The sequence below is a fragment of the Pseudomonas sp. NFPP25 genome (assembly GCF_900116505.1).
Lineage (GTDB): Bacteria > Pseudomonadota > Gammaproteobacteria > Pseudomonadales > Pseudomonadaceae > Aquipseudomonas > Aquipseudomonas protegens.
The window spans coordinates 138,770-194,596 of record NZ_FPBG01000008.1; the positions used below are offsets into that span (position 1 = coordinate 138,770).

Consider the following 55,827-nt stretch of genomic DNA (forward strand, 5'->3'; position numbering starts at 1 on the left):
ATTCCCAGTCTTTTGCTTTTGTATGATAGATAGCCAATCTTGTTTCTTTTTTTTGTTCTGAGCTAGGCCCATACAGAAGGAAATCCACAGCACTGCCAATTATTGGAGCTTCATTGGTGTACCTTACTTTTTCGGCCGCACCGAATGGGGTTGAAAGCTCATCAATATGCTGAAATCCTAGCATGCAGCCTTTATAACTGTCCCCATAGTGTGCCCACATTAAAGTGCTGAGTTCATTTTCAGTTAAACAGAAGCAGCGGAGGGTGCCATTGTTATTCAGTTCTGTGCTTTTTCTGAAAAGTCTCTCTAAGCTTTCTGTGGTTTTCGGAATAATTGATTCGAGTTTTTTTAATATTGTTTCTTGGGGTACGCCTTGTTTTTTTAGTTGCCGCAGCAACCCAATAATTTTTTGTGTCCACTGTGAATAAATAGACAGATCGGCATCCATACTTGAATACACAATTTCAACAAGCCTGCTTGAATAAATAGATTTTGACTCATCGAAGCTTGGAGATAATATTGGCATTCGTTGGAGTTCACTAGCATCATTAAATTGGCAAGGACTTTGCCACCTCAAGCGCCCCGTTCTTAGTACTATTTGTGTAGTACTGGCAGTTGTATATTTATAAAGAACATCTGGAACTTTCACTTCCTCTCCTCAAAAACAACCATAAATAGACGACATAAGTGACACTGGGCAGGTGCCAATAAGGCTGAATCGTTTCTCTAGTGAAGCGAACCGACTATTTCAGCTTTGGATGGTTGGCTGCTGTAAGCGCCGGTGTTTACGACCGCCCGCTTCCGGTAGACGGCAGTTCGATGTGCTAACGATGATTTTTTAGCTTAACAATTGATTTCATTTATAGAATTGCACCACAACTCCATCTATTAAATCGTCAAAGGTCATTATTTCCAAATCTCGATGATCTGACATAATTTCCCGCCATACATCAGACTCAAAATCGCTTCTACGGCCAACGACAAGCCATCTGCGAGGTTTGTGAACTTTAAACCCATACTTCTCTTCAAACCATCTTCTGTTGTTCGGGTCATCAAAATAAGTAGCATATACCCTGGTCTGAGAGATATAAGAATTTAACCATGAAGAAAATGTTTCTCTGTTTTGACCGCCAACAATGAAGCCCTTGTCAATCTTCGGAAGCTTGAACTCGACAATATCTGCATAGCCGTTGGGCTGCAAAACAAAAAAATCTGGCCTTATGTTATTCTTTTTTTCGCTCTGCCACTCACAAGTTAATTCGGAAAACACATCCTTTGCTCCAAACTTCATGGTTAGGATGAATTTATTTTCTTCCTTCGATAAGTGGGAGGTTATATCAGGCTCCGTGCTTTTGGAGCTTCCCCACACCTCGATGAATCTATTAATCTTCGGCAGCTGAATATATTTGTAGTCATCAGGCATAGGATAAGAGTAATGAGCGTCATGTTCTACAAGTTTTTTAATCTCATGCAGATTAAAACCAATGCGGTCAAATTCTTCATCACTGCTATCAAAATGAATAGGAAAGAAGTCCAGCCATTTTATATGCCTAGTTCTTAATCCAGAGTCGTCAGAATCAAAAAACATTCCATTTACGACTCTAGTAAATTGCCCTTTCATAGGCGCTGGACTTGGAACATTAAAACCCATAATGCTATTTTGAGCTGCAAAATTCCATTTCAACTCTGTGAGCTTGTCCCAGCCCTTGTTTGTCGGCAGTACCAAGTCTTCACTGAACGGCGGCAAGGGCATTGAAAGTATACGGCTTGAGGTTGAATCATATTCGAAACCTATGATTTTTTCGAAAAGATTACATTCTTTTACCGAATAATCATGATATCTCAGATTCAGTATTCCGTCGGTATTTAGCTTCTCAGCAACCTCTGATCCGACGTACTCTACAGCGATGTGGGTTTGACCGATATACACAACAATTTCTTCAGGATTTAGCAGGAAGCCAGGAGCTGTTTTTATGAGACCCGGGTTCTTCTGTACATATTCCCATAGTGGGGCCAGATAATTACTCATCACCCCCTGCATAAAGGCCATTATCAATTCTTTTACTGGGGAGTCTACTTTTTCTTCTTCGTAAATTTATATAGAACCTAAGTGATGACCAATTGAAAATGATCGCCAGAACATATTTTTTATAAATACTGGTATTTACATAAAACCTTTTGTGCGTAGCTACTTGTCTGGACTGAATACTACTGCGTAAATGCCAAACAGATAATAGACAATAGAAATTTGATTGTGTGCAGATTACGAAGTCATGAGCAGCATGTCTACAGTCTGTTTGTGGCCGCCTACGAATGGCAGCTATTGGCCGAAAGCTGCCTTTCAAGTCTGTCCACAAGGTCAGGGGCAACTCACCTGATTCAACAGTCGCTAATTGTTAAGACATAACCGCTCAAACATCTCACCAAATGCACGGTTGTCGCCCTCAAACCCCACCCCGATAGTTCCACCTCGCAGCAACATCCGCGACGACCTTGGCCGGTCGAATTACAACGCAGCATCAGCGTCCACAATACCTTTGCAGTCGCCTTTCCGGTGCCCGCGACAGGATGTTATGACGGCTGTGCGCGGTGATTCTCCGGTCGTCATAGGCGCGCACAGCGGCCATTTCTTCGTCGTCGGCAACACAGGTGATTGCTCCCTGCACAGGAGCTGTACCGATGATTGACCAGCCACTCTCGCGCTTTACCGCCGTCGACACCCAAGCCTCCCTGAACGATCTGGCCAGCAGTGCGGCCCATCGTTTCACCGTGGTGCGGGATCTGATGGACACGCTGTCCACGCTTAACCTGAAAGATATTTCCGACTGCGATCTGACGCGGGTCACCCGAGGGGTGCATCTGCTCACCCGGGAAGGTTGCGCGGTGCTGGAGGTGATTCAGTGGCGAACAGCGCAAGAGTCCTGAAGGCCATTGAACTCAACAAGCGCGTAGAACGCGCTTGGCTTTGCTTTGGCTTTTGATCTTGGTCTTGATCTTCCTGCCCCCTTCAGAAGGCCGAACGCAGGCGTTGCGCAGGGGGCAGCTCGGCATGGATGCCGAGCTAGCCGCCATCAGGCCATGGATGGCCTGTGGCGGCGGGCCCCCGGAGCAATGCCGGAGTGAGGGAACGCCGAGCCTAGGCGAGGCGCCGGATGCGGGGGCAGGAGGCCTTTGGTTACTTTGGGTTGGCCGGCATTCCGGTTTTTCCAAAGTGAGTCGCTGTAAGAGCGAAACCCTAAGCGGCCGTGACCGCAGCAACGGATATGTACACAGAACCGTATGAAGTCAGGTGGTGCTAGCGCCGACCATTCGAAAGCCCATGAGAGAAATCGTTATCTGGACGACCAGAACCAGACACAGCAATACCGCTGCCATTCCCCAGTCACCGTGGTCGGCGATAACCCCCAACGTCGCGATCATTATCGTGGCGCCAATATTGCCGACTAACCAGAAAATTGAGGTCGCCGTCCCAGACCTGGAGAGTCCGGCAGTGTCGGCTATCAGTTGCAGCAAAAGAGGCAGCGGAGATAACAGCGCGGCACCGATCACGATCCCAGCTAGGCTCAATATCCAAGGGGAACCCGAGGTGAAAAGCAGTACCGTGCCTCCCCCTGCCAACAATGAAACCCCGGACAGAATGCCCCCCACGCTTGCACCGCTGCGCACCAGTAAAGGCATGAACGTCATACCCGCGATACCACCGGCCAACATCAGAACAACGATAAATCCTGAAACCTGGGCATCGACCCCCTGACGCAACAGGATCGGCTCCAGCCATGTCGTAATGGCGGAGAAATAGCCGTTGGTTAAAAAAATCATCAGCAAAACCGCCGTGAACGGAGCCGTGCGCAATAAATCGACACCCTCCGCCAGTAAACGGCCGCCGGACTTGGTCGGAGCGGACGTTGTTTGCACAAGAGGGCCATCTCGCGGGACATAAATGAAGGTCAATAGCGCAATCAGCCCCAGGATCGCGACGTCAATCAACAACGAACTGCTGACGTTCCCCTCCTCCGTCAACGGGACAATCATGAACGCGGAGCCTATACCCAGGAAAATCACCGTACTGAACAGCGTCGTGACCCGCACATGTTCATCTTCAGAAAACCAGGTGATCATCAACTTGACGAGCAGCGACATGGTCAACGGTTGAACGAACCCGAACAACAGTTGGCCGGCAAGCAGGTATTCATAATGGGGTTGTAACACCCGGATCAAGGCCGCCAACAACATGGCAATGGCGGTGATACGCAAGGCTGTTTGTACCGATATCCGGTCAATCAGGCCACCGCTGGGAAGTGCCAGCGGTAATGCAAGTGCCGTCACAGCCAAAGACAATGAACCGACTTCCCCATAAGTAATACCGTACTGGGTGGACACCTGATCCGTGATAGGCGCAAAGCGCATCCACTCATACTGGGTCAACGCCAGCATGCCGGAGTAAATACAAAGAATACGGTAACGTACTGGGATCACTTTAATCTCCCGCAAGAAGACACAAGTGAAGTCCGGGGCGAATGCGCCGGACCTTGAGTTCACACTGTGCAATCAGAACGCCCTCATAGGGCATTGGTTGTCAGCAACCTTAATACTTGATTCCGGTTGCCAGGCTCCAGTCACCGTATTGCGTGCGGGAAACTGTAATATCGCGAAAACCGGCGATCGTCAGCAGCTCCCTTATCTCGGTCTCTGACAATTGCTGACCCTGGGTCCAAAGCAACATGTTCGCGTTATAAGCCGCGACATTATGTGGGCCGGTCTTGTCTTTATTAAAAAACATCTCATGAAGAATGATACGGCCGCCGCTGGGCAGTGCATCAAAACTCTTTTTGGCCAGAAACAGACACTTGTCCAGCGGCCAATCATGAAAGATATCACTGTAAAGATGCACATCGGCGGCTGGATACTCAGACGCCCAGATGTCTCCTTTATGGGTTGTGATGCGCCCCGCCATCCGGTACTGCTCGACGTAGGTATCGGCAATATCGCAGACATAGGGAAGATCAAAGATCACGGCATTCAGTTCAGGCCATTTCTCCAACGCACAAATAGAGTGAACACCCGAACCACCGCCTACATCCAGAAGACAGCTATACCCGGACAGATCAATCCGACCCGACCAGGCCCGAGCCGGTCCTTTGCTTTTACTGTGCATCGCCTTGGTGAAAATTTCGCTGTGTAACTGGTCCTGCGCATTGTTCTCAAACAGATCAGTCTCACCGAACAACCCGGACTCTCCACTGAGCATCGACTCTTTGAAGAATGCGTAAGAGAACGCATCCTCTTTGTGGCGTGCGGATTGCAGGACCCCACTGAACGAGGTCTCCGACTTTCGGGTCAGAAACGCTTGCGCCAAAGACGTCAGGCCATAGCACTCCCCACTCTTCTCAAGCAGCCCCTGACTGGTGCACATAGCCACAAGCGCCTGTGCGGCCCGAGGTGCCAGTTCCAATGCCGAGCCGATTTCACCCAGTCTCAGCGCTTTGCCTTCAAGCAGATCAAACAGTTTTACTTCATCCGCAAAAAACAAGGTGTAGGTATTGATAAACCCGAAGTAGATATCAAATATCTGTTTATCACTGTGATGCTCCGTGTGCACTGTACTGTCCATGTAGATGCATATCCCATTTCAAAAATGCCGTTGAAGACCATCAACGATGCCATGACAATAGAAACCCTCAACAACACGATCAAACGCCTGCCTGGCCTCATGCGAAGCGTTGCCCACCAGGTAACCATGTGAACAGGCCTTCAACATCTCGATGTCATTGCAACTGTCCCCGAAGGAGATGACCCTGGCGGGGGAAATCTCATGTTTCTTGACGATGAAATCGACCCCCTGCTTCTTTCCGCACCCCGGGTGCATGATGGCTACATCGTAGACATTCTCAGGGTCGCCGGCGGCGGCACTGGCGTAGGTAATCGAGGCCTCAAGTCCAACCTGCAAACAGAGTCTATGGATCTGCTCGATGGCGATCGCTTCATTGCCATCGGCATTCAAGTAATAACCCCGAATGCGTTTTTGCTGGAAAGCCTCCGACTGCAACGTCAACTCAATACCCTCTTGCTCGAACAGGGTGCTCAGCCTCATGACCCGCTCTGGAAAGGTTCCAGCGCCTTGTAACGGCCAACCCTCATCCTCCAGAACACTGTCCGGGTGATTCCAGTACAACTCGGTTCCCAGACTGGTCAGTGCAAAGTCCCAGGGAAACTCGGGGTATCTCTTCATCTTGTCCAGGACCACCGCTTGACTGTTTCCCGTGGCCCAGCCAAACAACAGGTGGTGCTTGCGTTTCAGTTGATTCAAACAGCTTTCCAGTTTGTCTATCCCGGCATCCGCCTCTCGAGATGACAAGACCGGCATGAACGTCTCGTCAAAATCAGAAACTATCAACCAGGTGTCTTTGCTCGTCATACCTGCTCACTCTCTGATGAGTCCCATGGACTGTGAGGATATTTCAATCCGGGAAAACTCCCCGACCGCTCCCTCGGAAAAGGGCGACTGCACACTAAACCCGACGCGCACTTCATCCGGGCAGTTGCTCACATAGAACGCCCGATGAAAAACCACGGCACCCTCAGAGCCACTCAGATAACACGAGAACACATCCCCACTTCGCGAAATGAACAGCCGCACAGGCTCATCGTTTACCTCGATGCCATTGACTTCATCGCTATAGGGCGATGAATGCACCGATACGATCTTCTTGTTGCTGCCGTACTCTTCAACACCGAACTTCAGCTTGTGCAGCCCGACTTGAAGAAAGAGCCCTGCAGCATCAAACTTGGCCAGGCTGAATAACTTGATGTCAGCACCAAGGGCAAACTCTCCCGTCACGGATGTGAGCAAAGTGCCCAAGCTGTCCACCGTATGAATCCCTGGAATATTGAACGAATCGCTACCGGGTTCGCTTCGCATTTTCAGAACCGGCGCTACATAACGCAGCTGTGCGCAATGCTCGGCACCGAACACACGATCACTGATCCTCAGTACGGTGTTCGGGTCTTCGCGCAAAAGAGGCGTATTGCCAACGGTGTCATCCATACAGGTTCATTCCGCCATCGACCGACAGGGATTGAGCCGTGATGTCTTCGTTCTCAAGCACCGCCAGACAGAACCGGGCAATGTTTTCCGGGATCTGTGTACGACCCAACGGGATCAGGCCCTCCATGCGAGCCCACAAGTCATCCAGCGACTCGTTGGGCGCGATGAGGCGGTTCTCCAGGTACTTCCACATATTGGTTTTGACGATGCCGGGGCAAACGCAGTTGACCCGGATATTGTGAGTGGCCAACTCCAGCGCCAAGGCGCCAGAGAAGCCCTGCAACCCGGCTTTCGCGGCGCAGTAGGAAGATATTCCAGGAAAGGCGACTTTTGCGGCAATGGAGCTGATGTTCAGGATCGCGCCGCCCTTGCCTCTCTGGATCAGTGCGCGGGCAGCTTCACGCGACGTCAGGTAAGGTGCTGTAAGGTTGGTTTGCACGATCGCGTCAAACTCGCTCAGCGATGATTCAACCGTGTTGATCAGGTGGCTGCTGCCAATGGCGTTGACCAGGCCGTAAAAGTGCTCTGACTCATGGACAACGCCCGCTACGGCTTCTATGACCTGGGCTTCAGACGTTGCGTCGACCGCAATGGCCTTTACCGAAAGCCCTTGCTCCACAAGATCCGCCGCCAGCGTGCGAGCCGCCTGATAACCACTGACATCCTGAGTTTGATAGTGGTTGATTGCATTGGGTGTCCGGTCGGTATCAAAGATGTAGACATGAACACCTTCTTTGGCCAGTACTTCAACAATCGCGGAGCCGATGCCTCTGGCACCGCCCACGACGATCATGGTTTTACCGGACAACTTGCCTTGCGCTTTATTTCCCTGCGTCATAAACCACTGCTCCTGAATCCATAGAAAGCCCGCCGAACCCTATACAGGGCTCAGAAAACCAATAAATAGTTGAAACTGCATTTAAACGTGTGAAGTCTAATTAACTAATGCGTACGGCGGATCAGCCAACAATGCATCCAGTGCTCGAGATGCAACATTTGCCTGGAAAGTCTCGATTGTTGGCCACTCATAGGCATCACCGAAGACCTTGCGAACTCGAACCAGCAACCTGGACTCAATGTATTCAGCCAGGTTGAAGCGACCACTGTTATGTTCTACGACAATAATTTCGGCACATTGGCTCAGCATCTCTTTAACCAGCTCAAGATCCGGCCGAACGGACAGGAACCGAATATGCGTGCATCTTTTTGTCGTGGCGACCTGAAAGGCTTCGTACGCCATCGACTCCGATGACACTATCAATGAACCGGCGGCAAACTCGGGCTGAAAAATATAGATATCTTCAGACAGCTTCCGGTACTTCTCTCTCAGGGCACACACTCTTTCCATGGGCTGGTCGTACATTAAGTACAGGCCGTTTCCACCCAGCGCTTTCTGGCGATGAATACAGGCCAACAGATCGAGAGGGTCTGTCAGTTCGTATACGGTTTCTTCCGTCAGCAAGCTGAATACGGTTGAGGCGTATGTAGCTCCGCCCCACACACCGTTCTTCCGAGCGCCAATGACATGCAAATTACGACAGGCAATCAAAGCAGAGTGCAGTACATCTATCGCGTTGAGGTAATACTTGTCATCGGTCAGGACAAACTTCAGTTCATCATCCGGGCACCCCATCGCGCAGGTCAGCAACGCTGACTCGGCCAGGCCGGTGTTGCAATAACCGGACAATGACTTAAGGCCAAACCGAGCGGCCAGATCCGCAGTGAATACATGGGCAGGTGCCCCTGACCGAACTTCTTCGATAATGTCGGCCGTTCGACTGCAACTGGAAGCTTTCCTCAGATCATTCTTCTGCTGATCGTCCGTTGACGTCATCAAACTCTGATGGCTGGCACGTTTGAAGGAGTGAACGCCTTTTTCGGTATGACAGATGATCGCGGCCGAGCGATGGTCCTTCTCTGCCTGGCGGACGTGTTCACTGATCGCCTGGGTGTCGTGTCCATCCACTTCATAAACATCAGAAAAGTAGGCGGCCAAATACTCCGGCTTCAACTTCCCGGGAAGTGGGTCAATCCCTCTGCCATTGTTGTCCACTATCAACGTCAGGTTCTTGACCTCAAGTTCGCCAATCAGGCGAATCGCCTCGAAAGACACCCCTTCGTTCAACTCACCGTCACCCGCCACACAGATAACACGTGCATCACGATTGGTATTCGCTCGCCCCAACGCAATGCCCACTCCCTCGCCCAGGCTATGCCGCATGCTGTAGGCAAAACCGTAGTGTTTATTGACAACAGCCGGAATCTTGTCGTGAACCGCAGCCAAAAAAGCCAAAGGCATACCGTTGAGCACATGACGATAAGCATAAAACAATGGCGCAATATGCCCCCTGCCAATCACCAGATCCTGATTGGCCACCCCTGCCGCATTGCAGAACTCCAATGCAAACAGTGCTTCGGCAATGTTCAGTGACGACAGGCAAGATGCCAGGGTTCCGTAACCGGCAATTTCATGAATCCGCTCCAGGCAGACCCTTACGTCTGAATAGAAGGGCGTAAATTGTCTGGCGATGGCTACCGACAGTTCGTTGATCGTCTGGCACTTCGACGACTCGGCAATACCGACTTCAATTTCCTCATTGGCACGCACATACTCATCGGCCGTCAGGTACGCCTTCCGTTTATGCACGCTTTGACGAATGCCATATAACGGCGTCAACAGGCTGGCAACTGGCTCGAGGTCATAACTGACTAATTGATTCATTCAACACCTCGAACACGTCACTTAGCGTTTCTTCTGACATGATGTAGGCGGGCGCCAGGCAAGCCCAATCTTCCTCACCTCGGATAATCAACTTCCTTTCAAAGCACAGCCCACCCAATTTCTTGCCTGCCTGCTCCCCAAGGCTTGAGTCCAGGGTTATGCCAATCAGCAAGCCGTGGGATTCAATTCGGGCGATCCGCTCATTCCCGGCGATTTCCTGACACAACGCCTGAGTCTTTGTAATGAGTTTTTGTAGCTGCCCTGCGGCCTCTATCTGTTCCAGCACGCGCATCGACGCATTGATGGCCGCGATCGAAACCGGGTTGCTTGCATAGGTATGCGAATAGGAAAACGGGATCCACGGCTCTGGCTTGTCAAACACCGAGGCGATTTTATGGGATGTCGCCATAGCGGATGCCGGGTAATAACCACCGCTGATGCCTTTCCCGAGCGCGACGATATCGGCAGAAACCCCAAACTGATGGGTATTCAAGAACTCTCCGGTTCGAGAGGCGCCGGTCACGATTTCATCGGTAATCATCACAATATCGTAACGGTCACAGAGTTCACGAATACCGATCAGGTACTCGCGGGGAGTTTGCCGCATCCCTTTCAAATGGTTGACCGGCTCGAAAATAATGCAAGCGATCTGCTCCGCACCATAATGAAGAATAATATTCTCCACATCCGCCACGCTGTGCATTTCCAACGCCTGACCTTCGTGAACGACAGGGAATGGCGGGTTGATCCGAATAGTGTCGTAACCGCTGCAACGCAGGTCCTTGAAATCGTTCCTGCCGGTAATACTATGGGCCCCCAAGGTGGCGCCGTGATAGGAGTGCTTGCGGCAGATCACTTTCTTTTTGAACGTATTGCCTTTGCGCTGGTGATATTCCAAGGCCATGGCAATCGACGACTCGATGGCTTCCGAGCCGCTGTTGACATACAGCAAGCCGCCATCTTCCATCTTGGCGCGTTTGAGCAGCAGTTCTGAAGTTTCAAACAGCTCGGACGAATAGAAATGATCCTTGGGGTGGAAAGGCAGATCCGTCAACGTTTTGGAAATATGCTGCTTGATGGGGTCGCAGGAATACCCGAACGGTACGTTAAACATGCCCGAAATCGCATCCGTGTAGATGCCACCCTCTGCATGAACACTGACATCTTTAACAGAGCCAACAATTTGGTCTTTCACGCGTGACTGATAGACAAACATCCCTTTATGCCCTCTATTGATTAGATCGGATAAACCTGAGAACCAGCGCCCAGCACTTTGCTGTGTGGCGGAACCGACTTTGCCACGACAGCACCTGCACCGATAATTGACCCCTTACCCACTGTGACGCCCGGCAAGATTGTTGCGCCGCCGCCAATCCATACATCATCTTCAATGACTACAGGTGCACCCGATTCTATATAACGACGTCGCTGCTCAAGATCCTTGGCATGGTTAGAGGTATAAATACCGACATGAGGCCCGATAAACACACGGTTCCCGATGTTTATTTCAAACGCATCGAGAAACACCCCATTGGCGTTAATAAAAACACCGTCACCAATGTTTATGTTCGAACCAAACTCACAAAATAAATTGCCCCACTGTTCAAACCCCTCACCCACTGATCCGAACAGGAGTTTATAAAGCGCCTCCCGACCTTCAGGGTTATTGCTGATGGAGGAACACAAAGCACGGGCGGTACGCCTACGGGCAACTAAAGCAGGTTCCGCTGCATCGAATGTCATGAACTCACGCATACGCCACCCTGCACACACGGGCGTAACATAGAGCACTCATGCCGTGCTGATCGGCAAGTAAACGGGGGAAAACAAGACGATCATTAGTTTCGCGCCTGCCACTACCACCACCACCAACTAACACCCACACTTCCCCAATAGCCTGATTCCCTTCAGCCATCATCATCTCCATCTACTATTTATTTTTTAAATATACTTCGGCACTTCCTGAAGTTTTTCCACCTTCTACACTCGACACCAGCTCTTTGCAAATTTGTTATTACGTCAGTCGTATTGTTATGTCACTGTTTTCGGGGCCTGTTACTTTCGTTCTGGATTGAGTGTGACGGCGCCGATGGGCTGCCAATTACGCGTCGCACCTGACCAGCGATGCGGAGGTTGATAAAAGACTTGCTGCTACAGCGCATGACGCTTGGCCAGCACCTCTTGATCCTCGCCGCGATGACGCTGCGCAAGTGGATACGAAGCGGACTTCCGCCAAGTAGGTCGCACTTGCCAGGTCACCCTTAGCCTTCTGCGCCAGATCGATGGCAAGACTGTGCGCTCGCCGATCGTGCTGACTAACAAAGGCCTGCCCGCCTGCGTCGGCCACAACCCTATTTTCCCCAAGCTCACCGAAGCACAACCGCAGTCAGCGGAGCGTGCAGCGCTGATCGCGCAGATCGTCGACGCGAGTGTCATCGCGAAAATGAAGCCCGACGCAGAGGATTCCCCTTCGGCTCAAAAAACACTGCTCGACAAATCCATAGCGCGACGCAAACAGCGCCTCGCCTTCAGCCTGCCCGATGCCTATTGGACTGAGTATCAGCAGAACCTGGAGCAGTTCGCCAATGAGATGAGGGGCACCAAGGCCCGTTCATTGCAGTTGTACAAGGATTACTACAGCAACCGTCTGGGTCTGCTCGGCACCCCTGCGATCAAGGAACTGCTGCCCGATAGCGAAGCGGCCGACCGTAGCAAGGCAATGTCGACCAATAATGAAATGCTCGAGTACTACTACCGAACCCAGCAAGCACTGCTGAAGGAAACACTGAGCGCACATCAGGCACGCATGGCCGATCTGGATCAGCGCTTTGAGGTGTGCAAGCGTTTCACGGCCTGCTGGCAACGTTGAATCGGGGTCCGGCTTGAAAATACCGACCGACGCACGTACGCCGCCTTAGCCCTGAGCAGGGGCAGCTCGGCATGAATGCCGAGCTAGCCGCCATCAGGCCAGGGACGGCCTGTGGCGGCGTGCCCCCGGAGCAATGCCGGAGTGAGGGAACACCGAGCCTAGGCGAGGGGCTGGATGCGGGGGCAGGAGGCCTTTGGTTACTTTGGATTGGCCGATATTGCGGATTTTCAAAAGTGACCCGCTGTAAGAGCGGAACTCTAAGCGGCCGTGACCGCAGCAACGGATATGTACACCACCCGTCCCCAAGCCCACGCGGAAAGAAGGTGCCTGCGCGTCATCGTTGGCGAGCTTCGCTGGCAAGCCAGCTCCTACAGGGCTCGCTGCGAAATCGCCAGTTGCCTCCCTTTCACCCAACAACCCGCCCCAACCGCACCGCCACACTCACCGCCTGCTCCGCACTGACCACATTGGTAAACCCCATCACCAACCCCTGCCTAACTCCATCCCCCAGATACCACTGCGACAACGGCTCCACCGCAATCCCCTCCCCCCGAGCCCGCCGGGCAATCTGCACATCGTCCCCCTCCCCCAGCCCAGCCACCACATGCATGCCCCCCGCCTGCGGATCTATCTGCAAACGCCCACCCACCTGCTGGTGCAACGCCTCCACCAGCCACTGCCGCCGACGCGCATACAGGCCCCGCATTTTGTTCAGGTGCCGGGCAAAGTGCCCCTCGTTGAGAAAGGCCGCGACGGTCGCCTGCAGCAGGTGCGGGCAGTGGTTGTGCAAACGATCCGCCTGGCGGGCGAACGCTGGGGTCTGTTCGGCGGGCACCACCAGGTAGGCCAGGCGCAGGCCTGGAAACAGGACTTTGCTGAAGGTGCCGGTGTAGAGCACGCGGCCTTGCTGGTCGAGGCTCTTGAGGGCCGGCAAGGGCTTGCCCTGGTAGCGGTATTCGCTGTCGTAGTCGTCCTCGATGATCCAGCTGCCCTGTCGGTTGGCCCAGTCCAGCAGGGCCAGGCGCCGCGGCAGGGACAGCGACACCCCCAGCGGGCTCTGGTGGGTCGGGGTGACCACGGCAAAGCCGGCCTCCGGGGCGCGGGCGATGCCTTGGGCGACGTCCAGGCCCTGATCGTCCACGGGCACCGGCACCAGTTGCGCACCGGCTTCCAGCAGCGCGCTCCTGGCCATGAAGTAGCCGGGCTCCTCCAGCCAGCAGGTTTCGCCAGGGCGCATCAACGTATGACTGATCAGGTCGAGGCAGGCGCGGTAGCCGGCGCAGACGAAAATCTGCTCCGGGTGGCAGCTGATGCCCCGGGAAATCCCCAGGTAGGAGGCAATGGCCGCACGCAACGGGGCGTAGCCGCGCGCGTCCGGGTAGACCAGGCCTTCGACGCCCGCCTGGCGCAGTTGCCGGCCCGCCAGGCGGGTCCAGAGCTTGCGCGGAAAGGCGTCCAGCGCTGGCAGGCCCATTTGCAGGGCCAGGGGCGAGGTGCCGGCATGGGTGGCCTGGTAGGTCGTGGGGGCCACTGGGGCGCGCTGCGTGGGCGCCGAAACCGGTGCCAGTTGCGGTGTGACAATGGTCCCGGCGGCCCCGCGAGCAGTCAGGTAGCCCTCGCCTATCAGCAGCTGGTAGGCCGCTTCCACGGTGCCCCGCGCCAGGTTGAGTTCCGCCGCCAAGGCGCGAACCGCCGGCACTCGGTCTCCGGGACGCAGGCGGCCATCGGCGATAGACTCGCGAAACCGCTGGTAAAGCTGGCGATAGATCGGCGCCGTCTGGCTGCGGTCCAATTCGAAAGGAAGGATCATGGCCTAGTCATTTATGCATTTTTTGGCCCTGTAGCTTAAGCCATTGACCTTCTAAAGTGGGTCATCTCTTTGCAGCGGATGACGGACATGCCCTACACCCTCCAACACCTCGAAAGCGAAGCGGCCCTGGCGGCCAGTTTCGACTTGATGCGTGTCTTGCGCCCCCACCTCACCAGCCCGGCGGCCTATGTCGCCCAATGGGCCCGGCAAACCGAGCAAGGCTATCGCTTGCTCGCCGCGTGGGACGCTGAGCGCATCGTCGGCCTGGCGGGCTACCGCGAGCTGGAAAACCTGCTCTACGGGCGCTTCATCTACGTCGATGACCTGGTCGTGAGCCCGGACCTTCAGCGCAGCGGCTTGGGTGCGCGGCTGTTGAGCGCCGTGCGGGAGGAGGCCGTGCAGCGTCAATGCGATCACTTTGTCCTGGATACCGGCCTGCATATGCCCCTGGCCCAGCGCTTCTATTTCCGCCAGGGGCTGCTGGCCCGGGGCATGCATTTCACTCAACGACTTCAAGGTGGGGAGCCGGCATGAACAACCTGCTGCTGATCAACGCCAGCCCCCGTGGGCAGGTTTCCCATGGCAACCAGTTGGCACTGGAACTGGTGAGTTCCCTGCGCCAACGCTATCCGCACCTGGAACTGGTCGAGCGCGATCTGGGGGCCAATCCGTTGCCCCCCCTGGGCATGGACTACGCCCACGCCCTGACCACCCCCACGCCCTTCGACGCGCCACTGTTCGAGGTGTCCGAGGAGCTGATCGGCGAGTTGGAGCGCAGCGATGCCCTGCTCATTGCCACGCCCATGCACAACTTCACCCTGCCGGCCGCGCTCAAGCTGTGGATCGACTACGTGCTGCGCATTCACCGCACCTTCAGCTCCGGCCCGGAGGGCAAGGTCGGCCTGCTCAAGGACCGCCCGGTGCATGTGCTGGTCAGTTCCGGCGGCTTTCACCAGGGCGAACGGGCACGCCAACCGGATTTTCTGACGCCTTACCTGCGCCAGGTGCTGAACACCCTCGGCCTGTTCGACCTGCAGTTCACTTATCTGCAAGGGTTGGTGTTCGGTGACGAGGCCGTGCGTGCAACCCTCGACGAGGCCCGCAGCGCACTGTCCTTGCAGCCCCTGTTCAACCCGCTCGTTTGTGCCTGATCACTTTTTTCCCTATCGGAGTTTCACCATGAGCCAACTCAGACTGCCCTTTGCCACCCTGTCGCCAGCCGCCTATCAAGGCCTGCTCGCCACCAACACCGCGCTGGTCGCAAGCCCCCTGGGCTTGCCCCTGGTGGAACTGGTGTTTTTGCGCGTGTCGCAGATCAACGGCTGCTCGTTCTGCCTGGGCAAGCACTCACAGACCCTGCGCGAGTGTGGGGTGGCGCAAGACAAGCTGGATTGCCTGGCCGGCTGGCGCGTCAGCGAACTGTTCAGCGAACGCGAGCGCGCCGCGCTGGCCTGGACCGAAACCCTCACCTACGTCCACGACAAGGGCGCGCCGGACGAGCTGTACGAACCGCTGAAAGCGCACTTTAGCGACGTTGAAATTTCCGACCTGACCTTGGCCGTGTCCTTGATGAATGCCTTCAACCGACTGGCGGTGGGCATGAAGCTCTGAGAGCGAGGCTATCGTTGGCGGTGTTGGCTGTTGATCTTCCTGCCCCTGCGCACAGGAGGGTCGAAGGCAGGCATTGAGCCGTGGCCAACCCGGCAGGATGCCGGGTTGGCCGCCACCCGCCCCCAGGTGCACGCGGTAAGAAGGTGGCTCCGCGTCTTCGTTGGCGAGCTTCGCTGGCAAGCCAGCTCCTACAGGGGAAGCGATATCAGGTCGGTTCGGGGTCGCCGTTTTGCCTCCCCCTGCTCTACGCGAGAAAAGCTCCGCTGGCGCCGGCATCGGCCAATGCAAACAGCAGCGCTTCCAGCGCTTCTTCGGGCGCCGAGCCGAGGTCAATCTTGACCCTGTACCCCTCCTCCGTGGCCTCCGGGTCCGACACAAAGTGCAGCACCCCTTGCAGCCCTTCTTCGGTTGGCGAATTCTCGTCTTCGCCATCGAACCACTCAAAGAACCACACCCGAATAACCTCAGAGGCCTGTTCCAGGCTCAAGCCCCGCACCTCCAGGGGCAACCAGTCCCAGCCAAAGGGCGAGATCACCACCGCCATCTGCTCGATCGCAAAGCGCACAGGCTCAAAGCCCAGCTCGGTTTCGGAGTCGACCTGCACCGGCTCGCCGGCCGAAGCGCCCTCGGCCGCAATCACATCCACCCGGCAAGGCGTGGCCATGGCCCCTTCAACCGCCAGCGAACCATCGCTGTTGCGGTAAGCGGGCTCGACATGCGCGGCCCCTTCTGCGGCGATACGCGCCAGGGTTTCGACATAGGGTTTACGAATGGCGGCAAGCAGTTCGCTGACGGTCATGGGTCTGATGACTTCCTTGGCAAGGGGTCGTCGAGGGTTCTGTCTTCGACGGGAGGGTGATGGGTGGCTGAAAGGCCGGCGCAATAGTGCAATGGGCGGCCGTGCAACGTCCATGAAAAGCCACGCTCCTCTGGCCGCTCCCCGCAATAAGCCTACGTCTCGAAAAATTTTGGCTTGCCCAATACATATGGATATTCGTATATTCGATTTTCCATATATAAGGAGTGAGCATGATCACGCCTCCCGAAGTCTTCAAAAGCCTGGCCGACGAAACCCGTGTGCGCGCCACCCTGCTGATCGCCGATCAGGGGGAGCTGTGTGTCTGCGAGCTGATGTGTGCACTCGACGACAGCCAGCCAAAAATCAGCCGCCACCTGGCGCAACTGCGCAGCAGTGGCTTGCTGCTCGATCGCCGCCAGGGCCAATGGGTGTATTACCGCCTCAACCCCGAGTCGCCGGGTTGGGTCCGGGAGATTCTGCATGTGACGGCCAAGGCCAACGCCGCTTGGCTCAAGGACAACGCCGCGCGCCTGCAGAACATGGATGGCCGCCCCGTTCGCGAAGCCGCTTGCTGCTGACCCCTATCGAGTGAACCTGCATGTTTGTCGCTGTGGCTGTTTTTCTCTTCACCCTGATTCTCGTCATCTGGCAGCCCAAGGGCCTCGGCGTCGGTTGGAGCGCCACGCTCGGCGCAATCATCGCGCTGGCGGTGGGCGCGGTATCGCTGCAGGACATTCCCACGGTGTGGGCCATTGTCTGGAACGCCACCGCGACTTTCATCGCGGTGATCATCATCAGTCTGCTTCTGGACGAGGCCGGGTTCTTCGAATGGGCCGCCCTGCATGTGGCGCGCTGGGCCAGGGGCAGCGGCCATCGGCTGTTCGCCTTCTGCGTGCTGCTGGGGGCGGCGGTGTCGGCGCTGTTTGCCAATGACGGCGCAGCGCTGATCCTCACGCCCATCGTCATGTCGATGCTGCTGGCGCTGCGTTTCAGCCCCGGGGCGACCCTGGCCTTCGTCATGGCCGCGGGCTTCATTGCCGACACCGCGAGCCTGCCGCTGGTGGTGTCCAACCTGGTGAATATCGTGTCCGCCGACTACTTCCGGCTGGGGTTCGCCGAGTACGCGGCGGTGATGCTGCCGGTGAGCCTGGCCAGTGTCGCCATGACCTTGCTGGTGCTGTTCCTCTATTTCCGCAAGGACCTGCCGCACCGCTACGCCCTGGATGCGCTGCCGCAACCTTGCACGGCGATCCGTGACCGGGCCACCTTCAGGGTCGGGGGCTGGACCCTGCTGATGCTGCTGGTCGGGCTGTTCGCCCTGGAGCCCCTGGGTATTCCCATCAGCGCCGTGGCGGCGGCCTGTGCCGCGCTGCTGTTTGCCGTCGCCGCCAAGGGCCACCGGATCTCCACGCGCCGGGTGCTGCGCGAGGCGCCGTGGCAGATCGTGATGTTCTCGCTGGGCATGTACCTGGTGGTGTACGGCCTGAAGAATGCCGGCCTGACGGACCTGCTGGCCCAGGTGCTGAACCGCCTGGCCGAACAGGGGCTGTGGAGCGCCACCCTGGGCACGGGCCTGTTGTCGGCGCTGCTGTCCTCGGTGATGAACAACATGCCCAGCGTGCTGATCGGCGCGCTGTCGATACAGGCCAGCGAGGCACAGGGGCTGGTGCGCGAGGCGATGATCTACGCCAACGTCATCGGCTGCGACCTGGGCCCGAAAATCACCCCCATCGGCAGCCTCGCCACGTTGCTCTGGCTGCACGTGCTGGAGCGCAAGGGCCTGCGCATCACCTGGGGGTATTACTTCAAGGTCGGCGTGCTGCTGACCCTCCCGGTTCTGCTGGTCACCCTTTCGGCCCTGGCCCTGCGCCTGAGCCTCTGACAGCCGCCCAAAGCGGCAGGAGCCCCCCATGCGAGTCCTGTTCATGTGCACGGCCAACAGTTGCCGCAGCATTCTTTCCGAAGCCCTGTTCAACCATCTGGCGCCCGAGGGGTTTGCGGCGGTCAGCGCCGGCAGCTTCCCCAAGGGCCAGGTGCTGCCACGTAGCCTGTCGACCTTGCAGCAGGCCGGCATCGCCACCGACGGCCTGTACAGCAAGGGCAATGACGCCTTCGCCGACAACCCGCCGGATATTGTGATCACCGTCTGCGACAAGGCGGCCGGTGAAAGCTGCCCCGTGTATTTCGGCCCGGCGCTCAAGGCCCATTGGGGGCTGGCGGACCCGTCCGATGTGCGCGGTGAAGAGGCAGCGATCGACGCCGCGTTCCGCGCCACCCTGGCGCAGATCGAACAGCGCTGCGCAGCCTTCTTCGCACTGCCCTTCAACCACCTCAGCCGCGATCAGCTCAAGACCGAGCTCGATCGCATCGGCACGCTTTAAGGAGGCCCCATGTCCGAGCACCTGCCTAACCTGGATTTGCGCCTGTTCGATGGCGCACCCACTTCGACGCCAGACGAGCACAAGCCGCGCATCCTGTTGCTCTACGGTTCCACCCGCGAGCGCTCCTTCAGCCGGCTGCTGGTCGAAGAAGCCGCGCGCCTGCTGGAGCATTTCGGTGCCCAGACGCGGATCTACAACCCCTCCGGCTTGCCCTTGCCCGACGATGCCCCGGTGGAACATCCCAAGGTCCAGGAACTGCGGGAGCTGGTGTTGTGGTCAGAAGGCCAGGTCTGGTGTTCGCCAGAACGCCACGGGGCGATGTCGGCGGTGTTCAAGGCACAGATCGACTGGGTTCCGCTGGAGCTCGGCGCGGTGCGTCCGACCCAGGGCAAAACCCTGGCAGTGATGCAGGTCTGCGGCGGCTCCCAGTCGTTCAACGTGGTCAACCAGTTGCGCGTGCTCGGGCGCTGGATGCGCATGTTCACCATCCCCAACCAATCCTCGGTGCCCAAGGCCTACATGGAGTTCGACGACGCCGGGCGGATGAAGCCTTCGCCGTTCTACGACCGGGTGGTGGATGTGATGGAAGAGCTGGTGAAGTTCACCGTGCTGCTGCGCGACCGGCAGGCGTTTCTGGTGGACCGTTATTCCGAGCGCAAGGAAAGCGCCGAGCAATTGATGGCCCGGGTCAACCAGCGTTCAATCTGAGGGGCGCAACAGCCCATTTGCAGCCTGCGCCGACAAAAGCCTGTGAACCCGGATTTCAAGAATGGGTTTGGGCAGGCGCACGCTGGCTTGCAAAACACTCGCTGGCGCCGCATTGATTCGCTGATTGCGCATCATCGTTGGCGAGCTTCGCTGGCAAGCCAGCGCCTACGGAGGAACCAGACCACCGCAGGGCAAAAAACCGCGCTCAAACCTTGAACCGTGCCACCAGCCGGTTCAACTCGATCGCCAGATTGGCCATCTCCCCGCAGGCGCTGGCCGTCTGGCTGGCCCCCGCCGAGCTCTGGATCGACAGCTCGCGAATGCTGGTCAGGTTCTGGTCCGCCTCACGCGCCACCTGGGCCTGTTCTTCCGAGGCGGTGGCAATCAGCAGGTTGCGTTCGTTGATCTGGGTAATCGCCTGGGCGATCTGCTTGAGGGACAGGTCGGCGTTCTGCGCCACGGAGATCGAGCTGCTGGCCATCTCGGCGCTGACGTTCATGGCGCTCACCGCGTGGGTCGAGTCGGCCTGGATCGCGCTGATCATCTGTTCGATTTCCTGGGTCGACTGCTGGGTGCGGTGGGCCAGGGCCCGCACTTCATCGGCCACCACCGCAAAGCCGCGGCCCTGCTCGCCGGCGCGGGCGGCTTCGATGGCAGCGTTGAGGGCCAGCAGGTTGGTCTGTTCGGCAATGGCGCGAATCACTTCCACCACTTTGCTGATGTCCTGGGCGCGGCTGGACAGCGCCTTGACCTGCTCGCCAGTGCTGGCCACGTTGCCGGCCAGGCCTTCGATGGCCTTGAGGGTCTGGGCCACGTTCTCGATGCCGGAGCGGGTGAACTCCATGGACTCGCGGGACGACTGGGCGGCGGCTTCGGCGTTGCGGGCCACCTCGTCCACCGCGGCGCTCATTTCGGTCACTGCGGTGGCCGCCTGGCTGACTTCGTCGTTCTGGCGCACCAGCCCGCGGCTGGCGTCTTCGGTCACTGCGGTCATTTCTTCCGAGGCCGAGGCCAGTTGGGTGGAGGAATCGGCGATGTGGGCGATGGTTTCCCGCAGGTTGGTCTGCATCTGCGCCAGGGCGGCCAGCAGGCGGCCGGCTTCATCGCGGCCACTGACGCCGATCTCCCGGGACAGGTCGCTGCCGGCAATACGTTCGGCCACGGCCAGGGCGTCGCTGATGGGCGCGGTGATGCTGCGGGTCAGCACCGCCGCCAACACCACGGTGAGCACCACCGTCACCCCCATCAACACCAGCACCAGCGTCAGGCCACTGCTGTAAACCGACTCGGCAGTGATCCCCGCCTGCCTGGCGCCCTCGTCGTTGAAGTCCGAGAGTTTGTCCATCTTCTCCTGCATGGCGTTGGTCATGGGGCTGATGCGGGTGTTGATCAGGGTGATGGCCGCGGCGTTGTCGCCACTGCGCAGCAGCGGCTCCAGCTCGTCCACCAGTTTGAAGTAGGCCTGCACATCGGTCGCTACAGCCTGGTACAGCTCACGCTCCGCCGGCCCGGTGATCAGGGGTTCGTACTGGTTGATGGTGTTCTGCAGGTTGGATCGATAACCGCTCAACGAGGCGATGCGGGTCTGGCGCTGCTGTTCGTCGGTGGTCACGGTGATGCGGATGCTTTCCAGACGCAGGCGCAAGACGCTGGTCTTCATCTTGCCGATCTCGCGGATGCTGGTCATCCAGTTGGTCTCGACATCCTGCTCCGCGTCTCGCAGCTTGCCCATTTGCAGCACGGCGACAATGCCCAGGGCGAACACCACCAGGACAATGAGCGAGAAAAAGGCGGCAGACCTTGGAGCAAGATTCATTGTCCTGACGTTCATTTTTTATCTCTCTAATAGAATGGTCGGTACTTCCCTGCTGTCATTCCACGCTATCGACTGAGTGTCAGAGAGCTGCAAACAAGCCGACGACTGGGTTAGCGGCCCACCCGGCACGGCAACGTCGATACTCACTCGGGTCAATCCAGGCCTGTCGGGACGCAGGCCCCACTCGGTCCTCCTGCGCCCATGTCCCCCTTGGCGGGTGAGCATCAGTTAAGTCGAATAACGCGGCCCGCGCCGTCTCGATTTTTCTGGGCAATGGCACCTGGAGCCCGGCATCTATCCACGGGGGGCCTAACAAGCCATAGCAGATGGTGGCGTTTTGTCACTACCGTCGATCAGACCGCTGTTGAAAAGAGCACGCCGCCGCTCGATCAGGTTGCGCCTGAACGGGGCAAGCCCCGGCAGCCCACCCTGGCCTCGCCCACGGGCCGGAACCGCGACCACCGATTGCCCACTGAAGAAACCCATCGCTACGGCCTATAATGCCGCCGCCCCCACGTTCTGAAGGATCAGCAATGTCCATCACCAATCCAAAAGTCATCGATATCTGGGCCATCCCCAAATCCGCGCCCGACAGCCTGCTGTTGATCATGGTCGACCCCCTCGAATGGGGTGACGAAGCGGCACACAGCGAACACCTGCTCCTGCTGCAAGAGAAGATCAACACCTACATCACCTTCATCGAAAGTGAAGAGATCTACAGCGAAATTCCCGATGCCTGCGGCAAGCACCTGATTATCCGGGTACTGGGTTTGCACGAACTGCCCGAGCAAGTCGATTGGTTTTTCAAACGCATTATCGAGATCCTCCATGAACGGAGCATCGGCTTCGATTTCGAGCTGAAAGTGAAGGAAGAGGCTCCCAGCCTGTAGCTCGCCCCCTGCGCGCTCGCCGATTGAGCCGCGCGCAGGGACACCTTGTGCAGGCAGGATCAGCGCCCGATCAAGCGCAATGAAATCCACATGCGGCTCATGGAAAACGCGTCGAGCACCCCGCCCGCGTGACGGGGGGAGCCAGCAAAACGCATGGGGGCTTGGCTGTCGTCAGGCTGCCGGCCAGGGCACCGAGAGCGAGCCGGGCGCGAATGAACTTCTATTTGAACTCGAAATACTCTCTCATCATTTCAATTGGCTTCATCGGTTCCACATTCAAGAAACCCAACACCTCAAGAAACCACGAGAGGTTATCTCCCAACACGGAAATATCGTCCTCATCATTCGACAGCAGACAAATGGCCAGTCGTGCCTTCAATACCTCCCGATCCTTGAACCCTCGTATTGCCCCTTGCTCATCGATTTTTGCCCACCAGAGTGCAGCCTGCGCCTTGCAGCGTTCAGCAGGAATTTCCCCGGCAACATAGGCTTTCGCCAGGCGCAGAGGATCCTGCTCGCAGTCGGAGAACTGGATATCCAGTTCCTCCAGAACCCTGATCAGGAATCCGAGCTGGTGTTTGAGCGCAGCAGAGCTTTGAGTGGCCCGAACAATTGAGCCGATATTGAATTTCTTGAAGTCATCCGGATTCATGCAGCAACCTTGAAACTGAGTAAAGGATCACGACGATGGGGGCCCGATCATCATCGGCAACGCGCACATCCTATGGCCAACTATCCATTACGCAACGGTTGTTGGAAAATCGCCGGGGCGGTTCTCGCCATCAGGGCCCGGCCCGGTCACTAGAACAGTTCCTGCATCGTGCGCTGCATGTCCGCAGCGCCGTCGACAGCTGCCCCCTCTCCCGCGCCCACCGGCGGCACGTTGTCACTCCTGAACACCTCCATCGCCGTGCCCGGCGCCTGCGCGCTGGCGGCGCTGCCATCTTCCAGGTTGATCCGGCGGGTCACGATGCCATCCGGCTCCGGCTGGGAGTAAGGCGCCGTTCCCTCAAGCGCCGCCGTCATGAAGTCCATCCAGATCGGCAGCGCGATGGTCACGCCCCATTCGCGCCGCCCCAGGCTCTGCGGCTGGTCGAAACCGGCCCAGACGCTGGTGACGTAGTGGCCGTTGTAACCGGTGAACCAGGAGTCCTTGGCCTCGTTGGTGGTGCCGGTCTTGCCCGCGATGTCCGGGCGCTGCATAGCGGCTGCGGCGCGGCCAGTGCCGCGCTTGACCACGTCCTGCAACAGGCTGGTGAGCAGGTAGGTGGTGCGGCTGTCGACTATCTGCTCGGCCACCGCCTCGGGGGTTGGCCGCTGTGCAGTGGGGGCCGAACGCGGGCTGGCCTGGAACACGATCTGGCCCTTGGGGTCTTCAATGCGCTCTATGAAGTACGGGCTGATCTTGTAGCCGCCGTTGGCAAAGGCGCTCCAGCCCGCGACCACCTCCATGGGCGTGACCGACGCGGTGCCCAGGGCCAGGGAAAGGTTGTGGGGCAGGTCCTGGGGGGCGAACCCGAAACGGGCGATGTAGTCGATGGTCTTGTCCACCCCCATGGCTTGCAGCAAGCGTATGGAGACCATGTTCCTTGAGCGGTTGAGGGCTTCGCGCAGGCGAATCGGCCCCAGGAAGGTCCGGTTCTCATTCTGCGGGCGCCACACCGGGCCGGAGTAGTCGCCACCCAGGACGATGGGGGCGTCGTTGACCAGGCTCGCCGGGGTGTAGCCGCTGTCCAGCGCCGCGCAGTAGATGAAGGGCTTGAAGCTCGAACCCGGCTGGCGCCTGGCCTGCAGCACACGGTTGAAGCTGCTTTGTTGAAAATCAAAACCGCCCACCAGCGCCTGGATCGCCCCGTCCTCCGGGGCGATCGACACCAGCGCGCCCTGGGCCCTGGGCACCTGGCTGAAGCTCAGCAGCGGATCGTGCTCGGGGTCGACACGGATCACATCCCCGACCTTGACCACCTCGGCCGGGCGCACCGGCTGGCGCCCCAAGGCGCTGTGGCCCAGATAGGGGCGCGCCCATTTCATGCTGCTCCAGGGCACGGAGTGCTCCTGGCCACGGTCATCCACCACGCTGATGCTTTGCTCGAAAACCTGGGTCACCGCCACCGCCCGCAAGCCGCCATACGCTGGAAAAGCCTTCAGTCGCTCGGGCCACTGGCTGCCGGCCCGGCCTGCGAAATGCCCTTCAGGGCCGCGGTAACCATGGCGCTTGTCATAGACCTTCAAGCCCTTGCGCAGCGCGGAAGTGGCCGACGCCTGCAATGAACCGGGAACCGTGGTCACTACCCGCAGGCCCAGGGTGTAGGCCTCATCGCCAAAACGCCGGAACATTTCCGCCCTGACCACTTCTGCGATGTAGGGAGCATCGATCTCGGGTTCCGGGGCGTGGTAGCTGGCGTCTACCCCTTGCGCCAGGGCTGCTTGATACCTGGCTGTATCGATGCTGCCCAACGCGTGCATGCGCCCCAGAATCCAGTCGCGGCGCTGCTTGGCCCTGGCGGGGTTGTTGATCGGGTTGTAGCGCGATGGCGCCTTGGGCAGCCCGGCAATCATCGCCACCTGAGCCAGGCTCAGCTGCGCCACCGGCTTGCCGTAATAGATTCTGGCGGCTGCCGCGATGCCATAGGCGCGCTTGCCCAGGTAGATCTTGTTGACATACAGGTTGAAGATTTCCTCCTTGCTCAGGCTGCGCTCGATCTGCAGGGCCAGGAGAATTTCGCTGAGCTTGCGTGAAAAGGTCTGCTCGCGGCTCAGGAAGAAGTTCTTCGCCACTTGCATGGTGATGGTGCTGCCGCCGGAGCGAACGTGGCCGCTCTTGAGCAACTCGAACGCCGCCCGCAGCAACCCGGCCGGGTCGACCCCGGGGTGCTGATAGAAGTTGCCGTCCTCGGCGGCCATGAAGGCTGCTCGAAAGTCGGGGGGGATGTCCGCGCTGGCGAGGGGTATGCGCCGCACTTCACCGAACTCGGCAATGAGTTTCCCATCCCGGGTGAAGACCTGCAGGGGCTCTTGCAGATGCACGTCCCTGAGGGCAGCGACATCGGGAAGCCGGGGTTGCAGATACAGGTAGGTGCCGCTTGCGGCCAGCAGCCCCACGCTGACCAGCGCGAGCACACTCCAACCCAGATATTCAATGACTCGCACCCGCTGTTTCCTCGCTTACCGTTTTGAATGTGAACCTGACGGGCCCTGGAGCCCTGGCTGATTTCCTGCGCGCCTAGCTGGCGTTTACCGTCAGGGTGTTTGCGCGCTTGTCGCTGGATACCGGTACGGCGAACTGCGGCTGCAGATGCCCACTGGCATCGAGCAGCCAGGCGTCCATGACTTTCCTCACCACAGGGCCGGCCACCCGGGCCCCGGCCTCGCCGTTCTCGATCATCACCGCCACCACGATGGCCGGCTGTTCGGCCGGGGCGAAGCCGACAAAGAGCGCGTTGTCCCGGTGGCGCTCATGGGTCTTGTTGCGGTTGTAGCGTTCGCCCTGCTTGATCGCCACCACCTGCGCCGTGCCGCTTTTCCCGGCAATGCGGTACTGCGCGCCCCGGGCTGCTGCGCGGCCTACGCCACGGGGGTTGTGCATGACCATCTGCATGCCCTGGATGACCTGATCCCAGGAATGGGCATCCTTGAGCACGATGTTCGGCATGGGCCTGGGGTCGACCGGCGCCTGGCCGCCGACCGCCAGCGCCAGGTGCGGCCGGTGCCAGATCCCCCGATTGGCGATCAGGCTGGTGGCCTGGGCCAGTTGCAGGGGCGTGACCTGCATATAGCCCTGGCCGATGCCCAGAATCAGGGTTTCCCCGGGGAACCAGGGTTGCCGGCGGGTGGCGCGCTTCCATTCAGGGGACGGCATCAATCCCGCTGCCTCTTCGAACATGTCGATCGAAACCTTTTGCCCCAGGCCGAATTCGCTGAGGTAGCTGTGCAGCCTTCTGACCCCCAGCCTGTGGGCCAGGTCATAGAAGTAGGTGTCATTGGAGCGCATGATCGCGTCGTACATGTCCACCCAGCCTTCGCCGCCCCGGTTCCAGTTGCGGTACTTGTGCTTGTAGTTGGGCAGCTCGAAATAACCCCGGTCAAACACCTGGCTGGTGGGGGTGATCACGCCGCTGTCCAGGCCCGCCACCACCACCATGGGCTTGATGGTCGAGCCCGGGGGATAGAGCCCGCGCAACACCCGGTTGAACAGCGGCATGTCATCGGAATCGCGCAAGGCGGCGTAGCCTGGCGCAGAGATGCCCTTGACGAAGGGGTTGGGGTCGAAGCTCGGCCGGCTGACCATTGCCAGCACCTGCCCCGTGGCCGGGTCCAGGGCCACCACCGCGCCCCGCCGGTCCCCCAGCGCTTCCTCGGCGGCACCCTGCAGCCCGGCGTCGAGGGTCAGGACGATGTCCTGCCCGGCAATCGGGTTGTGCCGGCGCAGCACCCGCATCACCCGGCCCTGGGCATTGGTCTCCACTTCTTCAAACCCCATCTGGCCATGCAGGGCGTCTTCGTAGAAACGCTCGATCCCGGTCTTGCCGATCAACTGGCTGCGCAGGTATCGGGCCGGATCGAGGCGCTTGTACTCCTGCTCGTTGATCCGCCCGACATACCCCACCGAATGGGCAAAATGCTCGCCATGGGGGTACTGCCTGAGAAACTGCGCCTGGACCTCGACACCGGGCAACAGGAACTGATTGACCGCTACCTGCGCGATCTGTTTTTCCGTCAGGTCCAGCATCAGCGTCACGGGCTCGAAGGCTCTTCTTGCGCGGCGCAGTTCCTTCTCGACCCGGCTGCGTTCGGCTTCGGGCAATTGCAGAATCCGCGCCAGATGGCCAAGGACGACACCGACATCCCCGGCGCGTTCACGGGTCAGGGTCAAGTTGAAACTGGCTACGTTATCGGCCAGAACCACGTTATTGCGGTCATAGATAAGCCCCCGTTCTGGCGGGATGAGCCTGATGTGCACGCGGTTCTTTTCCGCAACGGCAACCTGGTACTCATGTTGCGTCACTTGCAGAAAATAAAGCCTGACCACCAGCGCCGCGGTCAGCAGAACCACCAGCACGGCACTTGCCATTATTCGTTTGGTGACGATCGCATCTTCTGTTTGCTGGTGATTGAAGTTACTGATTTGCGGCATGGGCAACTCTTGCTGCATAGGCTTCAAATATCATCGGGAGCCACGTTATTGAGGCGCAGAGTCTGCGACATGATCTTGCTGAACAACGGGGCGGATACCAGCCCGCCAAAAAAGCCGTGGTGCCTGGGGTTGTCCACCACGACCACAATCACGAACCTGGGGTTTGCCGCCGGGGCGAAACCGGCAAACATGGCGCGATAGGAGCTGGCCAGATAGCCCTTGGCACCCTGGCTGGTTTTTTTCGCGGTGCCGCTTTTTCCACCCACGTGATAGCCAGGCACCTTGGCCCGATAGATGCCCCTGGGGCCTTCAACCACCTGCACCAGCATGTCTTTCACGGTGTTGGCCACGCTGGCCGGCATCACCTGGACGCCCTTGGGCACGGCAGAAACCCGCAGCAGTGAAGTGGGCACCCGGACACCGCCGTTGACCAGGGTGGCGTAAGCCCTGGCCAGCTGTACCGCGGTAACGGACACCCCATAGCCGTAAGCCAGCGTCGCGGTTTCGGTGGGCCGCCACTCCCGGCGCAGGGGCAGCACCCCGGTCTGTTCACCGGGGAACCCTACGCCCGTCTCCTGGCCCAGCCCCACCCGGTGCAGCAGGTCATGAATCCGCGGTGCGCCGATATCGAAGGCCACCTGGCTGATGGCAACGTTGCTCGAACGCACCAGGATGCCGGTCAGGTCCAGGGTTTCGCCCGCGGTCCTGGAAGCATCGCGAATGGTGTATCGGCCGATCTGCAAGGTGCCGGTTGCCACGTGCACCCTGTCCCCCGGCTTCCAGCGCCCGCTTTCCAGCGCGGCGGCCACCGAGAACGGCTTCAGGGTTGAAGCCGGCTCGAATACATCGACCACTGCGCGATTGCGCATCATCGACGGCGTCACCCGAGAGCGATTGTTCGGGTTGTAGCTGGGCTGATTGGCCAAGGCCAGGATCTCGCCGGTGCGCACATCCATGATCACCACGCTGCCGGCATCCGCACCATTGCTGGCAATGCCCTCGCGCAGCTCTCGATCGGCCACGTATTGCAGGCGCAGATCCACAGACAGCGCGAGTGCCTGCCCGGGCCTGGCCAGGCGCGAAACCCCCAGGTCCTCGATCAAGTGTCCACGGCGATCCTTGAGCACCAACTGCTTGCCATCGCGCCCGCGCAGCACACTCTCATAAGCCAGTTCGAGCCCTTCGCTACCGCGGTTGTCGATATCGGTAAAGCCGATGACGTGCGCGATGGAGGCGCCCGCCGGATAAAACCTGCGGGACTCTTGCAGCGTATGAACCCCCGTGACCTTGAGTGCCTGCACCGCCTGCATCATCTGTTCCGCCACCTGGGGAGCAACGCGCCGATGCAGGTAGGCAAACTCTTTCTGCCGGTTGCGCAGGATGATCGAGCTCAACCGGCTCTGTGGCACGTCAAGCGCCTGGGCCAGCGCAGCCCAGTGGCCCTGCTCGCCCATCAGCTCCCGGGGGTTGAGCCAGACCGTGGTCACCGGCGTGCTGACGGATAGAGGCTGCCCATGGCGATCGGTGATCAAGCCTCGGTAGGCCGGGATAGCCACAGAGCGCAGGCTTCGAGCATCGCCCTGCTTGATCAGAAACGCCTTGTCGGCGATCTGCAGTTGAATGATCCGACCGCACACAATTGCGGCCATCACCCCCACCAGAACAACAGCCAGCCTGAATCGCCACGGATAACCAGACGCTGGGCTATGGGTTAAAGCCATAAGAATAAAACCACTTTCCAGCCAATGTCCTTTGATAGCGAAACAATTACGTTTCCCTGTACCGGACCTTCAAGCCACACACTTATTCCGATAACCACAAGGGCGGCCTTATATCCAGCCTTTGCAGGATCTGCGAGTTGATACTGCCGGTTAACGGAAGTTCACAGTCCATCTGGAACAGAAAGATGGCTTCTTCGGTTTTCTCCCCCACCACGCCATCTATTGTTCCCTGATAATAATTTCGCGCTGCCAGGGCCTGCTGCAATCTACCCACAACTTCTTCTCCCAAAGGTGAGCCGATGGCGGTTTCAAACAGGCAAGCAGAAGCCGCAAAGGCCCAGGCAAAGAGCACCATGGCCGCAAGATACTTACAGTGGCGCGCCATACTTCAACCTCTGGTTAAAACCTCTTACCCAACAGCCAAGGCTTATGCCCGCCTATAAAAAAACCGAACTAACGGGCACTAACCCAGTATTGGAAACATCAACACCGGCTCTGTAATTCAAGCCGTTGATTGTTTTGGCGGGTCATTTTATGGCTGGTACAATATAGATCAACGCTCTATTCAAGCTATCTGATATGAAAACCATTGATATCGAGAACGCCGACCTGAACCTGCTCCGGGTTTTTGCCGCCCTGGTCGAAGAAGGCGGTGCCAGCCGCGCGGCTATCCGGCTGGGCGTCACCCAGCCGGCGGTCAGCGCTTCCCTTGCACGTTTGCGAGAGATCTATAGCGACCCGTTGTTTGAGCGCACAGGGCGCGGCCTGCGCCCGACCATGCGCGCAAGCGAGTTGTACCCCCTGGTCGAAGAAGCCATCAACCGCTGCAGGCTGGCCCTGGCCATGGCCTCCGACGGCCAGCAAGTGCAGGGCCGCACCCTCACCATCGGGCTCTCCGATGACAGTGAAATCGCCCTGGGGCAGAAGATTCTCTCGGTGGTGGAAGAGCGCCTGCCCGGGCTGCGCATCCTCTTCCGGCAAACCCACAGCGGCGTCGTACAAGACATGCTGATGGGCCACAAGATCGATCTCGCCATCTCCGCCGGAGGCTTGTCCTCGCACTTGATCACCCGCATCAGGCTGGGCCGCGGCAACTACCTGGGCATCGCCGATGCCCACAACACCGTCCCGGTGACCGCGGAGGATTACGCTCAGCGCCCGCACCTGCTGGTGTCGTCCGCAGGTTATGTCGGCATTGTCGATGAAGGCCTGAACAACGTCGGCCTGACCCGCACGATCAAGGCCTCGACCTCGCACTTCGCCGCCGTTCCCTTTCTGCTGGTGGGCTCCAAACTGATCACCACCGTGCCCACCCACGCCGCACGCGCAATGGAACGGATCAGTTCGCTGCAAACCTTCCCCTGCCCCGTGCCCATGCCTTCCTACGAACTTGAGATCGGCATGCGCGTGGGCAGCAAACACGACAACGCGTTGCAGATCGTCAAGTCACTGCTGCTGGATTCGATCAAGGAGCATTTCTTTCTGCAATGAAGGGCGAAGGCTTACGAACGTCTCAGAACGGACACTTGCTACAGCACCGCCACTAACCCCGGGGCACGTAATACAATCCCCGCCCCCGCCGCCTGAAGGATCAGCCATGTCCGTCACCAATCCCAAAGTCATCGATTTCTGGGGGATCTCCAAGGAGGCTCCCAACGACCTGCTACTGGTGATGACCGACCACCTCGAATGGGGCGACAAGGCGGAACAAGGCGAGCACTTGCTCGTGCTGCAAGAGAAAATCAACAGCTACATCGCCTTCATCGAAAGTGGCGAGATCTACACCGAGATCCCCGGCGCCTATGGCAAGTACCCGATCATCCGGGTCATTGGCTTGTATGAATTGCCCGCGCAGGCCGAGTACTTCATGGCCCGGGTCACCGAAACCCTGAATGACGTGGGCATTGGCTTTGAGTTCGAGCTCAGGGCCGACGAGAGGATTCGCAACATGTAGCCGGGCCGGGCACGGCGCTGCCTCAGGCAGGCTTGATCACAGCCTGGTTGAGGGCAATCACATCCACATGCTGCTGGTGCGAGAAGTGCTCGATCACGTCTTGCAGGTGCACATGCTCCAGGCCATTGGCCGCCATGTCGGCTGAAGCGTTGATAAGGAACTCACCCAGCGCCCTGAGCGTGTCCGGCTCGGCGAGAACGGTCAGCAGCCTCCCTCAGCCCTCTTTCTGCAACCGCGCAATCAAGGTGTCGATAAAGAACGCCAGGCTTTCTGGCAATACCCGCTTGGGCATGGTCAGCACCTGAATGTCCCGATCGCCCAAGCGCGGGTTGGACAGGGGCACCGATACCAGCCCATCCATCCCCTGCCCTTCGCCGCTGATGGCGCTGGCAAAGGCCACCGTGTCGGACTGGCGCACAAACTCATGCAGGGCCCCGGAGAAGTTGCAGGTCATCACCTGATCGAAGCTCAGGCCGTCCATCTGGCACACCAGGTCCAGCAGTTGCCGCTGTGTGGTGCCCTTGGGCGTCAAGGCCACGGGAAACGCCTGCACCTGCTCCAGTGACAGCACCCCGGCGCTGGCCAGCGGATGCCCGGCGCGCATCAGGGCGCGAATCGGCGAGCGGATCGAGTAGCACACGTTGACCCCCTCCACCGGCTCGGTGCTGAAGGTCAGCCCCACGTCCGCCTCGCCCCGGCGAATGCGCTGCACGCACTCGTGGGGCGAGATCACGTCCAGGCGGTACTCGGCTCCGGGCCGCAGGCGGTAATGCTCCAGCAGCACCCGGGGCAGGAAATACCGCGACAGGCCCTCGGTGGATACCAGGCGGATCACCTTGGCCCCCGGGTAACCCTCGCCCCGCAGTTCGGCGAGGATGTTCTCCTGTTCCAGCCAGGTGCGCCGGGCGTGTTCGGCCAGGGCTTCGCCAGCGGCGGTGAGTTGCATGCCCCGCGGGCGCCGCTCGAACAGCGCCACGCCAACGCTCTCTTCCAGTAGGGCGATCTGCCGGCTCACCGCGCTGGGGGCGATGTGCAAACGCTCCCCCGCCGCGGCCAGGGAGCCGGCATCGATCACCGCCAGAAAATACCGATAGTCCATCTGCATCCCCTTGCCAGGCATCCAATTTTTAGAATCATGCCTTCAAAAAACAGCAATATACAGATGCCTTTGCCAACTCCACCATGGGCCCGTTCCCTTGCCCGACCGGAGTTGCAATGACCAAGCAAGCTGCCCTCGCCGGCGTTCGCCAGTACCTGGACGACGGCCACTTTGAACAGGACCTGCGACGCCGGGTGGCGTTTCGCAGTGACAGCCAGGACCCGGCCCACGCCAGCGAGTTGCCGCGCTACCTGCTGGAGGAAATCCAGCCGCTGCTGCAGCGCCTGGGCTTCGACTGCCACATGCTGGCCAACCCCGAGGCCGGTGGGCCGTTCCTGATTGCAACGCGCCTGGAAGACCCAGCCCTGCACACAGTGCTCAGCTACGGCCACGGCGACGTGGTGCCGGGTTACGCCGAACAGTGGCGCGCGGGCCTGAATCCCTGGCAGCTGACCCTGGAGGGCGAACGCTGGTACGGCCGTGGCACCGCCGACAACAAGGGCCAGCACAGCATCAACCTGACCGCCCTGGAGCAAGTGCTCAAGGCCCGCGACGGGCGCCTGGGCTTCAACCTCAAGCTGCTGTTCGAGATGGGCGAGGAAGCCGGTTCCCCGGGGCTGCGCCAGCTGTGCCAGGAGCAGCGAGAGTTGCTGCGGGCCGATGTGTTTATCGCCTCCGACGGCCCACGGCTGAATCAGGCCCGGCCGACGCTGTTCCTTGGCTCCCGCGGCTCGGCGCAGTTCCGCCTGGAGGTCAACACCCGGGACAAGGGCCTGCACTCGGGCAACTGGGGCGGGGTGATGAGCAACCCCGGCGTGGTACTGGCCAACGCCCTGGCCAGCCTGGTGGACCAGAACGGCCGCATCCGCTGCCGCGAACTGCTGCCGGCGAACATTCCCGACAACGTGCGCGCCGCCATCGTCGACCTGGAGATCCAGCGCGAGTCCCTGGGCCGCCCTCTGGACGAACACTGGGGCGAACCGGGGCTGACCCTGGGCGAGCGCCTGTTCGCCTGGAACACCCTGGAAATCCTCGCCTTCAGCGCCGGCAACCCGCAAAAGCCGGTGAACGCGATTCCGCCCCGGGCCGTGGCCTTCTGCCAATTGCGCTTTGTCCTCGGCACGCCCTGGCAGCAGCTGGAAAGCCTGCTGCGGGCGCACCTGGACCGTGAAGGTTTCAGCCAGGTGGAGATCGTCATGGAGCGCTGCTCCCCGGCCACCCGCCTGGACCCGGACAACCCCTGGGTCAGGTTCGCCAAGACCTCGATTGCAGGTAGCAGTGCGCAGCGCCTGGCGCTGTTGCCGAACCTGGCGGGCACCCTGCCCAACGACATCTTCGCCGAAGTGCTGGGGCTGCCGACCCTGTGGATTCCCCACTCCTACCCCGGCTGCTCGCAGCACGCCCCGGACGAACACCTGCTGCTGCCGGTGATTCGTGAAGGCCTGGAGATCATGACGGCCCTGTTCTGGGACCTGGGGGACCTGCCCCGGACCTGAGGCCATCGCTTACCCCGCCCGGCCCTGGCCGGGCACCTGTCGCTCAAAATCCAACAATAAGCAGGAGCGTCCTGTATGACAGCGTTAGCCACCACCTCGACCGCGCCCCGGGTCGAACCCAAGGCCCTGTGGAAACCCATAGGCGCCGCCCTGATCGGCAACACCCTGGAGTGGTTCGACCTGTCGATCTACGCCTACTTCGCCCTGACCATCAGCCAGGTGTTCTTTCCCACCGCGGACCCGACCTTCTCCCTGCTGCTGGCCTTCGCCACCTTCGGCATCTCGTTCCTGATCCGCCCCCTGGGCGCGGCGGTACTGGGCTCCTACGCCGACCGCAAGGGCCGCAAGAAGGCCCTGACCCTGTCGATCCTGATCATGCTGACGGGCACCCTGCTGATCGCCATCATGCCCAGCTACGCCACCCTGGGCCTCGCCGCGCCGATCGGCATCCTCCTGGCCCGGCTGCTGCAAGGCTTCTCTGCCGGTGGCGAGTTCGGCACCTCCACCGCCTTCATGCTGGAACACGCGCCGCCGCGCACCCGGCACTTTGTCGCCAGCCTGCAATTCGCCAGCCAGGGCTTTGGCGTGGTCATCGCCTCGACCTTCGGCTACTTCCTGACCAAGCACCTCGATGCACAGCAGATGCTCGACTGGGGCTGGCGCGTGCCGTTCTTCTTCGGCCTGCTGCTGGGCCCGGTGGGCCTGTACATCCGCCGTACGGTGGACGAGTCGCCGGACTTCAAGGCCAGCGAACCGGGGGAACGCCCTTTGCGCGAAGTGCTGGTGACCCAGAAGACCCTGCTGCTGATCGCCATGGGCACCCTGGTGGTGTCGACCGCCTCGAACTACATGATCCAGTACATGCCCTCCTACGCCGCCACCAGCCTGAACATCGCCCAGTCCTCGGGCTTTTTGGCGACCCTTACCGGCGGCCTGATCCTGACCATCATCACGCCCATCGTCGGCTACCTGTCCGGCCATATCGGTCGCCTGAAAATCATGCTGGCAGCGGCGGTGGTCTATGCCGTGGCGATCCTGCCGGCGTTCTTCTGGCTCAACAGCCGCCCCAGCGCCAGCTCCCTGCTGCTGGTGGTAGCACTGATGGCCCTGATCAAAGCCGTGTACTTCGCCCCCCTGCCATCGCTGATGGCGGACATCTTCCCCGTGCGCACCCGCGTCACCGGCATGTCCCTGAGCTACAACCTGGGGGTCACGATCTTCGGCGGTTTTGCCCCGGTGATCGCTACCGGATTGATTGCCCTGACCGGCTCACAGCTGGCACCGAGTTTCTACCTGATGCTGGCGGCAGCGTTGAGCGTCGTAGCCCTGTTGATGGCGCGTAAAAAACTCGGAATGACCTGAGAGAGGGCCAAGCCAAACGCCGTGTAGGAGCCGGCTGCCGGCGAACAGGTCCTTGGGCCTTGCAGCGCCTGGACGGGCGCCTTCGCTGGCAAGCCAGCTCCTACTGCACCGGCAAGAAATTCATCAGCAGCAGGCTCTGCGCGTAATTGAACCCCACCCGCCGGTAGCGCTCATCGAGAATCTGCGTGAGCAAATCCAGGCGCGCGACGATCTTGCCGAACTCCACGGCAAAACTCAGGTTGCTGCCCTCCTCGGAAATCTCGTTGGAGAACAGCAACAGCACCCCATTGGCATCCTGGCGCTGGCTCAGCAGCCAGGTGGCCTTCTCGATATTGCGCGCGGCGTTGCTGATGAACTGCGGGTCGATGGTATCGGTCATGTAGAACTCGGTGCGCCCGCCATGGGCGGTCACCAGCATGCTGCCAATGGCATAGATGAACGCCCCCACCCGATCGCCCTGGAACTCCGGGCTCAGGGAATAGCTCAGGGCCGCCAGGTCGCGACGATCCCCCAGGGCCGGCAGCGGCTGGCGCTTTTCGATGGCATTGCGGATCTCGCGCTGGGCCGTGGTGCCATCGGGGAAACCCGACTTGCGCCACTGGCTGGGGTTGCGCAGGTAGAGCTTGCCCATCAGCAGGTACAGGCTCTGCAGGTTGTCGCGCATGCCGATGGTGGCCATGCGATCGACGCTGGTCTGGAAGAATTCGTCAGGCTTGCCTTCACGAAACTGTTTGGCAAAATCGCGCCCTTGCTGTTGGGTACAGGCCGTGGCGCCAAGCATCAGCAGCGCCACCAGGAACAGGCGCTGAAAGCGGGTTTGCATCATGCAAGAAGAGGGAGCGTAGGCCATCGGCACCGGGTCGGAATTCACGGGCTGCGGCGGGGATCGGCGCGGCCAGGCCAGGTGATAGAACGCAAAACTGTAAAAAAGTGCGATGGCCGCGGCCGGCCATCGCCAAATCGCTCGTTTACGAGCGTCGCAACTGACCGGGGGACACGATGATCTTGACGTTGTGCTCCTTGTTGTTGACCAGTTCCTCGAAGCCCTGGCCGACAATCTCTTCCAGCTGGATGCGCCCGGTCACCAGGGGCGAAATATCCAGCCGGCCATCGGCGATAAAGGCGATCACATCGGCGAACTCACCGTTGTAGGCCAGGGCCCCCAGCACCGTTTTCTCGGTGGCCACCAGCTCGAAGAAGTTGAACTCGCTGGGCTCTTCGAATATCCCCACCAGCACGCACTTGCCGGCCTTGCGGATCAGGTCGATGGCCAGCTTGGCGGTGTGCTTGTTGCCTATGCACTCAAAGCTGACATCGGCCCCCAGCCCGCCGGTCAGGCGCTTGACCTCGGCCAGGGCATCGCACTCCTTGGGGTCGAGCACGTGGGTCGCGCCCACCTCCAGGGCCTTGGCCTTGCGCGCGCCGGACATTTCCAGGGCGATCACCTGGGCCGCGCCGGCGGCCTTGGCGCACATGATGGTGCACAGGCCGATGGTGCCGGCGCCGACCACCACCACGTTCTGCCCCAACAAACTGCCGGCTTTTTTCACCGCGTGCATGCCCACCGCCAGCGGCTCGATCAGCGCTCCGGCCTCGGCGGGAAAGTTGGCCGGCAAGGCGTACAGCAGGTTGGCCGGCACGTTGACCAATTCGGCGAAGGCGCCGTTGTTCATCAGCCCGGTAAAGGCCAGGTTTTCGCAGATGTTGTACAGGCCGTGGGTGCAGTAGTAGCAGGTGCCGCAGTGCTGGCAGGCGTCGGCGGCCACCGGCTGGCCAACGCTGAAACCCTGGACCCCTTCGCCCAGGGCGACGATTTCGCCGCAGAACTCGTGGCCGAGGATGCACTGGCCCTTGATCCCGGTCAGCGGGTGCGGTGCGTCCACCGGAATGAACACCGGCCCGGCCACGTATTCGTGCAGGTCGGAGCCGCAGATGCCGCACCAATCGACGCGGATCTGCACCCAGCCGGCAGGCGGCGCGTCGGGCAGCGGTACGTCTTCGACGCGGATATCGTGGCGGCCGTGCCAGACCGCGGCACGCATGCTGGGAACAGGCTTGAGGGAAACACTCATCTTGGCTTCTCCTTATTCTTGTAGAGCTGCGACGGCCCCCTGGCCGCCGCAGAACACCTCAGTGCTGCTGGATAAAGTCGAGGATCAGGCGGTTGACCTGCTCCGCCGCTTCCATCTGCAGCATGTGCCCCTGCCCCGGCAGCACCTCGATCTGCGCCTTGAGATCGGCGCTGTGGCTCACCGGAATGATCCGGTCGTCGCTGCCCCAGATCACCAGCACCGGCTGCGGGCCGTCCTGCACCACCGGGCGCAGGTCGGCCTGCTGGCGGCCGTCGGCGAACAGGTTGCCGGCCAACTGCCCGAGGGCCGCCTGCACCCCTTCCAGGCGCTTGTACTTGAGCATGTCGTCGAGCATCTGCCGGTTCACCAGCTCGGCGTTGGAGAACAGCTGCACCAGCTGCGGCTTGAGCGCATTGCGGTTGCTGGCCTCGACAAAACCTTGCAGGTAGTCGCCGTTGATCTCGCGGCCCAGCCCGGCGCTGCCGATCAGGGTCAGGGTGCGCACGCAGTCCGGCGCCAGCCGCGCGGTGTTGAGGGACACCGCGCCGCCCATGGAGTGGCCCACCAGATGGGCCACGGGAATCTCCAGGTGATCCAGCAGCGCCAGCAGCACCTGGCTCAACTCGTCCAGGTCGCCCCGTTGCAGGGCCTTGGCCGACTCACCATGGCCCGGCAGGTCGAGGGCGATCACCCGGCGCCCGGCGGCCAGGGCTTCGTGGTTGAACAGCCAGTTGTTGAGGTCGCCGCCAAAGCCGTGCACCAGCAGCAGCGGCGTACCGCCTTCACCGCGCTCGAAATAGCGGATCAGGCGGCCGCCCAGTTCGACCTTCTGCGGCGCCGGGCCGCTATCTTCATCGGCGCTGTCGCCGGGCACGAAGCTGGCCTGGAACTGCTCGATCACCGCGTCGATCTCGGCGTCACTGGCCTCGCCATCGACCACGATGCCCAGCAGCGCGCCCACCGCCAGGGTCTCGTCCTGGCGGGCGATCTGCCGACGCAGGATGCCGGAGAACGGCGCCTCGACGCTGCTGGAGATCTTGTCGGTCTCCACGTCCAGCACTTCATCGCCCTTGCTGATGCTCTGGCCTTCTTCCTTGAGCCAGGCATCGACCCGGCCCTCGGTCATCGACAGGCCCCACTTGGGCATGGTCAGGGTATGGATCTGGCTCATCAGCGGCTCCACTCGATCACAGTGAGCACGGCTTTCTCGATCTTCGCCGCGTCGGGGATGTACAGGTCTTCCAGGGCGTCGGAGAACGGCACTGGGGTGTGGGGCGCGGTGACCATTTCAATCGGCGCCTTGAGGGAGGCGAAGGCTTTCTGCGCCACCAGGGCCGAGATGTCGGTGGCCATGGAGCAGCGTGGGTTGGCTTCGTCGATCACCACCAGGCGCCCGGTCTTCTCCACGCTTTCCAGGATGCTGTCTTCATCCAGCGGGCTGGTGGTGCGCAGGTCGATCACCTCGCAGTCGACGCCGCGCCCGGCCAAGCTGCGGGCCGCATCCAGGGCGGTGTTCACCGTGCGCCCGTAGGACACCAGGGTCACGTCCTTGCCGTCGCGCAGGAAGTTGGCCTCGCCGAAGGGAATCGCGTAGGACTCCTCCGGCACTTCGCCCTGCAGGCTGTAGAGCAGCTTGTGCTCGCAGAAGATCACCGGGTCGTTATCGCGGATGGCCTGGATCAGCAGGCCCTTGGCGTCGTAGGGCGACGAGGGGCAGACCACTTTCAGCCCGGGGATGTGGGTCCACAGCGAGGTCAGCATTTGCGAGTGCTGGGCCGCGGCGCGCAGGCCGGCGCCGACCATGGTGCGGATCACCAGCGGGGTCTGGGCCTTGCCGCCGAACATGTAGCGAAACTTCGCCGCCTGATTGAGGATCTGGTCCAGGCAGCAGCCGGCGAAGTCGACGAACATCAGCTCGCACACCGGGCGCACGCCACGGGTGGCGGCGCCGACCGCGGCGCCGACGTAGCCGATCTCCGACAGCGGGGTGTCCAGCACCCGCCCGGGGAATTGATGGTAGAGGCCCTTGGTCACCCCGAGCACGCCGCCCCAGGCGTCGTTGTCGCCGGGGGCGCCGGCGCCGCCCGCCACGTCTTCACCCATGATGAACACGCTGGGGTCGCGCCGCATTTCCTGGGCCAGGGCTTCGTTGATGGCCTGCTGGTAACTGATTTTTCTCGCCATGATGGTGGTCTCTTGTTGTTCTGTGGGGCGTTATGGATAAGCGACGTAGACGTCGCTGAGCAGGTCGGCGGGGCTCGGCTTGGGGTCGGACTTGGCCTTGCGCACCGCGTCTTCGATCAGCGCTTCCACGTCGGCATCGATCTGGTCCAGCTGGCTGGCCTGCACCAGGCCCGAACGGGTGGTGCGCTCGCGGAACTGCATCAGGCAGTCGTTGTGCTCGCGGTAATGCTTGACCTCGTCGGGGGCGCGGTAGGTCTGGGCGTCGCCCTCGAAGTGGCCGTAGTAGCGGGTCAGCTTGACCTCGATCAGCGACGGCCCCTCCCCGGCCCGGGCCCGCTCCACGGCGGCGCCGGCAGCTTCGTGCACGGCGAAGAAATCAAAACCGTCCACCGTCACTCCGGGCATGCCGAAACCGGCGGCGCGGTCGGCGATGTGGTCGCACGCCACCGACCAGTTGGAGGCCGTGGCTTCGGCGTAGCCGTTGTTCTCGGCGATGAACAGGCACGGCAGGTTCCACACCGAGGCCATGTTCATGGCCTCGAACACCGCGCCTTCGTTGGAGCCGCCGTCGCCGAAGAACACCACCGACACGCCGTCGGTGCCTTGCAGCCGGGCGGCCAGGGCCGCGCCCACCACCAGCGGCGCGCCGGCACCGACGATGCCGTTGGCGCCGAGCATGCCCTTCTCGAAATCGGCGATGTGCATGGAGCCGCCCTTGCCCTGGCAGACCCCGGTCTTCTTGCCGTAGATCTCCGCCATCATCCCGTAGACGTCCACGCCCTTGGCGATGCAATGGCCGTGGCCGCGGTGGTTGGAGGCGATGCAGTCGTCGTCGCGCAGGTGGGCCATGACCCCGGCGGCCGAGGCTTCTTCCCCGGCGTAGAGGTGGACGAAACCGGGGATCTCGCCGGTGGCGAATTCCACGTGCAGGCGTTCTTCGAATGCGCGGATGGTGCGCATCACCCGGTAGGCGTGGAGCAACTGGTCAGTGGTCAGGGATGTCGACATTTTTATTCTCCAGGGTGTCTTCGGACTGAAGGTTCACGGGGTGTTGCCGGTGATCGCGGTCGATGGCCAGCAGGCGCTGGCGCGCCGCGTGTTCCAGGACCGCGTTGACGTCGATGCTCAGCGGGCCGCCGGCATCCAGGGTGACCGTGGGCCGGTCGTGGGGGTTGAATTCGATCTCGCGCTCGCCATCCAGGGCCAGGGTGCCGGCGTTCAGGCACAGGGGCTGGGGCACATCGGGTTGCAGGTAGCCGGCCTCCAGCACCCCGCAGCCCTGCAGCAGGCCGGGGGCCAGGGGCACCAGCAGCGCCTCGGGGGATTGCGGGTCCAGGCGCATCCAGGCGCCGTGGGGTTCCTGGCGGGTGACCGGCAGCCACAGCCCGCAGAGCGCGGAAATGCCGATGGACTGCGGTTCGGCGAAGGTCACGAATACCTGGGCCAGATCGCTGGCGCGGCTGATGGCCCGGGCACCGACAAAGGCCAGGGGCGACACCGCCACATCCACCAGGGCCACTTCGCATAGGCCCCGGGACGGCTCGCGCACCAGCAGGCGCTTGTTGCGCCGCAGGGCGATCTCGGCGGGCACCCGGCCGCTGGCGTAGAGCCCGCCGGCCAGCCCGGCGCTGGTGGCTTCGCGCAGTTCCGGAAAGGCGTTGTTGGTGCCGGTGGACAGGGTCAGCAGCGGAATGTCGCCGACCTCGGCAGCCACCGCCTTGTGGGTGCCATCGCCACCGAGCACGGCGATCAGCGACACCCCGCGCTCGGCCATCCAGCGTGCGGCCTGGCGGGTGTCTTCGACGCTCTGGCGCAGGGTCAGGTCGAGAAACTCCAGGGCCGGCCAGTGCTGCTCCCGGGCCTGGCGGCTGCGGCTGTTCTTCTGCACCGCGGCGGCGATGCCGGTCATGTCGGTGGGCATCAGCACCTGCTCGATGCCGGTGGCGCCGAAGGCCGCCAGCAGGCGCTGGATCACCGAGACCTTGTCGGTACTGGAGAACAGGCCGGCGTTGGCGGTGAGGCGGCGCACATCACGGCCCGAAGCCGGGTTGGCGATGATGCCGACAGTGAGGGGGCGGCGGCTCATGGGCTCACCGCGGGCGGAGCACAGGCAGGAGAAAACATCGGGCACCTCGTTCTTATTCTTCGATGGGCCAGTCGGCGCGGGTTGCCAAGGGCTGGTTGCCAAGAGCCAGAGCAAGGCCGGTGCCAGTTATGGAAAAACCGCTGCAAAGGCCCGTGGCAGAGCGGCTGTTGCACTCGCCCGCAGGTGTCGGGAAGCCCTGCGCCTGAGACGTTGCATGTCAGGCTGCACGGGGCCTTGGCGAGACCCTGAGACGTTGCGTCTCAGCGCCCCCACGGCGCCGCCCGGTGCTTGTCGGGAGCCGCGGATCGGCGCTTAATGCGCCCACAACGATAAGAAGCTGCAACCGGAGGCCTTCATGCTTTCCGCACATTCAAAAGCCCATGTGGACTGCGTCAGCCGGGTCCTGAAAAACGCCGATCACCTGCCCCAGGCGCCGGTGCCGAGCCTGATCCTCGATTCCTGGCGCCGCTCCATGGAGCAGCACCAACTGGACCCCGGCTCGCTGCAGGGGCCGCGCATCCTGTCCGAAAACGTGCTCAAGGAATGCCGCGAGCGTTCCGAGCTGTTCCTGCGCATCGCCAGCGAAGAAGTGGCCCGCCTGCATGGCCGGGTGCGCGACGCCGACTACTGCGTGCTGCTCACCGACGCCCAAGGCCAGACCATCGACTACCGGGTGGAGTCCACCCTGCGCAACGACTGCCGCAAGGCCGGGCTGTACCTGGGCACCTGCTGGTCGGAGGGTGAAGAAGGCACCTGCGGCGTGGCGGCGGTGCTCACCGCGCGCACGCCGATCACCGTGCACAAGCGCGACCACTTTCGCGCCGCGTTCATCGGCCTGACCTGTTCCGCCGCCCCGGTGTTCGACCCCCAGGGCGAGTTGCTGGGGGTGCTGGACGTGTCGGCGGTGCGCTCCCCGGATGACCGTCGCTCCCAGCACCTGATCCGGCAGATGGTGGTGCAGAGCGCGCGGGAGATCGAACAGGCATTCTTCATGAACAGCGCCCAGGGCTACTGGGTGCTGCGGGCCCATGCCAGCCCCGGCTATGTCGACAGCCAGCCGGATTACCTGCTGGCCTGGGACGACGACGGTTGCCTGCGCGCGCTCAACCCGGCGGCGCGCCATTACCTGCTGCGGCGCTATGGCCGCTTGCCGCAGCACATCGCCCAGGTGTTCGACCCGCAGCTGTTGCAGCGCGCCCGCGACGAAGCCCTGTGCCCCCTTTCCGATAACCTCCACGGCCGCCTGCAAGCGCCAAGGCGCCCGGCACAGCGCCCGCGCCTGAGCCTGGCCGGAGAACCGCTGGACCCGCGGGTGGAACAGAGCCTGCGCCTGGCGGTGCGGGTCAAGGACCGCCACCTGCCGGTGCTGATCCAGGGCGAGACCGGTTCCGGCAAGGAAGTCTTCGCCCGCCAGCTGCACCAGGCCAGCCAGCGTCGGGACCGGCCCTTTGTCGCGGTGAACTGCGCGGCGATTCCCGAGAACCTGATCGAAAGCGAACTGTTCGGCTACGTCGCCGGGGCCTTTACCGGCGCTTCGAACAAGGGCATGCAGGGCCTGCTGCAACAGGCCGATGGCGGCACCCTGTTCCTCGATGAGATCGGCGACATGCCCCTGGCCTTGCAGACCCGCCTGCTGCGGGTGCTGGCCGAGGGTGAAGTGGCGCCCCTGGGGGCCGCGCAACGCAAGGCGGTGGATATCCAGGTGATCTGCGCCACCCACCGCGACCTGGAAGCGCTGGTGGCCGAAGGCAGCTTTCGCGAGGACCTATATTTCCGCCTCGGCGGCGCGCGTTTTCAGCTGCCACCGCTGCGCGAGCGCAGCGACCGGCTGGCGCTGATCACCCGGATTGTCGAAGAGGAATCCAAGCGCTGCGGTGCGCCGGTGCAACTGGGCAATGCGGCACTGGAATGCCTGCTGGGCTACCGCTGGCCGGGCAACGTGCGGCAATTGCGCCATGTGCTGCGCTACGCCTGCGCGGTGTGCGAAGGGCCGCTGATCCAACTGCATGATTTGCCCGAGCAACTGCGCGGCGCCGAGGCCGAAGGCGCCCTGCCCGCCCTGGAAACCGCCACCAGCCCCGAGCGCCAGGCCCTGCTGGACGCCCTGGTGCGCCACCGCTGGAAACCCGTGGCGGCGGCCAAGGCCCTGGGCATTTCCCGCGCCACCCTGTACCGCCGCGTGCAGCAGCACGGCATCCAGATGCCCGGCCGCAGCCCGGCCTAACCCACACCGACCGTAGGCGCCGGCTTGCCGGCGAGCAGGCCCTCGGATCAGGCGGTGATCTTGCGGGCGCCTTCGCTGGCAAGCCAGCTCCTACAAGGGACTGCGTGATGGGACGAAATCCGTAGGAGCCGGCTTGCCGGCGAACAGGCCCTCGGATGGGGCGGTGATCTTGCGGGCGCCTTCGCTGGCAAGCCAGCTCCTACAACGGACTGCGTGACGGGACGAAATCCGTAGAAGCCGGGATGTCGTGGAATCAGGCGGGGGCTGGCTGGAAACGGGCGCGGTAGCGCCCAGGGCTTTCGCCGGTCCATTTCTTGAACGCGCGGTGGAAGGCGCTGGGCTCCTGGAAGCCGGTGAGTTCGGCGATCTCGCTGATGCTGACGGAGGTGCGCCGTAGCAGCTCGACGGCGACGCCGCGGCGCACTTCGTCCTTGATTTCCTGGTACGAGCCGCCTTCGCGCTCCAGGCGCCGGCGCAGGGTGCTGGCGCTCATCTGCACTTCGCGGGCGAAGGCTTCCAGGGTCGGCCACTGGCTGTAGTGGCTGCCCCGCAGGCGCTGGTGCACCTGGGTGGTCAGCCCGTGCTGGTTGCGAAAGCGGATCACCAGCCACTGCGGTGCGCTGCGCAGGAACACCTTGAGCGAGGCCAGGTCCTGGACCACCGGCAGGCGCAGGAAGCGGCTGGCGAATTCGATCTCGGTGCGCCCGGCGTTCCAGCTCAGGTTGCTGCCCCACAGCAGCGCATCGTCGCTGAGGCTCAGGCGTGAATGACGAAAATCGGCGCGGTCGATGGGAATCCGTCGCCCGCCGAGCCAGCACAACAGGCTGATAACCAGCACCAGCAGGGTTTCCTCGGCGTAGTGGCTGCGCAGCGGGTCGGCGCAGCGGCTGTCGAGGCTGATCACCGCACGCTTGCCCCGCAGGCTGAGGCTGGCGCGGACGTCCCGCAGGAACAGGCCGAAGTTGTTCAGGCACTGGCGCAGGGCCTTTTCCAGGTTGGGCTCCTGGATCAGCCCGCGGCAGATCAGGGCAAAGGCCCCCGGCGGCATGCCGCGGGAGTCGAGCTGGAAGAATTCGTCCTGCAACTCGCGGATCTGGATCAGCCACAGCGCGGCAAAGGCACTGCCGGGCACCCGTGCCCGGGGCTGGTCGAGCAACGCCGGGTCGATGCCGGCCTCGCGCAGCACGGCCGCCAGCCGCGCCGGCTGCTGGCGCAGGGCGTGGGTCATCACCCGGACAAAGTAGACCGCGACCGAATCCGATTCACGCATGTAGAGGCTGTGCTCCCGTAGCTGGACCTATGGCAAAAAACGCCAGCACGCTTGACCGCTTTCGGCATAGGCCGGCCACCGCGCCGGGCTCTAGACTCGCGCTGGATAACGCGCTGTGCAAGGCAACCGCGCCATGCTCCGCGAAGGCAATGAACAAAGGAAGAGCTGAAGATGAATCTTGCGAATATCGGGGTGATCGGCGCCGGCACCATGGGCAACGGCATCGCCCAGGTCTGCGCCCAGGCGGGCTTTGACGTGACCCTGCTGGACATCGCCCAGGGCGCCCTGGAAAAGGCCCTGGCCACCATCGGCAAGAACCTCGACCGCCAGGTGAGCAAGGGCACCCTCGGCGAAGACGACAAGCTCGCCGCCCTGGGCCGGATCCGCATCAGCACCGACTACGGCGTGCTCAAGGATGCGCAACTGGTGATCGAAGCCGCCACCGAGAACCTCGACCTCAAGCTCAAGGTGCTGCAGCAGATCGCCGCCCAGGTCAGCGCCGAGTGCGTGATCGCCTCCAACACCTCGTCGCTGTCGATCACCCAACTGGCCGCCAGCGTCAGCGCGCCCGAGCGGTTCATCGGCCTGCACTTCTTCAACCCGGTGCCGGTGATGGGCCTGATCGAGGTGATCCGTGGCCTGCAGACCAGCGACGCGACCCACGCCCTGGCCATGAATATGGCCCAGCGCCTGGGCAAGACCGCGATCACCGCCGGCAACCGCCCGGGTTTTGTGGTCAACCGCATCCTGGTGCCGATGATCAACGAGGCGATCCTGGTGTTCCAGGAAGGCCTGGCCAGCGCCGAGGACATCGACGCCGGCATGCGCCTGGGCTGCAACCAGCCGATCGGCCCGCTGGCCCTGGCCGACCTGATCGGCCTGGACACCCTGCTGGCGATCCTTGAAGCCTTCTACGACGGCTTCAACGACAGCAAGTACCGCCCCGCGCCGCTGCTCAAGGAAATGGTTGCCGCCGGCTACCTGGGGCGCAAGACCGGTCGGGGTTTCCATCACTATGGCTGAGCGTTGCTCACGCTTTGCCGAAAGCCGCGACAAGGCCCTGGAGCTGTTCGCCAGCAAGGGCTTCGGCCAGGTCGGCATGCGTGAGCTGGCGAGCCATCTGGGGCTGACCCCGGGCTCGCTGTACCACCATTACCCGAGCAAGCAGCACCTGTTGCTGGACCTGATCGAGGAGTTCTTCGATGAGCTGCACAGCACCCTCAAGCGCCTGCAACGGCGCAAGTTGCAGGGCGACTGCCTGCCGGCGCTGATCCGCGCCCACCTGAAGCTGCACCGGGAATTGCCGCGGCATTTCCGCCTGGTGGAGCGCGACAGCGGCTGCCTCAATCCCGACCAGCAACTGCGGGTCGGGCAATTGCGCGAGCGCTACGAACAACAGCTGGTGCAGTTGCTGGGCACCCCGACCGGCCTTGGCCCACAGGCGCAGCGCGCCGCGGCCCATGCTTTGGCCAACCTGCTCAACAGCGCCCCCAGCTGGTTCAGCGAACAACCCCTGGCCGAGCGTGAACGCGAAGCCCTGTTGGAAAACCTGCTGAGCGGCGCCATCGAGCGGCTGCTGGGCGGCGTGCCCGTGCGCAGCGCGGTGGCCTGAGCCTCAGCGCAGGTGCAGCGGGTCTACCAGCCCGGCGGCAATAGCCATGCCCACCAATTCCGGCAGGTGTTCGGCCTGCATGCGTTTCATCACCCGTGAGCGATACAGGTCGATGGTCTTGATGCTGACCCCCAGTTGCTCGGCAATTTCCCGGTTGGTGTAGCCCTGCACCAGCGGCAGCAACACGTCTTTCTCCCGTGGCGTCAGGCTTTCCAGCAACCGTTGCACCCGGGCCTGCCCGGCACTCTGGTTCTGATGGCGGTCGGCGCGGCTCAGGGCCTGCTGCACGCTGTCCAGCAACAGCTGTTCGTTGTAGGGCTTTTCAATGAAATCCACCGCCCCGGCCTTGAACGCGCGGACCACGATGGGCACGTCGGCGTGGCCGCTGACAAAGATCAGCGGCAGGCGGATATCGCGCTGGCGCAGCTCTTCCTGGACGTTCAGCCCGCCCATGCCGGGCATGCGCACATCCAGCAGCACGCAGGCGTTCAGGCTCGGGTCGCAGTGTTCGAGAAACTCGCGGCCACTGGTGAAGGGCAGCGCCTTGAGCCCCACCGACTCCAGGAGCCAGACGGTGGAGTCGAGCATGCCCGGGTCGTCGTCGACCACATACACCAGTTGCTGCGCCACACTCGTCATTGCCTTGCTCCTGTCGTTGCGGGGGAAGTTGCCTGGGACGTTGCCGAGGGGTCGGCCGGGGCACTGGCCGGCAGCCGGCAGCACATGCGCAGGCCGACGGCCTGGGGCTGGGCCTGCAAGTCGCCGCCAAAGCCCTCGACGATGCTGCGGCTCATGGACAGCCCGAGCCCCAGGCCATTGGCCTTGCTGGTGTAGAACGGGGTGAACAGCTGCGGCAGTTGCTCGGCGCAGACACCGGGGCCCTGGTCGCTGACGCTGATCTGCACCCCGCCTTCGGCCGTCGCCTCGGCGGCCAGCACAATGTGCGAGCCCTGCTGCCCATGCACTTCGCGGTTGGCCTCGATGGCGTTGCGCAGCAGGTTCAGCAGTACCTGCTCCAGCAGCACCCGGTCGGCGTACACCGGCGGCAGATTATCCGCCAGCTGCAAGTCGATCGTCACCTGGCTGGCCTGGGATTCCCAGGCACACAGGCGCACGGTTTCCCGGGCCACTTCGGCGATGTCCAGGGCCTGCACCCGGCGCCCGCCCTTGCGCAAAAAGGCCCGCAGGCGCTTGATCACTTCGGCGGCGTGGGTCGCCTGCTCGGCAATCCGTTCCAGGCCCTGGGCCACCTTGCGGGCGGCCTCGGGCTGGGTGCCCAGGGCCTGCAAGTAGCGCTGGCTGGCATTGGCGTAGTTGACCACTGCGGCCAGCGGCTGGTTGATCTCGTGGGCGATGCCCGAGGCCAGTTCGCCCAGGGTCACCAGGCGCGCGGTGTGGGCCAGTTCGTCCTGGTGATGGCGCTGCTGGGCTTCGCGCAGTTCGCGCTCGCTCTGGTCGTGGGCCACCAGGGAATAGAAACGCTCGCCACTGGCCGCGCGGTGGGCCAGGAGCATCAGCGAGACCGGCACCGAGGCGCCGCCGGCCGGCGGTTGCAGGCGCGCCTCGATGCTCCAGCGGCCGCTGTGTTCAGCGCGGTCCCAGCCTTCGCGTTGCAGGCTGTCGAGTACCGCAGCGCTGAGGATGGCCGCCAGTGGCGGCATTGCCTGCCCGTCGCCGAGCCCCAGGGTGCGCCGCGCCGCCGGGTTGAGATAGGTGACCGCGCCGCCGGGCTGGATGAACAGCACCGGGTCGGGGTTGGCCTCTACCACTTCCGCCAGGCGCCGCTTGTTCTCTTCGGCCTGGACCCGGGCGGTGATGTCCCGGGACACCGCCACCACTTCCACCACGGTGCCGGTGTAGGTGTCGCGAATGCCGCGGCAGGCGGTTTCGAACCACAGGTAGTGGCCGTCGCGATGGCGGATGCGATAGGTCATGGTGTGGTAGCCGTCCTGCTCCAGGGCATCGCGGGTGCGCTGCATCAGCCCGGCCAGGTCCTGGCTGTGGAACAGGCTGCGGGCCAGGCGCCCGCGCAGTTGCTCGGGCCAGTAGCCGAGCAGGGTCCAGGAGGCCGGTGAGGCGTCGAGGAAGCTGCCGTCCGGGGTGTGCCGGGAAATCAGGTCAGTGGTGTTTTCGGTGATCAGGCGGTACAGGCGCCGGGCCTTGGCCGACTCGCGCTCGGCCCGGACCTGGGCCGTGGCTTCCTGGCAGCGCGCCAGTACCCGCTGGCGATGCGGATCGGGGATAAAGCTCCAGAGCAGGATGCGCTCCCCCCACTGGGCTTCCACCTGCTCGATGGCGCGCTGCTGCTCCAGGCAGGCCAGCACCAGGGCCGGGTGGTTGACCGGCAGCAGGGCCGCGAGATCGCCAGTGGCCGCACCGTCCAGCCATTGGCGCAGTGCCGGGTTGAGGTCCAGCGGCTGCGCCTGGGCGTCCAGCAGCAGGCTGGGTTGCGGGTCGTGGCCGAGCCAGGGCGAGTCCGGCAACTGGCCTTCACGCTGCAGGCGCAGCCAGTGACGCAGGTGGGTAGAGTCGGGCATGGTCGATCAGTCTCGCGGCCGGAAGGGTAGATTCTTTTTATAGTACAACTACTATACAACTCAGGTAGTACTTCCATATCAATCGACAAACAGTATATAAAAGACCCCGGATAAGTCACCGAGCTTTCGCTGGGTGTGCTGCGTACCTGTAAGCAACGCCGAACGTAGGAGCTGGCTTGCCAGCGAAGAGGCCCGTGGGATCGCTTTCGCCGGCAAGCCGGCGCCTACAGTCAGTGCCCCCAGGTACACAGCACGCGCCACCCAAGCCTCGGCCAATAGAGCTAATAATCAGCCACCGGGTACCCGAACCATGTCCATCTACGAGCAAGGCCTGGCGCCGACTGCCGTCAACCATATCGCCCTCTCCCCCTTGAGCTTCATCGAGCGTACCGCTGCGGTTTACCCCGATTACCCGGCGGTGATCCACGGTTCGATCCGTCGCACCTGGGCCCAGACCTACAGCCGCTGCCGGCGCCTGGCCTCGGCCCTGGCCGGGCGCGGCATCGGCAAGAACGACACGGTGGCGGTGATGCTGCCCAACATCCCGGCAATGCTCGAAGCACACTTCGGCGTGCCGATGATCGGCGCCGTGCTCAATGCCCTCAATGTGCGCCTGGACGCCGAGGCCATCGCCTTCATGCTGGCCCACGGCGAAGCCAAGGTGCTGATCGCCGACCGCGAGTTCCATGAGGTGATCCACGCCGCCGTGGCCATGCTCGATCACCCGCCCCTGGTGATCGACCTCGACGACCCGGAGTACGGCGAGGGCCAGCCGGTCAGCGAGCTGGACTACGAAGCGTTCCTGGCCGAGGGCGATCCCGAGTTTGCCTGGCAGTGGCCCGATGACGAGTGGCAGGCCATCGCCCTGAACTACACCTCGGGCACCACCGGCAACCCCAAGGGCGTGGTCTACCACCACCGCGGCGCCTACCTCAACGCCCTGGGCAACCAGATGACCTGGGCCATGGGCAACCACCCGGTGTACCTGTGGACCCTGCCGATGTTCCACTGCAACGGCTGGTGCTACCCCTGGACCGTCACCGCCCTGGCCGGGGTGCACGTGTTTTTGCGCCGGGTCGACCCGCAGAAGATCCTCGACCTGATCCGCGAGCATCAGGTCACGCACCTGTGCGGCGCGCCCATCGTGCTCAATGCCCTGGTGAACATGCCCGACACCGCCAAGGCGGCCATCGACCACCCGGTCAACGCCATGGTGGCCGGGGCCGCGCCGCCGGCCAAGGTGATCGGCGCAGTGGAGGAAATGGGCATCAAGGTGACCCACGTCTACGGCCTGACCGAGGTCTATGGCCCGGTGACCCTGTGCGCCTGGCACGCCGCCTGGGATGAACTGCCCCTGGAACAGCGGGCGCAGATCAAGTCGCGCCAGGGCGTGCGCTACCCGACCCTGGAAGGGGTGATGGTGGCCGACCCGAAAACCCTCGAACCCACGCCCCGGGACGGCCAGACCATCGGCGAGATCTTCATGCGCGGCAACACCGTGATGAAGGGCTACCTGAAGAACCCCACGGCCACCGCCGAAGCCTTCGAGGGCGGCTGGTTCCACACCGGCGACCTGGGGGTAACCCACCCGGACGGCTACGTGGAGATCCGCGACCGGCTCAAGGACATCATCATTTCCGGCGGCGAGAACATTTCCACCATCGAACTGGAAGGCGTGCTCTATCGCCACCCGGCAGTGCTGGAAGCGGCGGTGGTGGCCCGGCCCGATGAAAAGTGGGGTGAGACGCCCTGTGCCTTCATCACCCTCAAGGCCGATCATCAGGACGTGCGCGAAGCCGAGATCATCGCCTTCTGTCGCGAGCACCTGGCAGGCTTCAAGGTGCCGCGTACCGTGGTCTTCAGCCCGTTGCCCAAGACCTCCACCGGCAAGATCCAGAAGTTCGTCCTGCGCGACATGGCGAAAAACCTCTAGCCTGAATACACCTACCCAGCCCTTGTAGGAGCTGGCCGGGCGGCGCTTCGCTTGCCAGCGAAGGCGTCGGCCAGGGCGATGCATGGCTTGCGGGCCTCTTCGCCGGCAAGCCGGCTCCTACATGGTGGCGGGGTTTTCGTTGTCGATTCATGCGGCCACGGCCGCTCGGCCCCCACTTTTGCCCGAGGTTCCTGCAATGCCCGAATTCAACGCTCCGCTGCGCGACATGCGCTTTGTCCTGCATGAAGTGTTCAACGCACCCAAGCTCTGGGCGCGCCTGCCGGCCCTGGCCGATACCGTGGACGGCGACACCGCCGACGCCATTCTCGAAGAAGCGGCCAAGGTCACCGGCAACCTGATCGCCCCGCTCAACCGCAGCGGCGACGAGGAAGGCGCCAGCTGGCACGCCGGGCAGGTGCGCACCCCGGCCGGTTTCAAGGAGGCCTACAGCACCTATATCCAGGGCGGCTGGGTCGGCCTGAGCGGCAACCCGGCCTACGGCGGCATGGGCATGCCGAAGATGCTCGCGGTGCAGTTCGAGGAAATGCTCTACGCCGCCAATTCCAGTTTCGCCCTGTACTCGGCCCTGAGTTCCGGGGCCTGCCTGGCCATCGACGCCCACGCCAGCGAAGCGCTGAAACAGCTGTACCTGCCGCCGATGTACGAAGGCCGCTGGGCCGGCTCCATGTGCCTCACCGAGGCCCACGCCGGCACCGACCTGGGGATCATCCGCACCCGCGCCGAGCCCCAGGCCAACGGCAGTTACCGCATCAGCGGCAGCAAGATCTTCATCACCGGCGGCGAGCAGGACCTGACCGAGAACATCATCCACCTGGTGCTGGCCAAGTTGCCGGACGCCCCGGCCGGGCCCAAGGGCATCTCGCTGTTCCTGGTGCCGAAGATCCATGTGGACGCCAACGGCAATCTCGGCGCGGCCAACGCGGTGAGCTGCGGTTCCATCGAGCACAAGATGGGCATCAAGGCCTCGGCCACCTGCGTGCTGAACTTCGACGGCGCCAGCGGCTGGCTGATCGGCGAGGCCAACAAGGGCCTGGCGGCGATGTTCACCATGATGAACTACGAGCGCCTGTCCATCGGCATCCAGGGTATCGGCTGCGCCGAGAACTCCTACCAGAACGCCCGAACCTACGCCCGCGAGCGCATCCAGAGCCGCTCCCCGGCCGGCCCGGTGGCCAAGGACAAGATCGCCGACCCGATCATCGTCCACCCCGATGTGCGGCGCATGCTGCTGACCATGAAGGCCATGACCGAAGGCGGCCGCGCCTTCGCCAGCTACGTCGGCCAGCAGCTGGACCTGGCCAAGTTCGCCGACCAGCCCCATGAGCGGCACAACGCCGAGGCCCTGGTGGCGCTGCTGACCCCGGTGGCCAAGGCGTTCTTCACCGACACCGGCCTGGACAGTTGCGTGCTGGGCCAGCAGATCTTCGGCGGCCACGGCTACATCCGCGAATGGGGCCAGGAGCAACTGGTGCGGGATGTACGCATTGCCCAGATCTACGAAGGCACCAACGGCATCCAGGCCCTGGACCTGTTGGGGCGCAAGGTGGTGGGCAACGGCGGCGTGGCCCTGCGCCTGTTCACCGGCGAGATCCGCGACTACGCCTACCTGCCCGGCGCCGCCTACGCCGCCGAGCTGCTGGATGCGGTGCAGCGCCTGGAAGACCTCAGCGACTGGCTGCGTGAACAGGCGGCGCAGAACCCCCACGCGGTGGGCAGCGCCTGCGTCGAATACCTGCAGCTGTTCGGCTACGTGGCCTACGCCTACCTGTGGGCGCGCATGGCCCAGGTGGCCGAGCACAAGCGTTCCGAGGACGACGGTTTCTACGGTGCCAAGCTGGCCACCGCGCGCTTCTACTTCAGCCGCATGCTGCCGCGCATCCTCAGCCTGGAGCAGAGCATCCGCGCCGGCAGCGCCTCCTTGTTCGGCCTCGACGCCGAGCACTTCTGAGCCCCTGGGCAGGGCGCCCGGCGCCCTGCCCCGTGCCGGTAAAAAAGCCGCGCCCGCAGGTGCAAAACCCCGGGCGGCCCGGCATACTCCGCGCACCCGAGCACCGCCCAAGGAAGAAACGTGTTGGCCCCCGCCCTGATCATCGCCAGCTCAGCCATCGTGCTGCTGCTCGGCACCCTGCACCTGATCTACACCTTCGCCACCGACAAATTCCAGCCCCGTGACCCGGCCCTGGCCGAACGCATGCGCCAGGTGTCGCCGATGATCACCCGCCAGACCAGCCTGTGGCGGGCCTGGGTCGGCTTCAACGCCAGCCACAGCCTGGGCGCCATGCTGTTCGGCCTGGTCTATGGCTACCTCGCCTGGCTGCACCCGGCCCTGCTGCTGGAGGCCCGTGGCTTGCTGCTGATCGGCCTGGGGTTTCTCGCCAGCCTGTGGGTGCTGGCGATTCGTTACTGGTTTCGCATTCCCCTGGCGGGCATCAGCATCGCCCTGGTGCTGTTCGCGCTTGCCTGCGGTTTGCTGTTGGTTTGAACCCAGCCCACCACACACTCTCATCGGCCCTGTTTTTTTCGAGTCTCTGCATGTCGCCCCTGCACACCCTCTGGTCCCGGCTCTACTACCTCCTGTGCTGGATCGCCGTGGCCGCACAATTGGCCACCATGATCCGTTGCAACCTGCACCTGATCGTCCCCCGGGAAGTCGGCGGCACGCTGTTCGGCGGCTCCATGGGTTTCATGCTGTACCTGGGCGGCTGGGCCTTCAGCGTCATCGGCCTGGGCCTGGCCGTGCTGACCCGGGTGCCCGGCGCCCGCCTGGCCTGGATCATCGGTGGGCTGGTGCAGTTGCTGCTGGGCCTGTGGTGGCGGATCAACTACCCGGATGATTTCGACGGCAACCTGATCTTCAGCATCCAGGCCCGGGAGCTGGACTATGTGATGGTCTTCGGTTTCGCCCTGGTCTACAGCGGCATCTACCTGATGCACCAGCAGCGGCTCAAGCCGAGAGCCCCCGCCACCCTCCGTGAGCTGTCGTTGCGGATTGCATGGGCGGTGTTGCTGGGGGGCTTCTTCATCCCCCCCTTGGTCAATGCCAGCAAGGCGCCCCTGCCGTACTGCGCCTTCAACCGGGCCGGCGAACAGTTGAGCCTGTGCCTGGGCCCTGGCACCCGGGTCATTGTCGACTGACCGCCAACCCCGCCTCTTTCTTGCTTCACCAAACCTCGATGAGTGTGCCCATGTCTCGCCTGTTTACCCTGTGGTTGTGGCTCTACCGCCCTCTGTGCTGGATCGTCGTTGCCGCGCCCTTGTCGCTGATGCTGCTGTGCGACGTGCAGATGATGCAGCCGCGGGATGTCAGCAGCACGCTGTTCGGTGGGGCCATGGGCTTTCAGCTGTACCTCTTTGTCTGGGTGCTGTGCCTGATCGGCCTGGCCGTGACCCTGCTGACCCGGATGCCCGGCGCGCGCCTGGCCTGGCTCCTGGCCGGACTGGTGCCGCTGCTGCTGGGCGCCTGGTGGCGGCTCGACTACCCGGATGACCAGGACGGCAGCCTGGCCATCAGCCCCCAGAAGTGGGAGCTGGAGTACATGATGGGCATCACCTGTGTGTTCGTGGTCAGCGGCCTGTACTTCTACTGGCGCCGCCGCCTCGCCCCGCGGCCCGCCGCCGACAACGCCGATGAGCTGTTTCTGCAGACCCTGTGGGCACTGGCCCTGGCAGCAGCCTTCATCCTCCCGCTGCTGAGTTTCATGCAGCCGTAATTGCGCCCCGCTGCGCCCTCGCCCCGTCCGGCCATGCCCCCGGCCAGGCATAAAAAAGCCCCGAACCGGTCGGGGCTTTTTTCCTGCCTGGGCGCTAGCCACCGGTGGCGGCCGGTCGTTGCCTGCGCGCCGGCAGGGCGGCGGCAAAGGCCATGGCCTCTTCCCGGGTGCCGAAGGTAGCAAGCCGGTCACCCGGCGTGCAGACCTTCCAGGGCCCGTGGTTGACGCTCAAGACCTGATAGCCGTTAATCTGCAGTTTGTTCAGCAGCGGCGTGCTCATGGACACCTCCTTTTTCCTCGGCGAGCCTGGGGCTTGGGCGTTTTACCTTACACCCGCCACACCGCCCGGCGACTGCCGCATGTCGGCGCGCCGGGTCACTTCTTCAGGTTGGCCAGGGGATCGTAGGCCCGCGAGCGATTGCGCCGGTGCTCGGGTTCAGGGCGGTCCAGGGGTGCCCTGGCCGGGCCTACCGGGTCTACCTGGGGGTCGGCCAGGTCTGGCGAATCGGGGTCGAAACCCGGGTCATGATGATTCGAGGCATGCTCGGACGAGCGCGGCCCCGTGGGGTTCTTGGCAGTCATGGGCAGCTCCTGTGCCAGCCTGGAAAAGGCCGGATACAGGGGTTGGATCACGATTCGTGGCCAGGGTGCCGGCGAGCGGACCAGCGGCCAGCGGCAAATTGCATTGTGCTGCCGGGCGTCGCAGGATGGCGCCTGGCCCATAACCGCTCAAAAGGACGTGTTCATGACGATTCGTGCCG

General features: G+C 62.0%; 53 protein-coding genes (2 of these 53 only partly in view). 23 read left to right on the plus strand and 30 right to left on the minus strand.

Translation table 11 applies throughout. The annotated features are described in order from the left end of the window. Together BM382_RS28120 and BM382_RS28125 are read right to left on the minus strand one after the other, a co-directional pair. Positions 1 to 649 carry the 5' portion of a DUF2971 domain-containing protein gene (locus BM382_RS28120; protein WP_139187223.1) on the minus strand. The gene continues 230 nt to the left of window position 1, outside the view, so the window shows 649 of its 879 coding nt (coding positions 1-649); the start codon lies at positions 647 to 649; the stop codon falls past the left edge of the window. A 207-nt stretch (positions 650 to 856) separates the two neighbouring features. Beyond that, positions 857 to 2,029, minus strand: a complete 1,173-nt coding sequence (locus tag BM382_RS28125; protein ID WP_170867541.1) for a Shedu anti-phage system protein SduA domain-containing protein — start codon at positions 2,027 to 2,029, stop codon at positions 857 to 859. 650 nt (positions 2,030 to 2,679) lie between these two features. Here BM382_RS28125 and BM382_RS28130 point away from each other — a divergent pair. Further along, a complete protein-coding gene (locus BM382_RS28130) occupies positions 2,680 to 2,925 on the plus strand; it encodes a hypothetical protein (RefSeq protein ID WP_072444745.1) in 246 nt (81 codons plus the stop codon). A gap of 360 nt (positions 2,926 to 3,285) precedes the next feature. Here BM382_RS28130 and BM382_RS28140 read toward each other — a convergent pair whose 3' ends face one another. From BM382_RS28140 to BM382_RS28175, 8 genes are all read right to left on the minus strand, one after another. Then, complete coding sequence (locus BM382_RS28140) at positions 3,286 to 4,476, minus strand: MFS transporter (protein WP_239690426.1); 1,191 nt, start codon at positions 4,474 to 4,476, stop codon at positions 3,286 to 3,288. A gap of 109 nt (positions 4,477 to 4,585) precedes the next feature. Then, positions 4,586 to 5,611 carry a methyltransferase gene (locus BM382_RS28145; protein WP_072444748.1) on the minus strand — a complete coding sequence of 342 codons (1,026 nt, stop codon included), beginning with the start codon at positions 5,609 to 5,611 and terminating at the stop codon, positions 4,586 to 4,588. A gap of 18 nt (positions 5,612 to 5,629) precedes the next feature. Further along, positions 5,630 to 6,415, minus strand: a complete 786-nt coding sequence (locus BM382_RS28150; RefSeq protein ID WP_072444750.1) for an HAD-IIB family hydrolase — start codon at positions 6,413 to 6,415, stop codon at positions 5,630 to 5,632. Between the two features lie 6 nt (positions 6,416 to 6,421). Next, entirely contained in the window at positions 6,422 to 7,045 is a 624-nt protein-coding gene (locus BM382_RS28155; protein WP_072444752.1) for a DUF1349 domain-containing protein, read from the minus strand. Then, complete coding sequence (locus tag BM382_RS28160) at positions 7,038 to 7,883, minus strand: SDR family NAD(P)-dependent oxidoreductase (protein ID WP_072444754.1); 846 nt, start codon at positions 7,881 to 7,883, stop codon at positions 7,038 to 7,040. The genes BM382_RS28155 and BM382_RS28160 overlap by 8 nt, the downstream gene beginning before the upstream one ends. Positions 7,884 to 7,979: 96 nt before the next feature. Beyond that, positions 7,980 to 9,767, minus strand: a complete 1,788-nt coding sequence (locus tag BM382_RS28165) for a 1-deoxy-D-xylulose-5-phosphate synthase N-terminal domain-containing protein (RefSeq protein ID WP_239690427.1) — start codon at positions 9,765 to 9,767, stop codon at positions 7,980 to 7,982. Then, a complete protein-coding gene (locus tag BM382_RS28170) occupies positions 9,745 to 10,983 on the minus strand; it encodes an aminotransferase class III-fold pyridoxal phosphate-dependent enzyme (protein ID WP_019094712.1) in 1,239 nt (412 codons plus the stop codon). The genes BM382_RS28165 and BM382_RS28170 overlap by 23 nt, the downstream gene beginning before the upstream one ends. Positions 10,984 to 11,003: 20 nt before the next feature. After that, positions 11,004 to 11,522, minus strand: coding sequence for a sugar O-acetyltransferase (locus BM382_RS28175; RefSeq protein ID WP_072444756.1), 519 nt, complete (start codon positions 11,520 to 11,522; stop codon positions 11,004 to 11,006). 538 nt (positions 11,523 to 12,060) lie between these two features. Here BM382_RS28175 and BM382_RS28185 point away from each other — a divergent pair. Further along, on the plus strand, positions 12,061 to 12,636 hold the full coding sequence (locus tag BM382_RS28185) for a hypothetical protein (protein WP_072444758.1): 576 nt from the start codon (positions 12,061 to 12,063) through the stop codon (positions 12,634 to 12,636). A 406-nt stretch (positions 12,637 to 13,042) separates the two neighbouring features. Here BM382_RS28185 and BM382_RS28190 read toward each other — a convergent pair whose 3' ends face one another. After that, the gene (locus BM382_RS28190) at positions 13,043 to 14,446 is read right to left on the minus strand and encodes a MocR-like pyridoxine biosynthesis transcription factor PdxR (RefSeq protein ID WP_072444760.1); all 1,404 of its coding nucleotides are present in this window, start codon (positions 14,444 to 14,446) and stop codon (positions 13,043 to 13,045) included. Between the two features lie 87 nt (positions 14,447 to 14,533). On the opposite strand from BM382_RS28190, the gene BM382_RS28195 reads away from it, so the two are divergent. The 3 genes from BM382_RS28195 to BM382_RS28205 are packed head-to-tail and all read left to right on the plus strand — an operon-like array spanning position 14,534 to position 16,057. Beyond that, positions 14,534 to 14,980, plus strand: a complete 447-nt coding sequence (locus tag BM382_RS28195) for a GNAT family N-acetyltransferase (protein ID WP_072444762.1) — start codon at positions 14,534 to 14,536, stop codon at positions 14,978 to 14,980. Then, positions 14,977 to 15,597, plus strand: a complete 621-nt coding sequence (locus BM382_RS28200) for an FMN-dependent NADH-azoreductase (RefSeq protein ID WP_072444764.1) — start codon at positions 14,977 to 14,979, stop codon at positions 15,595 to 15,597. The genes BM382_RS28195 and BM382_RS28200 overlap by 4 nt, the downstream gene beginning before the upstream one ends. Before the next feature lie 28 nt (positions 15,598 to 15,625). After that, a complete protein-coding gene (locus BM382_RS28205; protein WP_011060488.1) occupies positions 15,626 to 16,057 on the plus strand; it encodes a carboxymuconolactone decarboxylase family protein in 432 nt (143 codons plus the stop codon). Positions 16,058 to 16,301: 244 nt separating this feature from the next. Here BM382_RS28205 and BM382_RS28210 read toward each other — a convergent pair whose 3' ends face one another. After that, the gene (locus tag BM382_RS28210; protein ID WP_072444766.1) at positions 16,302 to 16,856 is read right to left on the minus strand and encodes a hypothetical protein; all 555 of its coding nucleotides are present in this window, start codon (positions 16,854 to 16,856) and stop codon (positions 16,302 to 16,304) included. A gap of 230 nt (positions 16,857 to 17,086) precedes the next feature. Between BM382_RS28210 and BM382_RS28215 the strand changes: the two genes are divergently transcribed. The 4 genes from BM382_RS28215 to arsH are packed head-to-tail and all read left to right on the plus strand — an operon-like array spanning position 17,087 to position 19,945. Further along, positions 17,087 to 17,434, plus strand: coding sequence for a metalloregulator ArsR/SmtB family transcription factor (locus BM382_RS28215; RefSeq protein WP_072444768.1), 348 nt, complete (start codon positions 17,087 to 17,089; stop codon positions 17,432 to 17,434). Positions 17,435 to 17,454: 20 nt separating this feature from the next. Continuing rightward, positions 17,455 to 18,738 carry an arsenic transporter gene (locus tag BM382_RS28220; RefSeq protein ID WP_072444770.1) on the plus strand — a complete coding sequence of 428 codons (1,284 nt, stop codon included), beginning with the start codon at positions 17,455 to 17,457 and terminating at the stop codon, positions 18,736 to 18,738. Between the two features lie 28 nt (positions 18,739 to 18,766). Then, a complete protein-coding gene (locus tag BM382_RS28225) occupies positions 18,767 to 19,237 on the plus strand; it encodes an arsenate reductase ArsC (RefSeq protein ID WP_011060484.1) in 471 nt (156 codons plus the stop codon). Positions 19,238 to 19,246: 9 nt separating this feature from the next. After that, a complete protein-coding gene (arsH, locus tag BM382_RS28230) occupies positions 19,247 to 19,945 on the plus strand; it encodes an arsenical resistance protein ArsH (RefSeq protein ID WP_011060483.1) in 699 nt (232 codons plus the stop codon). 205 nt (positions 19,946 to 20,150) lie between these two features. Here the strand turns inward: arsH and BM382_RS28235 are convergent, their stop codons facing one another. Further along, positions 20,151 to 21,776 carry a methyl-accepting chemotaxis protein gene (locus BM382_RS28235; protein WP_011060482.1) on the minus strand — a complete coding sequence of 542 codons (1,626 nt, stop codon included), beginning with the start codon at positions 21,774 to 21,776 and terminating at the stop codon, positions 20,151 to 20,153. A gap of 518 nt (positions 21,777 to 22,294) precedes the next feature. On the opposite strand from BM382_RS28235, the gene BM382_RS28240 reads away from it, so the two are divergent. Continuing rightward, complete coding sequence (locus BM382_RS28240) at positions 22,295 to 22,651, plus strand: DUF6572 domain-containing protein (protein WP_072444772.1); 357 nt, start codon at positions 22,295 to 22,297, stop codon at positions 22,649 to 22,651. 220 nt (positions 22,652 to 22,871) lie between these two features. Here BM382_RS28240 and BM382_RS28245 read toward each other — a convergent pair whose 3' ends face one another. The 5 genes from BM382_RS28245 to BM382_RS28265 form a co-directional block, all read right to left on the minus strand. Then, on the minus strand, positions 22,872 to 23,303 hold the full coding sequence (locus BM382_RS28245; RefSeq protein ID WP_072444774.1) for a hypothetical protein: 432 nt from the start codon (positions 23,301 to 23,303) through the stop codon (positions 22,872 to 22,874). Between the two features lie 149 nt (positions 23,304 to 23,452). After that, the gene (locus BM382_RS28250; protein ID WP_072444775.1) at positions 23,453 to 25,801 is read right to left on the minus strand and encodes a penicillin-binding protein 1A; all 2,349 of its coding nucleotides are present in this window, start codon (positions 25,799 to 25,801) and stop codon (positions 23,453 to 23,455) included. A gap of 73 nt (positions 25,802 to 25,874) precedes the next feature. Continuing rightward, entirely contained in the window at positions 25,875 to 27,785 is a 1,911-nt protein-coding gene (gene mrdA / locus BM382_RS28255; protein WP_072444777.1) for a penicillin-binding protein 2, read from the minus strand. Between the two features lie 23 nt (positions 27,786 to 27,808). Next, the gene (locus BM382_RS28260) at positions 27,809 to 29,434 is read right to left on the minus strand and encodes a peptidoglycan D,D-transpeptidase FtsI family protein (protein WP_275656342.1); all 1,626 of its coding nucleotides are present in this window, start codon (positions 29,432 to 29,434) and stop codon (positions 27,809 to 27,811) included. Between the two features lie 154 nt (positions 29,435 to 29,588). After that, complete coding sequence (locus BM382_RS28265; protein ID WP_041117152.1) at positions 29,589 to 29,891, minus strand: peptidoglycan-binding domain-containing protein; 303 nt, start codon at positions 29,889 to 29,891, stop codon at positions 29,589 to 29,591. A 194-nt stretch (positions 29,892 to 30,085) separates the two neighbouring features. Between BM382_RS28265 and BM382_RS28270 the strand changes: the two genes are divergently transcribed. Further along, positions 30,086 to 30,997, plus strand: a complete 912-nt coding sequence (locus BM382_RS28270; protein ID WP_072444779.1) for a LysR family transcriptional regulator — start codon at positions 30,086 to 30,088, stop codon at positions 30,995 to 30,997. 106 nt (positions 30,998 to 31,103) lie between these two features. Next, a complete protein-coding gene (locus BM382_RS28275; RefSeq protein WP_015634966.1) occupies positions 31,104 to 31,460 on the plus strand; it encodes a DUF6572 domain-containing protein in 357 nt (118 codons plus the stop codon). Positions 31,461 to 31,674: 214 nt separating this feature from the next. Here BM382_RS28275 and BM382_RS28280 read toward each other — a convergent pair whose 3' ends face one another. After that, positions 31,675 to 32,559 (minus strand): LysR family transcriptional regulator, encoded by an 885-nt coding sequence (locus BM382_RS28280; protein WP_011060477.1) that lies wholly within the window; start codon positions 32,557 to 32,559, stop codon positions 31,675 to 31,677. Positions 32,560 to 32,675: 116 nt separating this feature from the next. On the opposite strand from BM382_RS28280, the gene BM382_RS28285 reads away from it, so the two are divergent. Next, entirely contained in the window at positions 32,676 to 34,055 is a 1,380-nt protein-coding gene (locus tag BM382_RS28285) for a M20 family metallopeptidase (protein ID WP_072444781.1), read from the plus strand. Positions 34,056 to 34,130: 75 nt separating this feature from the next. Beyond that, positions 34,131 to 35,417 carry an MFS transporter gene (locus BM382_RS28290; RefSeq protein WP_011060475.1) on the plus strand — a complete coding sequence of 429 codons (1,287 nt, stop codon included), beginning with the start codon at positions 34,131 to 34,133 and terminating at the stop codon, positions 35,415 to 35,417. A gap of 100 nt (positions 35,418 to 35,517) precedes the next feature. On the opposite strand, the gene BM382_RS28295 is transcribed toward BM382_RS28290, so the two are convergent. The 6 genes from BM382_RS28295 to BM382_RS28320 form a co-directional block, all read right to left on the minus strand. Further along, complete coding sequence (locus tag BM382_RS28295) at positions 35,518 to 36,243, minus strand: hypothetical protein (protein WP_026020167.1); 726 nt, start codon at positions 36,241 to 36,243, stop codon at positions 35,518 to 35,520. 142 nt (positions 36,244 to 36,385) lie between these two features. After that, positions 36,386 to 37,459, minus strand: coding sequence for a 2,3-butanediol dehydrogenase (locus BM382_RS28300; RefSeq protein ID WP_011060473.1), 1,074 nt, complete (start codon positions 37,457 to 37,459; stop codon positions 36,386 to 36,388). An 88-nt stretch (positions 37,460 to 37,547) separates the two neighbouring features. After that, on the minus strand, positions 37,548 to 38,660 hold the full coding sequence (locus tag BM382_RS28305; RefSeq protein WP_072444783.1) for an acetoin dehydrogenase dihydrolipoyllysine-residue acetyltransferase subunit: 1,113 nt from the start codon (positions 38,658 to 38,660) through the stop codon (positions 37,548 to 37,550). Continuing rightward, positions 38,660 to 39,673 carry an alpha-ketoacid dehydrogenase subunit beta gene (locus BM382_RS28310; protein WP_019094731.1) on the minus strand — a complete coding sequence of 338 codons (1,014 nt, stop codon included), beginning with the start codon at positions 39,671 to 39,673 and terminating at the stop codon, positions 38,660 to 38,662. Before BM382_RS28310 ends, BM382_RS28305 begins: the two co-directional genes overlap by 1 nt. 30 nt (positions 39,674 to 39,703) lie before the next feature. Beyond that, positions 39,704 to 40,681, minus strand: coding sequence for a thiamine pyrophosphate-dependent dehydrogenase E1 component subunit alpha (locus tag BM382_RS28315; protein WP_072444785.1), 978 nt, complete (start codon positions 40,679 to 40,681; stop codon positions 39,704 to 39,706). Beyond that, complete coding sequence (locus BM382_RS28320; RefSeq protein ID WP_072444852.1) at positions 40,659 to 41,759, minus strand: ATP-NAD kinase family protein; 1,101 nt, start codon at positions 41,757 to 41,759, stop codon at positions 40,659 to 40,661. The genes BM382_RS28315 and BM382_RS28320 overlap by 23 nt, the downstream gene beginning before the upstream one ends. Positions 41,760 to 42,114: 355 nt before the next feature. Between BM382_RS28320 and BM382_RS28325 the strand changes: the two genes are divergently transcribed. Beyond that, positions 42,115 to 43,983, plus strand: a complete 1,869-nt coding sequence (locus BM382_RS28325; RefSeq protein ID WP_019094734.1) for a sigma-54-dependent Fis family transcriptional regulator — start codon at positions 42,115 to 42,117, stop codon at positions 43,981 to 43,983. A 253-nt stretch (positions 43,984 to 44,236) separates the two neighbouring features. Here BM382_RS28325 and BM382_RS28330 read toward each other — a convergent pair whose 3' ends face one another. Beyond that, positions 44,237 to 45,253: an AraC family transcriptional regulator gene (locus BM382_RS28330; RefSeq protein ID WP_019095105.1), complete on the minus strand. Its 1,017-nt coding sequence runs from the start codon at positions 45,251 to 45,253 to the stop codon at positions 44,237 to 44,239. A gap of 171 nt (positions 45,254 to 45,424) precedes the next feature. On the opposite strand from BM382_RS28330, the gene BM382_RS28335 reads away from it, so the two are divergent. Both BM382_RS28335 and BM382_RS28340 read left to right on the plus strand, forming a co-directional pair. Continuing rightward, a complete protein-coding gene (locus tag BM382_RS28335) occupies positions 45,425 to 46,276 on the plus strand; it encodes a 3-hydroxybutyryl-CoA dehydrogenase (RefSeq protein ID WP_015634954.1) in 852 nt (283 codons plus the stop codon). Then, positions 46,269 to 46,865, plus strand: a complete 597-nt coding sequence (locus BM382_RS28340) for a TetR/AcrR family transcriptional regulator (protein WP_011060465.1) — start codon at positions 46,269 to 46,271, stop codon at positions 46,863 to 46,865. The genes BM382_RS28335 and BM382_RS28340 overlap by 8 nt, the downstream gene beginning before the upstream one ends. 3 nt (positions 46,866 to 46,868) lie before the next feature. Here the strand turns inward: BM382_RS28340 and BM382_RS28345 are convergent, their stop codons facing one another. Together BM382_RS28345 and BM382_RS28350 are read right to left on the minus strand one after the other, a co-directional pair. Further along, positions 46,869 to 47,504, minus strand: a complete 636-nt coding sequence (locus BM382_RS28345; RefSeq protein ID WP_015634952.1) for a response regulator transcription factor — start codon at positions 47,502 to 47,504, stop codon at positions 46,869 to 46,871. Then, entirely contained in the window at positions 47,501 to 49,402 is a 1,902-nt protein-coding gene (locus BM382_RS28350; RefSeq protein WP_072444787.1) for a PAS domain-containing sensor histidine kinase, read from the minus strand. The genes BM382_RS28345 and BM382_RS28350 overlap by 4 nt, the downstream gene beginning before the upstream one ends. Positions 49,403 to 49,712: 310 nt before the next feature. Here BM382_RS28350 and BM382_RS28355 point away from each other — a divergent pair, with 310 nt between their 5' ends. From BM382_RS28355 to BM382_RS28375, 5 genes are all read left to right on the plus strand, one after another. After that, positions 49,713 to 51,335 (plus strand): acyl-CoA synthetase, encoded by a 1,623-nt coding sequence (locus BM382_RS28355; RefSeq protein ID WP_015634950.1) that lies wholly within the window; start codon positions 49,713 to 49,715, stop codon positions 51,333 to 51,335. A 196-nt stretch (positions 51,336 to 51,531) separates the two neighbouring features. Beyond that, entirely contained in the window at positions 51,532 to 53,304 is a 1,773-nt protein-coding gene (locus BM382_RS28360; protein WP_011060461.1) for an acyl-CoA dehydrogenase C-terminal domain-containing protein, read from the plus strand. A gap of 120 nt (positions 53,305 to 53,424) precedes the next feature. Continuing rightward, positions 53,425 to 53,838: an LIC_13387 family protein gene (locus tag BM382_RS28365; RefSeq protein WP_019095109.1), complete on the plus strand. Its 414-nt coding sequence runs from the start codon at positions 53,425 to 53,427 to the stop codon at positions 53,836 to 53,838. A gap of 50 nt (positions 53,839 to 53,888) precedes the next feature. Further along, complete coding sequence (locus BM382_RS28370; RefSeq protein WP_072444789.1) at positions 53,889 to 54,491, plus strand: hypothetical protein; 603 nt, start codon at positions 53,889 to 53,891, stop codon at positions 54,489 to 54,491. A gap of 50 nt (positions 54,492 to 54,541) precedes the next feature. Further along, entirely contained in the window at positions 54,542 to 55,066 is a 525-nt protein-coding gene (locus BM382_RS28375) for a hypothetical protein (protein WP_019095111.1), read from the plus strand. A 94-nt stretch (positions 55,067 to 55,160) separates the two neighbouring features. On the opposite strand, the gene BM382_RS28380 is transcribed toward BM382_RS28375, so the two are convergent. Together BM382_RS28380 and BM382_RS31965 are read right to left on the minus strand one after the other, a co-directional pair. Further along, on the minus strand, positions 55,161 to 55,346 hold the full coding sequence (locus BM382_RS28380; RefSeq protein ID WP_011060459.1) for a DUF2188 domain-containing protein: 186 nt from the start codon (positions 55,344 to 55,346) through the stop codon (positions 55,161 to 55,163). Positions 55,347 to 55,441: 95 nt separating this feature from the next. Continuing rightward, on the minus strand, positions 55,442 to 55,648 hold the full coding sequence (locus tag BM382_RS31965; RefSeq protein ID WP_041774576.1) for a DUF6021 family protein: 207 nt from the start codon (positions 55,646 to 55,648) through the stop codon (positions 55,442 to 55,444). A 163-nt stretch (positions 55,649 to 55,811) separates the two neighbouring features. Here BM382_RS31965 and BM382_RS28390 point away from each other — a divergent pair, with 163 nt between their 5' ends. Further along, positions 55,812 to 55,827, plus strand: partial view of an HAD family hydrolase gene (locus tag BM382_RS28390; RefSeq protein WP_011060457.1) — the beginning only. 614 nt of this gene lie beyond the right edge of the window; the window shows 16 of its 630 coding nt (coding positions 1-16); the start codon lies at positions 55,812 to 55,814; its stop codon lies beyond the right edge, outside the window.

What these genes read in the sequence shown, in the direction of transcription:
- BM382_RS28205 (WP_011060488.1), top strand. Translation starts at nt 15,626, where the DNA reads ATGAGCCAACTCAGACTGCCCTTTGCCACCCTGTCGCCAGCCGCCTAT.
- BM382_RS28170 (WP_019094712.1), bottom strand. Translation starts at nt 10,983, where the DNA reads ATGTTTGTCTATCAGTCACGCGTGAAAGACCAAATTGTTGGCTCTGTT.
- BM382_RS28240 (WP_072444772.1), top strand. Translation starts at nt 22,295, where the DNA reads ATGTCCATCACCAATCCAAAAGTCATCGATATCTGGGCCATCCCCAAA.
- BM382_RS28195 (WP_072444762.1), top strand. Translation starts at nt 14,534, where the DNA reads ATGCCCTACACCCTCCAACACCTCGAAAGCGAAGCGGCCCTGGCGGCC.
- mrdA (WP_072444777.1), bottom strand. Translation starts at nt 27,785, where the DNA reads ATGCCGCAAATCAGTAACTTCAATCACCAGCAAACAGAAGATGCGATC.
- BM382_RS28290 (WP_011060475.1), top strand. Translation starts at nt 34,131, where the DNA reads ATGACAGCGTTAGCCACCACCTCGACCGCGCCCCGGGTCGAACCCAAG.
- BM382_RS28320 (WP_072444852.1), bottom strand. Translation starts at nt 41,759, where the DNA reads ATGAGCCGCCGCCCCCTCACTGTCGGCATCATCGCCAACCCGGCTTCG.
- BM382_RS28280 (WP_011060477.1), bottom strand. Translation starts at nt 32,559, where the DNA reads ATGGACTATCGGTATTTTCTGGCGGTGATCGATGCCGGCTCCCTGGCC.
- BM382_RS28260 (WP_275656342.1), bottom strand. Translation starts at nt 29,434, where the DNA reads ATGGCCGCAATTGTGTGCGGTCGGATCATTCAACTGCAGATCGCCGAC.
- BM382_RS28380 (WP_011060459.1), bottom strand. Translation starts at nt 55,346, where the DNA reads ATGAGCACGCCGCTGCTGAACAAACTGCAGATTAACGGCTATCAGGTC.
- BM382_RS28345 (WP_015634952.1), bottom strand. Translation starts at nt 47,504, where the DNA reads ATGACGAGTGTGGCGCAGCAACTGGTGTATGTGGTCGACGACGACCCG.
- BM382_RS28190 (WP_072444760.1), bottom strand. Translation starts at nt 14,446, where the DNA reads ATGATCCTTCCTTTCGAATTGGACCGCAGCCAGACGGCGCCGATCTAT.
- BM382_RS28145 (WP_072444748.1), bottom strand. Translation starts at nt 5,611, where the DNA reads ATGGACAGTACAGTGCACACGGAGCATCACAGTGATAAACAGATATTT.
- BM382_RS28130 (WP_072444745.1), top strand. Translation starts at nt 2,680, where the DNA reads ATGATTGACCAGCCACTCTCGCGCTTTACCGCCGTCGACACCCAAGCC.
- BM382_RS28300 (WP_011060473.1), bottom strand. Translation starts at nt 37,459, where the DNA reads ATGCGTGCCGCGGTCTGGCACGGCCGCCACGATATCCGCGTCGAAGAC.
- BM382_RS28305 (WP_072444783.1), bottom strand. Translation starts at nt 38,660, where the DNA reads ATGAGCCAGATCCATACCCTGACCATGCCCAAGTGGGGCCTGTCGATG.
- BM382_RS28360 (WP_011060461.1), top strand. Translation starts at nt 51,532, where the DNA reads ATGCCCGAATTCAACGCTCCGCTGCGCGACATGCGCTTTGTCCTGCAT.
- BM382_RS28225 (WP_011060484.1), top strand. Translation starts at nt 18,767, where the DNA reads ATGCGAGTCCTGTTCATGTGCACGGCCAACAGTTGCCGCAGCATTCTT.
- BM382_RS28220 (WP_072444770.1), top strand. Translation starts at nt 17,455, where the DNA reads ATGTTTGTCGCTGTGGCTGTTTTTCTCTTCACCCTGATTCTCGTCATC.
- BM382_RS28265 (WP_041117152.1), bottom strand. Translation starts at nt 29,891, where the DNA reads ATGGCGCGCCACTGTAAGTATCTTGCGGCCATGGTGCTCTTTGCCTGG.
- BM382_RS28275 (WP_015634966.1), top strand. Translation starts at nt 31,104, where the DNA reads ATGTCCGTCACCAATCCCAAAGTCATCGATTTCTGGGGGATCTCCAAG.
- BM382_RS28295 (WP_026020167.1), bottom strand. Translation starts at nt 36,243, where the DNA reads ATGATGCAAACCCGCTTTCAGCGCCTGTTCCTGGTGGCGCTGCTGATG.
- arsH (WP_011060483.1), top strand. Translation starts at nt 19,247, where the DNA reads ATGTCCGAGCACCTGCCTAACCTGGATTTGCGCCTGTTCGATGGCGCA.
- BM382_RS31965 (WP_041774576.1), bottom strand. Translation starts at nt 55,648, where the DNA reads ATGACTGCCAAGAACCCCACGGGGCCGCGCTCGTCCGAGCATGCCTCG.
- BM382_RS28150 (WP_072444750.1), bottom strand. Translation starts at nt 6,415, where the DNA reads ATGACGAGCAAAGACACCTGGTTGATAGTTTCTGATTTTGACGAGACG.
- BM382_RS28330 (WP_019095105.1), bottom strand. Translation starts at nt 45,253, where the DNA reads ATGCGTGAATCGGATTCGGTCGCGGTCTACTTTGTCCGGGTGATGACC.
- BM382_RS28350 (WP_072444787.1), bottom strand. Translation starts at nt 49,402, where the DNA reads ATGCCCGACTCTACCCACCTGCGTCACTGGCTGCGCCTGCAGCGTGAA.
- BM382_RS28325 (WP_019094734.1), top strand. Translation starts at nt 42,115, where the DNA reads ATGCTTTCCGCACATTCAAAAGCCCATGTGGACTGCGTCAGCCGGGTC.
- BM382_RS28125 (WP_170867541.1), bottom strand. Translation starts at nt 2,029, where the DNA reads ATGAGTAATTATCTGGCCCCACTATGGGAATATGTACAGAAGAACCCG.
- BM382_RS28310 (WP_019094731.1), bottom strand. Translation starts at nt 39,673, where the DNA reads ATGGCGAGAAAAATCAGTTACCAGCAGGCCATCAACGAAGCCCTGGCC.
- BM382_RS28210 (WP_072444766.1), bottom strand. Translation starts at nt 16,856, where the DNA reads ATGACCGTCAGCGAACTGCTTGCCGCCATTCGTAAACCCTATGTCGAA.
- BM382_RS28215 (WP_072444768.1), top strand. Translation starts at nt 17,087, where the DNA reads ATGATCACGCCTCCCGAAGTCTTCAAAAGCCTGGCCGACGAAACCCGT.
- BM382_RS28245 (WP_072444774.1), bottom strand. Translation starts at nt 23,303, where the DNA reads ATGAATCCGGATGACTTCAAGAAATTCAATATCGGCTCAATTGTTCGG.
- BM382_RS28355 (WP_015634950.1), top strand. Translation starts at nt 49,713, where the DNA reads ATGTCCATCTACGAGCAAGGCCTGGCGCCGACTGCCGTCAACCATATC.
- BM382_RS28155 (WP_072444752.1), bottom strand. Translation starts at nt 7,045, where the DNA reads ATGGATGACACCGTTGGCAATACGCCTCTTTTGCGCGAAGACCCGAAC.
- BM382_RS28200 (WP_072444764.1), top strand. Translation starts at nt 14,977, where the DNA reads ATGAACAACCTGCTGCTGATCAACGCCAGCCCCCGTGGGCAGGTTTCC.
- BM382_RS28165 (WP_239690427.1), bottom strand. Translation starts at nt 9,767, where the DNA reads ATGAATCAATTAGTCAGTTATGACCTCGAGCCAGTTGCCAGCCTGTTG.
- BM382_RS28285 (WP_072444781.1), top strand. Translation starts at nt 32,676, where the DNA reads ATGACCAAGCAAGCTGCCCTCGCCGGCGTTCGCCAGTACCTGGACGAC.
- BM382_RS28235 (WP_011060482.1), bottom strand. Translation starts at nt 21,776, where the DNA reads ATGAACGTCAGGACAATGAATCTTGCTCCAAGGTCTGCCGCCTTTTTC.
- BM382_RS28340 (WP_011060465.1), top strand. Translation starts at nt 46,269, where the DNA reads ATGGCTGAGCGTTGCTCACGCTTTGCCGAAAGCCGCGACAAGGCCCTG.
- BM382_RS28175 (WP_072444756.1), bottom strand. Translation starts at nt 11,522, where the DNA reads ATGCGTGAGTTCATGACATTCGATGCAGCGGAACCTGCTTTAGTTGCC.
- BM382_RS28315 (WP_072444785.1), bottom strand. Translation starts at nt 40,681, where the DNA reads ATGTCGACATCCCTGACCACTGACCAGTTGCTCCACGCCTACCGGGTG.
- BM382_RS28335 (WP_015634954.1), top strand. Translation starts at nt 45,425, where the DNA reads ATGAATCTTGCGAATATCGGGGTGATCGGCGCCGGCACCATGGGCAAC.
- BM382_RS28270 (WP_072444779.1), top strand. Translation starts at nt 30,086, where the DNA reads ATGAAAACCATTGATATCGAGAACGCCGACCTGAACCTGCTCCGGGTT.
- BM382_RS28160 (WP_072444754.1), bottom strand. Translation starts at nt 7,883, where the DNA reads ATGACGCAGGGAAATAAAGCGCAAGGCAAGTTGTCCGGTAAAACCATG.
- BM382_RS28370 (WP_072444789.1), top strand. Translation starts at nt 53,889, where the DNA reads ATGTCGCCCCTGCACACCCTCTGGTCCCGGCTCTACTACCTCCTGTGC.
- BM382_RS28375 (WP_019095111.1), top strand. Translation starts at nt 54,542, where the DNA reads ATGTCTCGCCTGTTTACCCTGTGGTTGTGGCTCTACCGCCCTCTGTGC.